The 55,985-nt window shown below is 30.4% G+C and carries 78 protein-coding genes (2 of these 78 cut by a window edge); 7 read left to right on the top strand and 71 right to left on the bottom strand.

Annotated features, from left to right (window positions below):
* From IAI10_RS16845 to IAI10_RS16645, 41 genes are all read right to left on the bottom strand, one after another.
* Window positions 1–73 carry the 5' end (the start) of a hypothetical protein gene (locus IAI10_RS16845; RefSeq protein ID WP_315674468.1) on the bottom strand. The gene continues 161 nt to the left of window position 1, outside the view, so only the first 73 of its 234 coding nucleotides appear in the window; its start codon is at window positions 71–73; the stop codon falls past the left edge of the window.
* 365 nt (window positions 74–438) lie between these two features.
* Window positions 439–663: a hypothetical protein gene (locus IAI10_RS16840; RefSeq protein ID WP_315674467.1), complete on the bottom strand. Its 225-nt coding sequence runs from the start codon at window positions 661–663 to the stop codon at window positions 439–441.
* 23 nt (window positions 664–686) lie between these two features.
* A complete protein-coding gene (locus IAI10_RS16835; RefSeq protein ID WP_315674466.1) occupies window positions 687–986 on the bottom strand; it encodes a hypothetical protein in 300 nt (99 codons plus the stop codon).
* A gap of 90 nt (window positions 987–1,076) precedes the next feature.
* A complete protein-coding gene (locus tag IAI10_RS16830) occupies window positions 1,077–1,430 on the bottom strand; it encodes a hypothetical protein (protein ID WP_315674465.1) in 354 nt (117 codons plus the stop codon).
* Between the two features lie 68 nt (window positions 1,431–1,498).
* Window positions 1,499–1,894, bottom strand: coding sequence for a hypothetical protein (locus IAI10_RS16825; RefSeq protein ID WP_315674464.1), 396 nt, complete (start codon window positions 1,892–1,894; stop codon window positions 1,499–1,501).
* Between the two features lie 129 nt (window positions 1,895–2,023).
* The gene (locus IAI10_RS16820) at window positions 2,024–2,926 is read right to left on the bottom strand and encodes a radical SAM protein (RefSeq protein ID WP_315674463.1); all 903 of its coding nucleotides are present in this window, start codon (window positions 2,924–2,926) and stop codon (window positions 2,024–2,026) included.
* A gap of 80 nt (window positions 2,927–3,006) precedes the next feature.
* Complete coding sequence (locus tag IAI10_RS16815; protein WP_315674462.1) at window positions 3,007–3,192, bottom strand: hypothetical protein; 186 nt, start codon at window positions 3,190–3,192, stop codon at window positions 3,007–3,009.
* Between the two features lie 74 nt (window positions 3,193–3,266).
* Window positions 3,267–3,701, bottom strand: coding sequence for a hypothetical protein (locus IAI10_RS16810; protein WP_315674461.1), 435 nt, complete (start codon window positions 3,699–3,701; stop codon window positions 3,267–3,269).
* Between the two features lie 55 nt (window positions 3,702–3,756).
* A complete protein-coding gene (locus IAI10_RS16805) occupies window positions 3,757–4,134 on the bottom strand; it encodes a hypothetical protein (protein ID WP_315674460.1) in 378 nt (125 codons plus the stop codon).
* Window positions 4,135–4,221: 87 nt separating this feature from the next.
* Window positions 4,222–4,404 carry a hypothetical protein gene (locus IAI10_RS16800; RefSeq protein ID WP_315674459.1) on the bottom strand — a complete coding sequence of 61 codons (183 nt, stop codon included), beginning with the start codon at window positions 4,402–4,404 and terminating at the stop codon, window positions 4,222–4,224.
* Window positions 4,405–5,180: 776 nt separating this feature from the next.
* A complete protein-coding gene (locus tag IAI10_RS16795) occupies window positions 5,181–5,864 on the bottom strand; it encodes a GNAT family N-acetyltransferase (protein WP_315674458.1) in 684 nt (227 codons plus the stop codon).
* Between the two features lie 133 nt (window positions 5,865–5,997).
* A complete protein-coding gene (locus IAI10_RS16790; RefSeq protein WP_315674457.1) occupies window positions 5,998–6,192 on the bottom strand; it encodes a hypothetical protein in 195 nt (64 codons plus the stop codon).
* Window positions 6,193–6,262: 70 nt separating this feature from the next.
* Window positions 6,263–7,252 (bottom strand): DNA cytosine methyltransferase, encoded by a 990-nt coding sequence (locus IAI10_RS16785; protein ID WP_315674456.1) that lies wholly within the window; start codon window positions 7,250–7,252, stop codon window positions 6,263–6,265.
* A gap of 290 nt (window positions 7,253–7,542) precedes the next feature.
* Complete coding sequence (locus IAI10_RS16780; protein WP_315674455.1) at window positions 7,543–7,776, bottom strand: hypothetical protein; 234 nt, start codon at window positions 7,774–7,776, stop codon at window positions 7,543–7,545.
* Window positions 7,763–8,131: a hypothetical protein gene (locus IAI10_RS16775; protein ID WP_315674454.1), complete on the bottom strand. Its 369-nt coding sequence runs from the start codon at window positions 8,129–8,131 to the stop codon at window positions 7,763–7,765. Before IAI10_RS16775 ends, IAI10_RS16780 begins: the two co-directional genes overlap by 14 nt.
* A 28-nt stretch (window positions 8,132–8,159) precedes the next feature.
* Entirely contained in the window at window positions 8,160–8,363 is a 204-nt protein-coding gene (locus IAI10_RS16770) for a hypothetical protein (RefSeq protein WP_315674453.1), read from the bottom strand.
* A gap of 19 nt (window positions 8,364–8,382) precedes the next feature.
* On the bottom strand, window positions 8,383–8,538 hold the full coding sequence (locus IAI10_RS16765) for a hypothetical protein (protein ID WP_315674452.1): 156 nt from the start codon (window positions 8,536–8,538) through the stop codon (window positions 8,383–8,385).
* A gap of 38 nt (window positions 8,539–8,576) precedes the next feature.
* Window positions 8,577–9,020 (bottom strand): hypothetical protein, encoded by a 444-nt coding sequence (locus IAI10_RS16760; protein ID WP_315674451.1) that lies wholly within the window; start codon window positions 9,018–9,020, stop codon window positions 8,577–8,579.
* 67 nt (window positions 9,021–9,087) lie between these two features.
* Complete coding sequence (locus IAI10_RS16755; protein ID WP_315674450.1) at window positions 9,088–9,438, bottom strand: DUF6440 family protein; 351 nt, start codon at window positions 9,436–9,438, stop codon at window positions 9,088–9,090.
* Window positions 9,439–9,530: 92 nt separating this feature from the next.
* Window positions 9,531–10,058, bottom strand: coding sequence for a hypothetical protein (locus IAI10_RS16750; RefSeq protein WP_315674449.1), 528 nt, complete (start codon window positions 10,056–10,058; stop codon window positions 9,531–9,533).
* A gap of 314 nt (window positions 10,059–10,372) precedes the next feature.
* Complete coding sequence (locus IAI10_RS16745) at window positions 10,373–10,774, bottom strand: hypothetical protein (protein WP_315674448.1); 402 nt, start codon at window positions 10,772–10,774, stop codon at window positions 10,373–10,375.
* Between the two features lie 41 nt (window positions 10,775–10,815).
* A complete protein-coding gene (locus IAI10_RS16740) occupies window positions 10,816–11,229 on the bottom strand; it encodes a hypothetical protein (protein WP_315674447.1) in 414 nt (137 codons plus the stop codon).
* A gap of 48 nt (window positions 11,230–11,277) precedes the next feature.
* Entirely contained in the window at window positions 11,278–11,751 is a 474-nt protein-coding gene (locus IAI10_RS16735; RefSeq protein WP_315674446.1) for a hypothetical protein, read from the bottom strand.
* Window positions 11,752–11,818: 67 nt separating this feature from the next.
* On the bottom strand, window positions 11,819–12,004 hold the full coding sequence (locus tag IAI10_RS16730) for a hypothetical protein (protein WP_315674445.1): 186 nt from the start codon (window positions 12,002–12,004) through the stop codon (window positions 11,819–11,821).
* 4 nt (window positions 12,005–12,008) lie between these two features.
* Entirely contained in the window at window positions 12,009–12,602 is a 594-nt protein-coding gene (locus IAI10_RS16725) for a hypothetical protein (RefSeq protein WP_315674444.1), read from the bottom strand.
* A gap of 52 nt (window positions 12,603–12,654) precedes the next feature.
* Window positions 12,655–13,137 carry a hypothetical protein gene (locus tag IAI10_RS16720; protein ID WP_315674443.1) on the bottom strand — a complete coding sequence of 161 codons (483 nt, stop codon included), beginning with the start codon at window positions 13,135–13,137 and terminating at the stop codon, window positions 12,655–12,657.
* 58 nt (window positions 13,138–13,195) lie between these two features.
* On the bottom strand, window positions 13,196–13,837 hold the full coding sequence (locus tag IAI10_RS16715; protein ID WP_315674442.1) for a hypothetical protein: 642 nt from the start codon (window positions 13,835–13,837) through the stop codon (window positions 13,196–13,198).
* A 187-nt stretch (window positions 13,838–14,024) separates the two neighbouring features.
* Window positions 14,025–14,402, bottom strand: coding sequence for a hypothetical protein (locus IAI10_RS16710; RefSeq protein WP_315674441.1), 378 nt, complete (start codon window positions 14,400–14,402; stop codon window positions 14,025–14,027).
* A gap of 24 nt (window positions 14,403–14,426) precedes the next feature.
* Window positions 14,427–14,663 carry a helix-turn-helix domain-containing protein gene (locus tag IAI10_RS16705; protein ID WP_315674440.1) on the bottom strand — a complete coding sequence of 79 codons (237 nt, stop codon included), beginning with the start codon at window positions 14,661–14,663 and terminating at the stop codon, window positions 14,427–14,429.
* Between the two features lie 106 nt (window positions 14,664–14,769).
* On the bottom strand, window positions 14,770–15,798 hold the full coding sequence (locus IAI10_RS16700) for a nucleoid-associated protein (protein WP_315674439.1): 1,029 nt from the start codon (window positions 15,796–15,798) through the stop codon (window positions 14,770–14,772).
* Window positions 15,786–16,094: a hypothetical protein gene (locus IAI10_RS16695; RefSeq protein WP_315674438.1), complete on the bottom strand. Its 309-nt coding sequence runs from the start codon at window positions 16,092–16,094 to the stop codon at window positions 15,786–15,788. Before IAI10_RS16695 ends, IAI10_RS16700 begins: the two co-directional genes overlap by 13 nt.
* A gap of 4 nt (window positions 16,095–16,098) precedes the next feature.
* Window positions 16,099–16,773: a DUF2786 domain-containing protein gene (locus IAI10_RS16690; protein WP_315674437.1), complete on the bottom strand. Its 675-nt coding sequence runs from the start codon at window positions 16,771–16,773 to the stop codon at window positions 16,099–16,101.
* A gap of 179 nt (window positions 16,774–16,952) precedes the next feature.
* Window positions 16,953–17,219, bottom strand: coding sequence for a hypothetical protein (locus IAI10_RS16685; RefSeq protein ID WP_315674436.1), 267 nt, complete (start codon window positions 17,217–17,219; stop codon window positions 16,953–16,955).
* Window positions 17,220–17,323: 104 nt separating this feature from the next.
* Window positions 17,324–17,884: a phospholipase D-like domain-containing protein gene (locus IAI10_RS16680; protein ID WP_315674435.1), complete on the bottom strand. Its 561-nt coding sequence runs from the start codon at window positions 17,882–17,884 to the stop codon at window positions 17,324–17,326.
* A gap of 585 nt (window positions 17,885–18,469) precedes the next feature.
* Entirely contained in the window at window positions 18,470–19,402 is a 933-nt protein-coding gene (locus IAI10_RS16675; protein ID WP_315674434.1) for a hypothetical protein, read from the bottom strand.
* Window positions 19,403–19,423: 21 nt separating this feature from the next.
* Window positions 19,424–20,188: a DNA-directed RNA polymerase subunit alpha C-terminal domain-containing protein gene (locus IAI10_RS16670; RefSeq protein WP_315674433.1), complete on the bottom strand. Its 765-nt coding sequence runs from the start codon at window positions 20,186–20,188 to the stop codon at window positions 19,424–19,426.
* Between the two features lie 213 nt (window positions 20,189–20,401).
* Complete coding sequence (locus IAI10_RS16665; protein ID WP_315674432.1) at window positions 20,402–20,863, bottom strand: hypothetical protein; 462 nt, start codon at window positions 20,861–20,863, stop codon at window positions 20,402–20,404.
* The gene (locus tag IAI10_RS16660; RefSeq protein WP_315674431.1) at window positions 20,860–21,111 is read right to left on the bottom strand and encodes a hypothetical protein; all 252 of its coding nucleotides are present in this window, start codon (window positions 21,109–21,111) and stop codon (window positions 20,860–20,862) included. The genes IAI10_RS16665 and IAI10_RS16660 overlap by 4 nt, the downstream gene beginning before the upstream one ends.
* Before the next feature lie 4 nt (window positions 21,112–21,115).
* Entirely contained in the window at window positions 21,116–21,388 is a 273-nt protein-coding gene (locus IAI10_RS16655; RefSeq protein ID WP_315674430.1) for a LysM peptidoglycan-binding domain-containing protein, read from the bottom strand.
* Window positions 21,389–21,462: 74 nt separating this feature from the next.
* Complete coding sequence (locus tag IAI10_RS16650; protein ID WP_315674429.1) at window positions 21,463–22,131, bottom strand: N-6 DNA methylase; 669 nt, start codon at window positions 22,129–22,131, stop codon at window positions 21,463–21,465.
* A 12-nt stretch (window positions 22,132–22,143) separates the two neighbouring features.
* Window positions 22,144–22,386: an AbrB/MazE/SpoVT family DNA-binding domain-containing protein gene (locus tag IAI10_RS16645; RefSeq protein ID WP_315674428.1), complete on the bottom strand. Its 243-nt coding sequence runs from the start codon at window positions 22,384–22,386 to the stop codon at window positions 22,144–22,146.
* Window positions 22,387–22,554: 168 nt separating this feature from the next.
* On the opposite strand from IAI10_RS16645, the gene IAI10_RS16640 reads away from it, so the two are divergent.
* Entirely contained in the window at window positions 22,555–22,788 is a 234-nt protein-coding gene (locus IAI10_RS16640; RefSeq protein WP_315674427.1) for a helix-turn-helix transcriptional regulator, read from the top strand.
* A gap of 423 nt (window positions 22,789–23,211) precedes the next feature.
* Here IAI10_RS16640 and IAI10_RS16635 read toward each other — a convergent pair whose 3' ends face one another.
* The 10 genes from IAI10_RS16635 to IAI10_RS16590 form a co-directional block, all read right to left on the bottom strand.
* Window positions 23,212–24,546, bottom strand: a complete 1,335-nt coding sequence (locus IAI10_RS16635; protein WP_315674426.1) for an MmcB family DNA repair protein — start codon at window positions 24,544–24,546, stop codon at window positions 23,212–23,214.
* Window positions 24,547–24,635: 89 nt separating this feature from the next.
* Window positions 24,636–25,364 carry a CPBP family intramembrane glutamic endopeptidase gene (locus IAI10_RS16630; protein WP_315674425.1) on the bottom strand — a complete coding sequence of 243 codons (729 nt, stop codon included), beginning with the start codon at window positions 25,362–25,364 and terminating at the stop codon, window positions 24,636–24,638.
* 119 nt (window positions 25,365–25,483) lie between these two features.
* The gene (locus tag IAI10_RS16625) at window positions 25,484–25,987 is read right to left on the bottom strand and encodes a hypothetical protein (protein WP_315674424.1); all 504 of its coding nucleotides are present in this window, start codon (window positions 25,985–25,987) and stop codon (window positions 25,484–25,486) included.
* Between the two features lie 253 nt (window positions 25,988–26,240).
* A complete protein-coding gene (locus IAI10_RS16620; RefSeq protein ID WP_315674423.1) occupies window positions 26,241–26,528 on the bottom strand; it encodes a transcriptional regulator in 288 nt (95 codons plus the stop codon).
* 77 nt (window positions 26,529–26,605) lie between these two features.
* Window positions 26,606–27,154, bottom strand: a complete 549-nt coding sequence (locus tag IAI10_RS16615; protein ID WP_315674422.1) for a hypothetical protein — start codon at window positions 27,152–27,154, stop codon at window positions 26,606–26,608.
* Window positions 27,151–27,507, bottom strand: coding sequence for a gamma-glutamylcyclotransferase family protein (locus IAI10_RS16610; protein WP_315674421.1), 357 nt, complete (start codon window positions 27,505–27,507; stop codon window positions 27,151–27,153). The genes IAI10_RS16615 and IAI10_RS16610 overlap by 4 nt, the downstream gene beginning before the upstream one ends.
* 15 nt (window positions 27,508–27,522) lie before the next feature.
* Window positions 27,523–28,245 (bottom strand): class II glutamine amidotransferase, encoded by a 723-nt coding sequence (locus tag IAI10_RS16605; RefSeq protein WP_315674420.1) that lies wholly within the window; start codon window positions 28,243–28,245, stop codon window positions 27,523–27,525.
* A gap of 111 nt (window positions 28,246–28,356) precedes the next feature.
* On the bottom strand, window positions 28,357–29,865 hold the full coding sequence (locus tag IAI10_RS16600; RefSeq protein ID WP_315674419.1) for an amidoligase family protein: 1,509 nt from the start codon (window positions 29,863–29,865) through the stop codon (window positions 28,357–28,359).
* Complete coding sequence (locus IAI10_RS16595; protein ID WP_315674418.1) at window positions 29,835–30,875, bottom strand: DUF4417 domain-containing protein; 1,041 nt, start codon at window positions 30,873–30,875, stop codon at window positions 29,835–29,837. Before IAI10_RS16595 ends, IAI10_RS16600 begins: the two co-directional genes overlap by 31 nt.
* Before the next feature lie 578 nt (window positions 30,876–31,453).
* The gene (locus IAI10_RS16590) at window positions 31,454–31,717 is read right to left on the bottom strand and encodes a hypothetical protein (RefSeq protein ID WP_315674417.1); all 264 of its coding nucleotides are present in this window, start codon (window positions 31,715–31,717) and stop codon (window positions 31,454–31,456) included.
* A gap of 138 nt (window positions 31,718–31,855) precedes the next feature.
* Between IAI10_RS16590 and IAI10_RS16585 the strand changes: the two genes are divergently transcribed.
* On the top strand, window positions 31,856–32,605 hold the full coding sequence (locus IAI10_RS16585) for a hypothetical protein (protein ID WP_315674416.1): 750 nt from the start codon (window positions 31,856–31,858) through the stop codon (window positions 32,603–32,605).
* Window positions 32,606–32,901: 296 nt separating this feature from the next.
* Here IAI10_RS16585 and IAI10_RS16580 read toward each other — a convergent pair whose 3' ends face one another.
* Both IAI10_RS16580 and IAI10_RS16575 read right to left on the bottom strand, forming a co-directional pair.
* Window positions 32,902–33,423 carry a hypothetical protein gene (locus IAI10_RS16580; protein ID WP_315674415.1) on the bottom strand — a complete coding sequence of 174 codons (522 nt, stop codon included), beginning with the start codon at window positions 33,421–33,423 and terminating at the stop codon, window positions 32,902–32,904.
* A 277-nt stretch (window positions 33,424–33,700) separates the two neighbouring features.
* Window positions 33,701–34,897, bottom strand: a complete 1,197-nt coding sequence (locus IAI10_RS16575) for a hypothetical protein (protein WP_315674414.1) — start codon at window positions 34,895–34,897, stop codon at window positions 33,701–33,703.
* A gap of 385 nt (window positions 34,898–35,282) precedes the next feature.
* On the opposite strand from IAI10_RS16575, the gene IAI10_RS16570 reads away from it, so the two are divergent.
* Entirely contained in the window at window positions 35,283–35,654 is a 372-nt protein-coding gene (locus IAI10_RS16570) for a hypothetical protein (RefSeq protein WP_315674413.1), read from the top strand.
* Between the two features lie 132 nt (window positions 35,655–35,786).
* Window positions 35,787–36,167, top strand: coding sequence for a hypothetical protein (locus IAI10_RS16565; RefSeq protein ID WP_315674412.1), 381 nt, complete (start codon window positions 35,787–35,789; stop codon window positions 36,165–36,167).
* Between the two features lie 137 nt (window positions 36,168–36,304).
* Here the strand turns inward: IAI10_RS16565 and IAI10_RS16560 are convergent, their stop codons facing one another.
* From IAI10_RS16560 to IAI10_RS16505, 12 genes are all read right to left on the bottom strand, one after another.
* Window positions 36,305–36,484 carry a hypothetical protein gene (locus IAI10_RS16560; protein WP_315674411.1) on the bottom strand — a complete coding sequence of 60 codons (180 nt, stop codon included), beginning with the start codon at window positions 36,482–36,484 and terminating at the stop codon, window positions 36,305–36,307.
* Entirely contained in the window at window positions 36,472–37,122 is a 651-nt protein-coding gene (locus IAI10_RS16555; protein WP_315674410.1) for a hypothetical protein, read from the bottom strand. Before IAI10_RS16555 ends, IAI10_RS16560 begins: the two co-directional genes overlap by 13 nt.
* Window positions 37,115–37,702, bottom strand: coding sequence for a ParB N-terminal domain-containing protein (locus IAI10_RS16550; RefSeq protein ID WP_315674409.1), 588 nt, complete (start codon window positions 37,700–37,702; stop codon window positions 37,115–37,117). Before IAI10_RS16550 ends, IAI10_RS16555 begins: the two co-directional genes overlap by 8 nt.
* Window positions 37,702–38,817: a phosphoadenosine phosphosulfate reductase family protein gene (locus IAI10_RS16545; RefSeq protein ID WP_315674408.1), complete on the bottom strand. Its 1,116-nt coding sequence runs from the start codon at window positions 38,815–38,817 to the stop codon at window positions 37,702–37,704. The genes IAI10_RS16550 and IAI10_RS16545 overlap by 1 nt, the downstream gene beginning before the upstream one ends.
* The gene (locus IAI10_RS16540; RefSeq protein ID WP_315674407.1) at window positions 38,792–39,667 is read right to left on the bottom strand and encodes a hypothetical protein; all 876 of its coding nucleotides are present in this window, start codon (window positions 39,665–39,667) and stop codon (window positions 38,792–38,794) included. Before IAI10_RS16540 ends, IAI10_RS16545 begins: the two co-directional genes overlap by 26 nt.
* A complete protein-coding gene (locus IAI10_RS16535) occupies window positions 39,664–41,103 on the bottom strand; it encodes a DEAD/DEAH box helicase (protein WP_315674406.1) in 1,440 nt (479 codons plus the stop codon). Before IAI10_RS16535 ends, IAI10_RS16540 begins: the two co-directional genes overlap by 4 nt.
* A gap of 9 nt (window positions 41,104–41,112) precedes the next feature.
* Window positions 41,113–41,418, bottom strand: coding sequence for a hypothetical protein (locus IAI10_RS16530; protein WP_315674405.1), 306 nt, complete (start codon window positions 41,416–41,418; stop codon window positions 41,113–41,115).
* The gene (locus tag IAI10_RS16525; RefSeq protein ID WP_315674404.1) at window positions 41,415–41,699 is read right to left on the bottom strand and encodes a hypothetical protein; all 285 of its coding nucleotides are present in this window, start codon (window positions 41,697–41,699) and stop codon (window positions 41,415–41,417) included. Before IAI10_RS16525 ends, IAI10_RS16530 begins: the two co-directional genes overlap by 4 nt.
* 3 nt (window positions 41,700–41,702) lie before the next feature.
* Window positions 41,703–42,899 carry a hypothetical protein gene (locus tag IAI10_RS16520; protein WP_315674403.1) on the bottom strand — a complete coding sequence of 399 codons (1,197 nt, stop codon included), beginning with the start codon at window positions 42,897–42,899 and terminating at the stop codon, window positions 41,703–41,705.
* A 26-nt stretch (window positions 42,900–42,925) separates the two neighbouring features.
* A complete protein-coding gene (locus IAI10_RS16515) occupies window positions 42,926–44,080 on the bottom strand; it encodes a hypothetical protein (protein WP_315674402.1) in 1,155 nt (384 codons plus the stop codon).
* A gap of 171 nt (window positions 44,081–44,251) precedes the next feature.
* Window positions 44,252–45,103, bottom strand: a complete 852-nt coding sequence (locus IAI10_RS16510) for a hypothetical protein (RefSeq protein WP_315674401.1) — start codon at window positions 45,101–45,103, stop codon at window positions 44,252–44,254.
* 291 nt (window positions 45,104–45,394) lie between these two features.
* Window positions 45,395–46,684 (bottom strand): transcriptional regulator, encoded by a 1,290-nt coding sequence (locus IAI10_RS16505; RefSeq protein ID WP_315674400.1) that lies wholly within the window; start codon window positions 46,682–46,684, stop codon window positions 45,395–45,397.
* 418 nt (window positions 46,685–47,102) lie between these two features.
* Here IAI10_RS16505 and IAI10_RS16500 point away from each other — a divergent pair, with 418 nt between their 5' ends.
* The 3 genes from IAI10_RS16500 to IAI10_RS16490 all read left to right on the top strand — a co-directional run bounded on the left by IAI10_RS16500 (window position 47,103) and on the right by IAI10_RS16490 (window position 48,425).
* The gene (locus IAI10_RS16500) at window positions 47,103–47,333 is read left to right on the top strand and encodes a hypothetical protein (protein ID WP_315674399.1); all 231 of its coding nucleotides are present in this window, start codon (window positions 47,103–47,105) and stop codon (window positions 47,331–47,333) included.
* A gap of 502 nt (window positions 47,334–47,835) precedes the next feature.
* Window positions 47,836–48,042, top strand: a complete 207-nt coding sequence (locus IAI10_RS16495) for a hypothetical protein (protein WP_315674398.1) — start codon at window positions 47,836–47,838, stop codon at window positions 48,040–48,042.
* Window positions 48,043–48,200: 158 nt separating this feature from the next.
* The gene (locus IAI10_RS16490) at window positions 48,201–48,425 is read left to right on the top strand and encodes a hypothetical protein (protein ID WP_315674397.1); all 225 of its coding nucleotides are present in this window, start codon (window positions 48,201–48,203) and stop codon (window positions 48,423–48,425) included.
* A 178-nt stretch (window positions 48,426–48,603) separates the two neighbouring features.
* Here the strand turns inward: IAI10_RS16490 and IAI10_RS16485 are convergent, their stop codons facing one another.
* The 6 genes in view from IAI10_RS16485 to IAI10_RS16460 are tightly spaced (at most 54 nt apart) and all read right to left on the bottom strand, a layout consistent with a single transcriptional unit that may run on beyond the window.
* Entirely contained in the window at window positions 48,604–49,632 is a 1,029-nt protein-coding gene (locus IAI10_RS16485) for a metal-dependent hydrolase (RefSeq protein ID WP_315674396.1), read from the bottom strand.
* Between the two features lie 53 nt (window positions 49,633–49,685).
* Complete coding sequence (locus IAI10_RS16480) at window positions 49,686–50,156, bottom strand: hypothetical protein (protein ID WP_315674395.1); 471 nt, start codon at window positions 50,154–50,156, stop codon at window positions 49,686–49,688.
* Window positions 50,157–50,167: 11 nt separating this feature from the next.
* Complete coding sequence (locus IAI10_RS16475) at window positions 50,168–50,338, bottom strand: hypothetical protein (protein WP_315674394.1); 171 nt, start codon at window positions 50,336–50,338, stop codon at window positions 50,168–50,170.
* A 9-nt stretch (window positions 50,339–50,347) separates the two neighbouring features.
* Complete coding sequence (locus IAI10_RS16470) at window positions 50,348–52,459, bottom strand: DNA topoisomerase (RefSeq protein WP_315674393.1); 2,112 nt, start codon at window positions 52,457–52,459, stop codon at window positions 50,348–50,350.
* A gap of 54 nt (window positions 52,460–52,513) precedes the next feature.
* The gene (locus IAI10_RS16465; protein ID WP_315674392.1) at window positions 52,514–53,413 is read right to left on the bottom strand and encodes a replication-relaxation family protein; all 900 of its coding nucleotides are present in this window, start codon (window positions 53,411–53,413) and stop codon (window positions 52,514–52,516) included.
* Window positions 53,414–53,419: 6 nt separating this feature from the next.
* A protein-coding gene (locus IAI10_RS16460) for a type IV secretion system DNA-binding domain-containing protein (RefSeq protein ID WP_315674391.1) crosses the window boundary here: on the bottom strand, window positions 53,420–55,985 show its 3' portion. 236 nt of this gene lie beyond the right edge of the window; only the last 2,566 of its 2,802 coding nucleotides appear in the window; the start codon falls outside the window, past its right edge; the stop codon is at window positions 53,420–53,422.

Genomic DNA, 55,985 nt, shown 5'->3' with positions numbered 1-55,985 from the left:
CTCTCTCGGTAATATTGTTACTTTCTACACAATAAACTTTTGCGCCTGGTTCGCATGGTAGATTGATTGTCATATACATACCTCCTTCGTTGATTTTCATTGTTGCTGCTGATCAGCAGCGTTTTGTATTGTGACCATTCCTATAAATATTTAAAAAATGTAACTATGTAAAACAAAGCAAGCATAAATATTCTAAATGGCCAAGTTAGGATAAAAAGTAAAACCTCTGTAACTTTTTTGATCTTCATAGTTACCTCCGTTTTGTATGGCGAATTAATATTCTTCCAGAAGAGTATCATCTTCGTCATTTTTATAAAACAGTCTAATAAAATTGCCACAATCCACACAAGTAAAATCAACATATTTTTGCCTTTGTTTCTAATATGCAAATGAACTCCGCTAAATCCCTTTTGGTTTAATATTTTCAAGAGCTGCTGCTCAGGGAACTTCTTCAACTATCAAACTACGCTTTCTATTAGGTAATTCTATTGATGTACGAGTTGCAAGTGCATCTAACGCTTCAGTAATAGTTAAATGTCCTAATCCTCCATTTTCTAGGTTTATGAGAAAATTTAAAGTTGGGTCTTTTCCACCTAGCTCATTTACATATTCTATTTTTTCCTTCAATGAGGCTTTGCTATTTTTACTTAATACATTTTTCATACAATTACCTCCTTCACATTTTTTCAACTATCTAATTTCCATAACACACAATGGCCATCTACCCATCTGCATTCACCTGGTGAATTTAAATCATTGAAATATAGTCTAGCTGCTAAGCTCCATGTTCCAAAAGCAACTCCATTTTTATATTTATATGTCCTTCGCCCATACGAAGGAGCTTCCTGATTCATTCCAACATACTTAATATCAATTCCTTTTATTTTACAATGCTCTCCAAGGTTTAATTTATCTAAAACAGAAACGATACTCTTAATTTCAAGTTCATGCAGTAAATCATTAATTAAAATTTGTTCCGCTACCAAAATTACACCTCCTGAAACTTCGTCCTAATCTCAATATATATACTAATGCTTGTACAATTATTAAACCGATTATTAAAAATTTTGGTTATTCTATAAAATATGGTAAGAAATTAATGAAATTATTAGTATGGAAAGACTAATTATTATTGATACAATTAAGAGTTTTATATTTCCATTTAAAGTTTTTCTATCAACGCTATTATCTTTTATTAGCATAACAGTTAAAAATGCTGATACCGAGAAGAAAAAGACCATAACACTAAAAGGTAATTGTATACAGCTATAAATAGTCCTCAATATATTTGAAAATGCAGTTGCAAATATATTTTGATTATGCGTATTAAAAATTTTGAATTTAAAAATAGTCAATAATATATCACCTAATAATATCACTGGTATATATTCAAATGGATCACTATAATTTTCATTATCAACTTGCTTCACATAAACTCCCCCTTATAATTAGGTGTATATGATCCATGAAGAAGCATCACCTGGTTTTGCATTGCGAATCAATCAACCCAATAATTTAAAGTGCTTTCCCCACAATTTGGACATTGGCTATAATATCCGCCCTCTTTATCTGAAATTATATAGCCTCCATCCTCAGATAGCTTATACAATAAATCCTTAATTGGCATTGATTCAGTGATATAGCCACACTCGCAAGAAGCGTAACAACCAGCTTCTTCCTTTAAATTTATACTGTTAAAGTCAATCTTTTGCAGAAATTCAGTAGCAAAACTTCCACTAAATCCTTCAAGGAATACTAATCCATACGGATTTTTACCTTCATGCATAAACTCATCTGTCCTACATGTCCATACCTTACCATAGTTTTCTCCCTCGGATTCACCACAAGTATGCATAACAACCTTATCACCTTTTCTGAGTAGTTCTCTTTCCATAGTAATCCTCCCATCAATTTTTATTTCTTCATTTTTTCATAATAGGTCTCACAGTGAGACCTATTATGAATAATCTGTGAACGCTTCGTCAAAATTTCAGCTTTTGAGGCTGCTGTTTGAAAGACGAACTTAACCAATTTTCTCATTGTATTGCTCAAAAGTTTCAGCGGTGCCACTCCTAAAGATTATTTTATTGTTCACCCATCTTTGAAGTAACCGTATATTTCGAGGAGCATTCATCTTATCATAAATCATGACGTATGGATCATAACCGAGTTCTTTAAGTTTATATACCCTGTAAAGGTCATATTCAAAGGTTGTATCAAAGTTAGTAAGCATATAAACGCCCATTTTTCTATGATTAAAGCCTGTAAGTTTCTTAAACTGCTTCAACTTTTCAAGTATGTCCTTTTCATCTTTTTCTTTATCCCAAGCAAAGTGTAGCATTTTTACTTTCATTTGCTTTATTAATTCTATGTTTTTAGGATTAGTCAATCTAATATCAAATCCCTGCGTTATATCCACCCATGCGCTACTCTCTACTAACTGCTCAAGTAACTCTATATGTTCAGGAGCTGCTAACAAATTTGGGTCTAGCAGTTTTATTTCTTTCTGTCCATTCCAAAACTCTTTTAAATCAGCTACCTTATAGCTGCATCTTCCTTCTTTTTTACCAACTATACAGAAATCACACCCTCTAGGGCAGCCTCTTGTAAGAAATCCATATGCTGTATCTGTGATGCCATATAGTTGATAATCAGGATATTGATGTTCTATCTCATAGGAAAGTTTATTTTCTAAATCATACCCGCTGCCACCTTTTACAATTTCCTTTGCATAGATTGGATATTGATAATCTTCAGTGAATGTAAATACCTTTGCCATATAAACTCTGTCATACGGATTTATAACGGCATTGAAAGGCTCGTACCAACTTACAGTATCACCTAAACTTTTATGATAACTTGATATTTTCATTAATACCAAGTTAGGGAAGTTATGTCCATCAACATCTATTAATGCTACTTTCACCTTTTCACCCCCTGGTGTTCGTACTTTTTTCATTAGATGTATATCCCCTGAAGTATCTGAATTTAAGTTTTGAAATATTATTACCACTTATGTTTTCTTATCGTTATTAAATAAACTCCTAAACATATTAAAATAACTGTATATGCACTGCTACCTAATATTGTTTGAGCCATAGATAGATTCAATTCAACGTTAAGTACGTTTAATATAAGCCCACCAATAATTGATGAAACAATATAGATCTTAAAATTTGATATTTTTTTCATTCTTATCTTCCCTTCTGATTAGTATCCTATCCATAACACCGTTACTTGTCCTATTAGTGAATTGCGTTAGAGGTCTATTCCCAATATGCAGACGCTTCAAATTCTCTAATGCCACTTTTTTTAAGAATAGTATCTGCAGCTTCATTATTAAATTCTATATTTAATTCTAATTCACCACCGAAATAATTATGGTGTAAATAACAATCTGATATCCCGCCTGTATCTTCTATTTCTTTTACTATTTCACTTAACTTTTTACTTGATTTAATCTCCTCTTGTGTAGGAAAATCTTTAATAATTTCTACATGAATTAATTCAAAGTCATTAGGATTTAGTTCTGTCTCTATTGGAACTTGTTCTGTACAAGTTGAGTTATCAGTACAAGTTCCAATATCCTCTATCGCCATTGTTCCATCTGCTTCAATAGTAAAATTTATATATAAACCATCTTTTTCAGTTTCTAATAGAGCACCCGTAAGTTTATTTTTTACAATAACATTAGTAACCATCTTTTTCTCCTTTCAAATTCGCATATTTTGAAAGATGCAGCTTTTAAATTGTAAGTTACTTTATAACTTTTAATATAGGCTTTTCTCTTTGCTCAACGTAATTTTCATGGTACTCATTTACGAAATAATCGCAATTACAATAAACAATTAAAACACCTCTCTTTGTATCCCACTGCAAATTATTAATCCAATTTATTTTCACTTCTGTATTTACTCCTTTGATTTGCCAATCATCCGACCAGGTTTTTAATGGTGGTATGTCATAATATAAAGGAAATGGTAACATTAAATCAGCATTACGTATACATCCACGTTCATCTACTTTAAATATTAAGCATCCTGGTATATTACGTGTTTCTCTGCATTCTCCACCATGGTTGCTATTCCTGATACAATAGGCACATTGCAATTGTAATGGTATTTCATTCAACATTCCTCACCTCACTTGCGCAGTATTATTTTCATAGGCTGTCCTAGTTTTGTATTATGCAATAAAGTTATAAAAATCTTGGTATCATATTTATTTGTTACTACTCCTTACGGGTAGTTCTAATTGTTCATTTCCTTTAAATTCACGAGATACATTATTAGCAGCAGTAACTACAACCCTTTCAAACTCTTTAAGATCAAGGTCATTATTAACTTTAATTTTTTTCAAATACTGTTGAACTTCTTCTATTAATTCTTTTTTAGTTTTATCCATATGCTAAACGCTCCTTTATAATATTTTATTTCCAGTATTTTCGTAATTTTGCATTGTGAATTATTTTTTTATTTTATTTTTAACAACAATTATTGTTTATAAGTATATTATATAATATATTCTTCGCAAAGGTCAAAACATTTACGTATATTTTCGTAAATATTTTGTTATATTTTACGAATATAGTTTTTTATACTTATATCCGTATGCGCAAAGGTATACCTTTACGTATACGAATGTAAAATTTTTTTATTTAGCGTTTGCGGCTTGAATTTTCATTACCCTACTAAAAAGTAGTATGCCATTAGTAAAAGTATAAATAATATTCCAATATGACATACCGCTATCAAACATACCTGATATAATTCATCTATGTTTAGTTTCCATATGTATGTTGATAACTTACTCATTATTGAAAAATCTATAAAAAGAATAATCGCACTTAATATTAATAATCGTATCCTCTTACCTTGGGTCACTTTAAAATCCTCCTTATATAGTTCGTAAATTAATCATAATTGATTTTTGAAATACGAATTGGTAGTCAATATATAATTCAAATTGACACTTCTTACAATAAATAATAGCAGAACATTCACATATTTCTCTGTGTGCTTTACCACAGCTTGGCAGTAATTGACTAAGCTTACACTTTGATTCCATGCATCTTTAACTTCACCTATATTATTAAATTTTAATCTCTCAAAAAGTCTTTTTGAATTAATATGTCCATCAATTCCATCTTTTACAGCAAACGCTAAACAGAAATCAGTTTTTCATTCATAGGCTTCTTGTATTAACCCATCGACAATAGCTGTAGCAATTCCTTTACTTTGGTATTCATTTTTTAATATCATGGCACTGATATATAGTATGGATCCATTTAGCTCTGTAATTATTCCAGCAGCATTAGGATACTTACTCTGAAGATACTCTTTATCTATGTATTTATATCTGACATAACCAACAAAATTTTTTTGAGCATCTATATACGCTTTACAAATGTATTCATGATTAGAGAAATATCCCATATATTTTTCTTGTATACCTTCTTTATCTTCTGTAAAATACTTAGATTCCAGTTCTACAATAGCCTTAACATCATCAGGCATCATATCTCTGCAATATAATCCAAAAATACTTTCTAAATGACCTTCAGTAAGCGTATTATTACAATCCTTTATATTTACAGGAATCACGTATTCGCCATTATTATAACCGAATTTAATATCAAAAGTTGAACTATATTCCCACTTTACAGAGCAAAAATACTCCTGTTCCTGAAATATATCTAATAGCTCTGTAACAAGCTCAGAAAAAGCATGATCAGCATTGAAGGATTTCATAGAATTCATATCTTTCATAAATTCTTTGTCCTGCACAAATAGTATTACATTAGGTCTAACACCAGTTGAATTTTCTATTTCTTTTAATTTTTCTGATATTTTATTTGTATCCATAACCTACCACCCTATATTTAATTATCATCCTGATTTTAATGTTTTTGAACTGATAATGAATTTTCTAATGCAAATTAATTTCTTCATTAAATTTTCATAAAATAAGCAGCAAAACCTGGTTTTGCATGACAGACTAACTTACTTGTTCTTTTATATAATCTTCAGGTTTATTTGCTCTTGCCAATACTTCTGCCATTATAGGCACTACACTATTACCTATTCTTTCAACCCTTTTGCTCTTAGGATATTTCTTACCTGTATAGTCATAATCAATAATATAGCTTTTAGGAAAGCCTTGTCCTAGTTTAAGTTCTTCTGGATTAAGCATCCTAAACCATATATCAACTATTTGATATTCTTGACCTTTAATAAATACCGTTACAAGCCCAAACCTATCTTTAGTAACTTATTGTTCCTATAGGTTCATCTACTGTTTGTCCTGTACCACTACCATAATATTTGATTAAAAAAGCAGAAACTAACCCAAAATGTCCGGCACTCGTGGTAATTGTATGAATAGGATCCTTTACTGATTGCCCTACACCAGTTTTATAAAACTTAGTAATAAATGCTGTTACTAAACCATATCTGTTACTTGTATCAATGGTCTTTATCGGTTCGTTTAAACTTTGACCTCTTACATGTTCTTTTTTAGTTTCTCCATGATATTGTATAAGAAAAGAAGAAGCAATTTCTTCTGGTAAAATATATGGATTATCATCATTTATAATAAATTTTTCAATTCCTCTGGCAATTCGATTGAGAGTTTTATCTTTTAGTGGCTTTTTCCTAGTAAAAATAGAATTACCTAGATCATTCCAATCGATACATTTAGATATCGGTTCCCATTTTTTAAGGCCATTGGAGCCATCCTTATTATGTGTTGGTTGAGGCCACACAATTTGTTTCCCATCACGTCTAAATATTCCATACCATCTATTTCTTGTTGTAGGTGCTCCATAATCAGCTGCCACTAATTCCTTTCCCTCAAATTCATAACCAATACTCTTCATTGCATTAATAAATTTCTCGTAATCTTCTCCTTTGCGCTCTTTTATTAAATAGCCATCATCATCAAGTGGGCCCCAATCTTGAATTTTTTCAACATTTTCCATTAAAATAACATCTGGTAATATTATTTTTGCATGTTTATATACCGCCCATGGCAATATTCTTAAACCTTTCTCTCTAGGTTGCCCACCTTTAGCTTTTGAGTGACTTGTACAATCAGGAGAAGCCCACATCAACGAAACACGCTGTCCCTCTGTATACTTAAGCATATCGACTTTGAAAATATCTTCCGTGATGTGTATAGTCTCTGGGTGGTTAGTTTTATGCATCAATATGGCATCAGGATCATGATTAACTGCTATATCAATGGTCCCCAATGCTCTTTCTGACCCCTATAGAGGCTCCACCGCCACCTGCAAAAATATCAATTATAAGTCCTTTATTATTTTTCATTTCTTACCTCCACGTCTGGAGGTGTGCGCACACTTATTATCTAGAATTACTCCATTTTTTATTTTTAATTGATTCATTTTTTTGAAGAGCTGCTACAGTATTCTTAAAGTTAGCAATCAAATTATATGTCGGTTGTTATTAGTTAAAGTCATGCTCCATCTACATCCTTAAAAATCCACAGTACAGCTACAGAATAGTATTCCGAACTAAGCACTTAACTTTTCAAGTAGGACATTAAATTAAAAAATCTATAAAATGCTGAGTTATCTTGTGTGCCCATATATACTATTAGCACAAAGCATATAATAGCTATAGCGATTGAAATTATTGCTGATTTGACTTTAGTAGCATTATTGAAAGGAACCAAAAATATTGGATAAAAGGCACCTACGCACCCAAAAATTCCTACGATAATTATACATATTGACTTTATATCAACTTTGTTCATCTATATGCTCCTCCTTTCCTGCATATCTAGTGATAACAACCTCCTGTTTAGATTCGATTAAATGAGTAGCATATAACCCTTCAATTTCTACTAATTCAATATAAGAAGGCAATAGCTCCCATCTGGCAATAAAAGCCTGTCTAGCTGAAGGTTTTCTATTCCTTCTTGATATGCTTAAATGCCATTTTCCATCATCATTAGATACTATAATCATACATTTCCAAAATAGATGCCCTAAAGAATATATTTTCTTACCATTTTCCTCTTTTAACAACTTACATTTATATGGATTTTCAATTAATTTTTCCTTTTCTATTTCATATTGTTCTTTTATATAAGACTCAGTAATTAACATTCTCATCCCCCTCCATTTTTAAATGATCTTATTGATACGCACAATTTTCATGAGTGCAGACTTTAGAATTACCGCACTTGTTTCTTGGAATCCATTTATCTCCCATTGTGCAATAATCATCAAGTGTATCAGTATAATTACAACAGCCGATAACATCATGTACATAACTATCGCATGGAAGAAGTTCTTCTTTCGGAATTTCATCTAAGAAATCTAATTGTTGAATATACATCTTTATTCCCCCTGTTGATTCACCTTTTTTCATTATTGCTGAAATGCTTACTAAAATCTTTAGACCTAGTCTTCCTATCCTCCATACTTAAATTGAATTCAGCCCATGAAGCTTTTGACCATTCTTCTGAAAGAACTTGAATTAATAAACTCTTTTGCCTATTATTTAACCTCAATTTAATTTCACTTCCTTCGTAATTTTTCATATTGCAAATTAATTGCAATGGCAAAAATAACATGGTATTGATTTAATATCTGTTAACCATTCACTTATATTTTTTGTTATAGCTTCGCCATTCTCCCCTGCATCAGAAATAGTAAAAATTTTATTAGCGGGCTCAAGAATAAAAAATTTTTCAATAAAATCATCTAGAATTGAATTTGGATTATCCTCTAAATACTCATCTTCATATTCTTTCATTGTGTTTTCTCCCCAAAGATGCTTAAAGAACTTATAAGCTTGTTTCTTATCTGCTGCCACGCACCACTCAGGAACACCATCCTCATTACACTTAAAGATGTCCTTTTTAGGACTTAGCACACTACTTGCTATTTCACAACAAGCTTTAGTTTCTTTGCAACATTCACACACTCCATAGCTTAATGGTATTCCAAAATTTTTATACTTTTTCGATAAACACTCTTCGCATATAAACATATATTTTCTTTCCTCCTATTTTTATATTTTTGGGGAAATACTATTTTCATAGTTTTGAAGTTCGAACTTATTTTAAATCACTATTGTAAATTAGAGGTTTCCCATCTTTATCTACCATAACCTGCAAGCCTAAACCATATCCTGCCTGATACTTTTCAATTTGCATGTACATTATTTTTGTTTCTTTATCAACCAATATAGAAATGTTTTCTCCATTAGCTGTTCCATCATCAATATTCTCAACAGACACAATCTTAAATCTACCATTAGTAGAATACTTGTATGAACTTGGAGTTTCCTTTGTAGCAGTATTTTCATTATTTTGAAATGTAGATTTACTATCACTATTAAGAACTGAACATCCACTTAAAGTCATAGTTAATAACACAATAATACTAATTAATTTTATTTTTTTCATATTTATTTCCTCCATGTTATTATTTAAATTCGCCTTTTTTCATATTACAGATTTTCTTCAAAGAGCTGCTGCTCCTTGTATTTAATTTTGTATTATGACTTATTAGAATCATACAAAAATACTGATTCAATATCCTTAATATTGTCCTCGATAGTACCTTCATCATATTCTATAAAAGCAAGTGCTTCAGTCATTTTTTCATAATCACTATCTGCTCTTAGAGCTTCTTCGGGAACATTATATTGCTCTAATAACTCGCTAATTTTAGCACCTACCGCCTTGCTTTCAGATGAAAGCTTTTGCATCTTCCTTAATAGTTTCTTTAATTCGAAAGGTATCTTTTTTATATTATTTTTCCTGCAATCCTTCGCCCTTATTTCAAATAGTGCTACTTTTTTTAATAATTCATTTACTCCAATCGCTTCATATGGAGCAACTTCAATAAAAGCTGTTGTACAGCATGAATAATCCTCATTGCATTCTTCTTCTTTTTTGCTACAACATTTTAAGCAAGCTTGCAAAGCTACATTTCTTTTTACAAAGCAATGATTATCATACCATTCTGCTATGCAGTATCCTAATTTTACGGCTTTATCTTCTAATTTCTTACTTAATTCCATTACTTCACCTTGGTAGTCCACCATGGTTTCATCTATTTTAGATTGCGTAACTAAAGTTTTTCTAAAATTTTAAATCTCATAGGCACGATACACCATTTCCTTTTGCCTTCATTGTAAAAAGCAGTATTATTATAATTACAAAACCTACAATCATTACAATACTCAGTTTTATATACTTTACCTTTTATCAATAAATGTTCAAGATTTTCATTATTAAAACATATCGCTTTTCCCAAGGCTATCTTCCCCCTTATTCCTTCATCATTTTCAGAGTGCAACTCATGAGTCTGCCTTACCTAGTTTTGAATTGTAGACTAAACTTCTAGTTGTTTCATATAATTAATAGCAACAGCATAAGCATCTCCTAATGCTACTTTATCAGGTATTCTTCTTACATATTTTTTATAAAAATCTTTGTTTATAGAATACATTGTTGTAAAAAATTCATCATATCTTCCACATAGCATTTTCCCAACAAGTCCATTTTCTCCGCAAAATTCTTTTTGATAAATGTCATGATGTTTAGTCCCTAGCTCATACCATATTTTATGGATTAGCCTTCTTTGGCTATATGCTATATAAATATCTCTTATTAACATCATTAAAGTTACATTATCTTTCATCAAAGCTTTCAACTCTATTTTCATTTCTTTACGTGCTTTTATATATTTCCTTCTGAAATGATTTCTCAATATTATACCTCGCCTTATTTTCAAGAGCTGCTGCTCCTGGTACTTAGTTTTGTAATGCGACTCAATTAGTCATATCTAAAACTATATTGAGAATCACTTTTAAGTTCCTTATAATGAAAATGAAAACTTAAAATTGTATTGCAACTAATATCAATTTCTATTTTTTCAACCTCTTTCATATCAACAGAACATTCAAAATGATTTTTACTATCATATTCTTTCGATTTGACCCCAAACCAATTTTCTCCGACATATACTTTAAAATTATCTGTACTAAAGCTATTTAAACCCATTGAAGCAGGACTGATATAAATATTAGATGTTTCCAAGAGTTCTCTATAATCTTTTACAATCTCTATTACATCCTGGGGCTTTATAAAATAACATACATGTGAACAACTATGGTGACTTAAATCATACTTTGAAAGTAAATGTCCAGTTATGGTTTTGAGTTGTTTTATACGTTCTTCTCTTTCCATAGAAATTTCCTCCCTTCTAAAGGTACGTCTTTTTTTCATATTGCAAATTTACCACCCATTAAACTCAGGTAGATTTTTATATATTTCTTCTGCCATTTTAAAACATTTAAATTTAACGCTTTTATAGGAAAATTCATCTCCTAGATTCATCAACGCTAAGCTTTTCATTACAAATTCAATATTTATATGTTTTTCTAGTTCATCCATAAAATAGTCTTCATTGATTACTCTAAGCTCTTCTCTAAAATTTTCTATGTTACTATCTATATAGCCTTGCATATCTTCTAAAAACATTTTGTATACAGTTATGCCATTTTCCACGCTCTTTTTTATTCCTAAATAATCTTCTTTGTTATTATCAAAGTCCGGTATATGTTCTCCATTTGAGGCAGCATATTCTTCTTTAGTATCATTCCAACAATGCTCACACATCATGGCCCTGTCCGCCATGAACGGAGAAGGTCTTAAAATTTCATTATCTGCATCACAATAGTTACATGTCCCTATTTTATAAATATTCATAAAAATTCCTCCTTAAATTTGTTCATTTTATTTTCAATGGCTGTCCTAGTTTTGTAACACGTATTTATTAATCTTCTATAAATTTTCCAGTGTGTATAAATCTCTCTAGCCCTTTTATATACTCCTCTTGTGATTTAACCTTTTCTTCAAGATGTGATATATGCAGCACCGAACCAGCTATAAATCCTTGTAAATCACCATCATTTGCTTTTGACAATAACTCTTTTAATCTTTCTTCTGAAACCCAGGGCATATACTTATTCCTCCTTCTCAATTACATCATCATATTGCCAACCTCTTATGTCACACCATTTCTTTAAAGCATTGTATAGAAACCTTGATAAATCCTCTGTGTTAATCTCTTTAAATCGGCTTTTCTTTTTAACTCTAAGGTACCCATGCCCACAATATAGAATCACTCCTACATCATGCGGAACTAGGTTCTCAATAGCTTTATATAGCTCTTTAGGAATTACATAATAGTTATAATTACCTACAAAATTATGACCATGATTAGATTTAAAATCGCTCTTGGTTATCTTGATTTCATAACAAGTGCAAGCAATTCCTAAAACCCTTTCATGCAGCAAACTTGATTTTTTTATGCACCCTTTACAAGTTTCTTTTTTCCTACATCTAGGGTAATCTATATCAATTTTTCTATCATCAAGCCTACACATATAAACTTCATTGACGTTTTTTATATAATCCTCAAATCTTATGCTATCTACGAATCCTGTACCAACATCTACTTCCTCCGCCCATCTTACTGTCCTATTGTTGGATTTCATAATAGAGTTATAACCTCGGACAGCTCTTTTAATTTCTTTTGTTAATTCTGTTTCCCCCAACTTCCCACCTCCTGGTGTTCGTACTTATTTCAATACGAATTAATGCAAATTTTCAAAATCCTCTTTGCCGTTTTTCCTTAGTCAGCAAGCCAACTTCTCTAGGTGTCATTATTGGCCTTGTTGCAGCTATTTCTATACTCAACCCTAACTTCAATCTTCTATGAAATGTTCTTTCACTTATACCATTCTTCAAAGCAAGTTCCTTAAATTTTTTTGGATATTTACGATTTTTTTCTTTAAGCTTCTGAGCTTGTTTACTTCTATCCTGTAATGGTTGAGTAGCTGCTCTTTCCAAATCCCAACCAAGCTCATTTGCTCTATATTTAAAAGTGCTATAGCATATTCCATTTTGATTAGCTAATTTTATCCAATCTGAATCTAATCTTTTATGTTCATTGGGAGAAGTATTAATAGCTCTCTCTTTGTCCCAAGCTAACGTGCGAATTCTTACTTCTAATAGATCTTTGCTTATTCCTTTTAATAAAGCTCTATCATATTCTTCTGGCGTTATATAAAAATCATATGGATCAACCATCCTTTTTCACCTCCTGACGTACATAAAATTTTCAAAGGCTGCTGCTCCTTGTTACAAACTATTCCCAAATAAACCCGCCTTTAAAATCATAAGTAAAACCTATTTTTTCTAACTTTTCTTGATATTCTAATTTCTTGTTTTCAAAATGTTCTAATCCTTTCTCAGAAAGTGTCGTATCTCCTGCTTCTGCATCAGAAGTACAATCTCCATTCGCAATATCTTCCTCAGTATAGGTATAAAATTCGCAATTATCTTGAACCCATTTAGCAAATTCACTTTCAAAATATTCTATAACACTTCTTAAATAGTATGGACGAACCGTGTATTGATCCTTTTTAATTTCTTTAGGAATATCATCCATTCCCAACACTTTCTTCACTTGATACTCTGAAATTGTTGCATCTTCATAGAAATCTGCTCCTGCATCCATAAATACTGTTGTTCCATCTGTTCTTATTGTAATTCCAACCATTACAGTATCTTTACTTTTTTCATCAAGTTCATTTTTTATCTCCACTTCACTTATTAAAGCAGACTTCTTTTGCATTAGCACAATATCCCACAATGTAATTGCTAAATACAAATCCAATCCTGGCACATTTGCTTCTTTATAATTTGGCTTACCAATTACTCTTGCTTTTGTTCTTGCAGGTATAAAATATTCTCCGAACTTCATATCATTTTTAATTAAACAATACATCAAAAATCCTCCTTTTTGTTCCACAGTTGGGTCTTAATATTTTCATAATGCCTTGTACTTGGTTTAAATATGTCTACATAATTTTCTCCATCAGCTGGTGCATTATCTATCGGTGGTATACTAATAAAATTCTGATCTAATCTCTACCGCCCAGCTGCAGCATAGTCTTGTTATACGGCTTAGGAATTTATATATCTCCTTCCTTCGTCTTGATAACTTGATCAAGTGTATAATTAAATTCTTTATATATCCATTTTTCAAACTCCGCTTTGCTTAGATCTCCTGAATATTTATATTTTATCGGTTCTTTATATGGATCCTTCTTTCCATTCTGATATTCTATTACTATAGGTAATAGTTTCTCCAGTAAGTTTTCATCACATATGTCTATATAATTTGCCATTGTTTGTAATACAATATTATCTAAAGAGTCACAAATTACTATTTTAGGAACCTTTGAAGCCCTTGCAATAATTCTGCATAAATTTTTTATGTCTATTTCATCTATATATAATCCTGGAGAATATCTCATATCATTTCTATAAATATAAACTACATAGCTCATTCTTATCTCTCCTTTATAGTCAAGTTACTTTATCCTTCCTGTAGCCCTTCTTATACGTGTATAAACTACATCTTTAGATACACCAAACATATCCCCTATTTCCCTATATGTATATCCTGCTTTTTTTAATTCCACCATATCTAACGCTTCTTTTCTTCTATGCTCTTTATCTACCTTTTCACCATTCAATAATTTAAATGATCGCTCTGGTGTATAATTTTTTAATATTGAAAGAAGAAGTGCATAATAATTTTCACTCATCGCTTTTCCACCTTCTAAATATATCTCTAAATTCCAAGTCCTATATCTAATCAGCGGGTTATTTGATTCGGCCGTATAAAATATTGTAAGCTGTTCTAATCAATTTTTATTTTTCGATATAATTCATAACATGCTTAATTATTATGTTAATGCTACCATCTGTATTTTCTTCTATAGAAAACTTAGATTTGTCGCTATAGGACTCTTCAGGTATCTTTATTTCAAATCCCTTATCTAAAACAAGCTTTCTATTTTTTAATTTTTTATCTGTATAATCTTTATCTACCGATATCTTTTCCACATCTAACCCTTGGCTTTTTATAAAATTTTCAAAAGATCCTTTTTCAGTCATGTCAGTAAATAAATTTGATGATAAATCTTCAATAACTACTTCATTCTCTTCTAAAACATGCTTTTTAAGGCTTGTACGCATATTCTGAGCCTTTACTGCATCATCAGTAACATTAGCTCTTATCCATAATTCAGTAGCTGCTAAAATCCCTTTAGTTAAATCTCTTTCATTTTTTACTTCCTCAGCTCCTATAAAGCTTTTTCTAAAATAATCTGACCCATAATCTTCTCTATCCTGATTTGGCCGCTTATCTAAAATCATTAGATCAAATCCCGATTTTTCTTTTATTGGTTTTATGAATGCTGCCTTCTCTATCTTTCCGAAACTAGCTAATCCATCATCTTTAGATATTTTTATGGCCATTTTGCTATTAACAAATTCAATTTTATGTTTATAGTTTTTAACATAATCTAACTTAATAATTCCAAGCATTGGCCCATATTCAGTAGAAAATGCTACAGTCATAAAATCACATGATGTAATTCCAGAATTGCTCTTCATTATATAAAATAAATTTTTGGAAAGTTCTTGCGAAACCTCTATCAAATTATTTTCAGCATTCAAATACTTCTGGGATAACTCTTTAACTATGCTTCTCCCTTCTTGAAATACAGCGTATTTTAATCTTTCATCATTTAAGCTCTTTTTTATCAGATTAAGTATAAATTTATATACATCCTCATTTAAATCTATAAAAAACTCATTTAAAACAGGCTCATCTCCATTGACATCAAGAACATTAATTGTAGCTTCCATAATACTAATTTCAGTTATTTTTTCCACGATAATTTCATCCTCCTCAGCATTGTAAATACAGATTTACGTTTCTCATACCACTTACCATCGATAGAATTTCCGCATAGGTAAGTGTCATATGAAACGATCTCTATTTCATTGAAAATAATGCCTTTTTTTATCTGTCTATAACAAAAATATTCATCATCATTTTTATGTAATTCAACCTCACTTTTTACTACTCTGTATAGATTGTCTAAATAGTCTTTAGCTATTTTTAAATTTTTAGCTGTAAAAATTATTATTAATCTTTCCATCTTGAGATCACTATTTTTCTCTTTCAAGTTCCTACCTCCTAAACTCGCTTATACATTGTTTCCCTAGCTTTGGATCAAATATCTTACCTTGTTTATATCCATCTTCAAATGCTTTATCATCATTTCTATCATCAATATCCCATTCAAAATTTGTTAACTCTAAGTTATTATAAAATTCTTGAACTTTTACTGGCGTAACTAAAGCTAACTCCCATTGATTGCTTTTTTCCCTATCTGTTAAAGCATACTTAAGTCCAGTTATAAAGCCTAAAATAAAACTCTCCTTAGTCCTTTTTATATTATCCTTTAGCCTTATCTTCCTTTTACTCATATGAATTTTGCAATTATATGCTATAGAGTCCTTAATATACTCAAATGTTTTTCCACATACTTCTACATCAATTTCTTCACCTATGAATACAATACTTTTTCCCCCATAGTGATCATTTAAATACATTTTGCATCTGAAGTTTTTTGCTAACAAATTTGCTAGGCTACTATGCCACCATCTGCATCTGTTACCATAATGGATCTTCTTTATCTCCTGTACATCTTCTTTTACATTTAGGTCCTTTAATGTTAAATTGTATTTTATTAACATCTCTTGAACCTTCAATAATGCCACTCTAGTTTCTTCTTCAGAAGGATTGTTTTTACTCTTGCTATATACCTTTAAAATTTTATTAATTACTTCTATCTTATCCATGCTTTAATACCACATTTCTTTATTTATTTTTCCTTTATGATCTACACCTGGCTAATAAGAATCGGCGGTTTATAATTTTAAAATTAATAATCTTCCTATATTAGCTTGCATCATCCAGATCATAATCCTTTAATGTACCTATTTTTATCATGTTGTATATTTCCCTTATTTTTATATGATTAATTCCCCAGGTGATTTTTAATATTTCTTTTTAAAGTGTAATACTGAAGGCACCATGTTTTATCTAGTAAAGTATTGTTTTTAGTTTTGTCATATAACTGTTTACGTTTCTCAAAGATTTCATTTATATGTAAGTCTATTTTAGGAAGAAGCTCTTTTAATTTTTCTTTGTCTAAATTCTTTATTGATAAAACATTGGCTTTCAAATTCTCTATTACTTCCTTGTCCTCGTTGCTTATAGTAATGGTTTCTTTATATTTTTGCATAACACTAGCTCCTTATGTTTACTATTTGATGCTATTTTTATCTTCTATCTGCTTATATTTTAATAAATTATTAAGCTTAAATTTTGCCATTTTTGTTTCAATTTTTAATAATCATTAAAATTAGTCTTATCATTAAACATTCTGTTGAATTGCTTTTCAAACTCTTCCGCTATATTCTTATTCTTAATTACAACTAATACTTCATCATTTATCTTTGAAGCCGCATCTGTATAATTATAAGAGCCTGTTGTAACTAATTGATTATCTACTATCGTAACTTTTAAATGCATCAATCCAGCATGTCGATTAATCTCAACTGGCACTTTTTCTTTTTTTAGAATACTTAATTGACTTTTTTCAGACTTACTGCTTGATTCTTGATTGTCAGTAATAACTCTAACTTTAACTCCTCTTTTACTAGCTTCCGCAATTGCGTTAACTATTTCCTTTTTAGTTAAACTATATATAGCTATATCCAGACTGCTTTTAGATGAATCAATTAGACTTATTAGTTGCTGATCTGGATGCTGATCCGCTTGAGTAAAATAAGTCCCGACCTCATTTTCATTTAAGTTCTTTATTGAATTCTGATTAAGTTTATCGCAGCCTGATAACGGTAATACAATTGATACTCCTATCAAAACTGAATATATTATTTTTTTCATTTTTTATAAACCTCTTTTCATTTAATCCTTTAATACTATTATATTCCTGCAAACATAAAAATGCAACATAATAAGTGTTATGTTGCATTTTTGTTAATATATCCCTATAAATTTTATCTGAAAAGCATATTGTAAGATTCATTGTGTTAGCAGCATAATAACTCTTAGTTTTTATATAATATTAATATAAAAATTAGATATATAATTATGAGACTAATTAAACTTATTATTTTCCAAGACAAATAGCCTGATTAGGGTGTACATCCCTATCAAGCATAATGCTTCAAACTAGCTGAATCTGAATTATTACTTGTGTAGTCGACTTTACACAATATTTGTCAATGTCATTAAAATATATTGGCCAATATATCTAAACATCATTTTTATTATTGACATATTTTCAAAAAATATACATTATAAATTAAGTTAAGTTTTTTATGATATCATTTTTCACGTAACTTTTTATTTAAAAATATCATTTTTCAGTACTCATTATTTTGATTAGATCTCTGACATAACATCTAATATAAAATACCTATTCTATGTCTACAAATCGGCGGGCTATATGTTTATTATTACATTCAGCTACTCCTGTATAATAAACTGATTTTTGTGCCAAATATCTCCCCTTATATTTTGAAAATATACGTTTTTATCTCCCCATTTCTTAATACCATTATCCCAAAAATTGCAATAAGCAATTATTTGCTTACCAGCTGATCCTATTATTTGCTTATCTAATTTATGATCTTTTATGATTATTTGGATTGATGGTAAGTAGAAATCACTTTCCATTTTCTTAGACTTTGGAGATTCAAGTTGTACTGAATAAAACTCAAATTTATCTGTAGGTGGAGTAATCTTTTTAATAATGCCATCTACGCACGTAGGATGCTTTATTTTATTCTTACTTATGTATTCATACATATCTGAAACTCTATCTATTTCATAATAAAAATTATTCCACGTTATTTTATATTCTTTCCCGCCTAAAGTTTTGAATGTTAATTTTACTTTGGGACTAATATCCTCATTCTCTTCTAATAAACTTCTTAATTCAATAATTTTATTCATTGTTGATAAATATGAATCTAACCTCGGATTCTTTTTGGTATATTTTTTTTCCTTTCCTGTACCGCCATGTTCTTCATCAGTTTCTTCCTCAGTCTTCGTATGCTTGCCTATCTCCCTTAACGACTCCGATATTAAATGCATTCTAAACGAAAATTTCCCATCATCAATCTGCTCCAAAATATTATCATCAGATTCTCTAGCAGCTATTTTTAGTTGTCCTACCAAATTATATTTACAAGTAATAGCATGATCGGCTTTTTTATTAGCTAATCTAAAATATGGATTTATATATATTTCTTTTTCATGCATTTGTTTTTTATACTTTCCTACATATGTTAGTGCTGCTCCACAATATTTACAAGTAAGTCCATTCATAGCTTTATTCGCATCTTCTATTTTTATTTCCGATTTTAAGTACATAGCTTCTTTTATTTTTCTTCCCATAACAATTTACTCCCCTCACATTCAGATATAAAACTTTGTTATGTCTACAACTTTAGTAATCTTTAATACTTTTATTATTTTTTCAGATGGTTTCTTGTATCTAATAAATAATTTCAATTCATCTTCATTTTTTATTAGTTTTTTATATATGAAATCTTCTTTACTAATTTCTTCACTATATATAACTATAATATCAAATCCAACTTCTTCTTTTCTATTTTTTCTCATCTCTTCAGATTCATTAAGCAAACTTTTTCCCATGAGAGACAATTTATATTGTATATCTTGAACACCTCTTTTTCCTAAATTTTTAAATTTTTTCAGCTGATATACTGTATATTCTTCTAGCTCAGATACAAACCTTATTCCATTTTTTATTAAAGAATTATAAGTAATCAAAGGTAAATCTAAATACATTATATCTATCCCAGATCTTATATTCATTTCCCACCTAAGTTGATCTTTACTTATTTGATTTTTATCGTTTATACTATATCCCCAATCAATTATATAAGTAGCTTCTAAGTCCAAGGGCACTAAAAAACTCAATATATTATCATCATCCTTTAAATCTATTACCTCCCACCGAATTTTTGTTTTATTATATCTATCAAGCCTTTCAAATGAATTTAATATACTATTCCACCTATAACATGTATAGTCGTCTTGGCTCTTTAAGCGAATATAAAATAGTAATCCGTTATAGCGTTTTAGTAAAGCTAGTACTTCCTTTTTACTGTAATCAGTGTACCATTTCCCAAGTTCTATACTCTCTAAAAATAACATAAGCCTTTTCCTTTCAAAATAAACGTATAGATTACTCTTCAAAGTCCATTTTGTAATCTAAATCTTTTTTATTTGATTTTTATTTGACACAATAAAGATATTATCTTTCTTCGTTTATATAATTTTATAATAAAAAGGAATTACTATCAACAATCGACAATAATTCCTCTATATTTCTAAATATTTATTTTTATGTGTTTTTGCTAATTAATGTTACAAATTCTTATAAAGAGACTCTTTTATATTTTCACCTATTATTTTTATACATCCGTATTCAATTGAATTATAGCAATCACTTTCTGTGCATTCATCCGGATATATATTATTACCACTACTGCAGCTAATCTGAAAACTACACTTATAGCAATTAGGAAAATCATTTTCTATGCACGGACATCCTATACATTTATATAATTCCTCTGGAAGAATCTTTTTCAGCTTCTCTATCTCTTTTACTAATTCTTGGTCCTCAGTTGGAAGAGAATCCATGCATTGCCCATCCTTATACATATTCTTTATAACATTTATCTTTTCGTATTCTTGTGCATCTATATACCTTAAAAGATCCTCCTGGAACTTAAATTCTAAGCAGCCATCTATAACTTCTTCTTTTTGATTATATCTAATTTTAGCATCTTTTATATCATTATTGATAGCTTCAATTTTTCCTATCATAATCTTACTCCCTTAATTCGGGCACCATACTTTTTTGCATTTTGGTAGACAATTAAAATCTTAAGTAGGTTTTCTTTGTCTATATTTATAATTACAGACTTACTTGGCTCTATGCCTATAGATTTCAAATAAGAAAAAAAATCTTTATTTATATTTGTTATTTCTATACTTTTATACTTGCCATACTCTTTTATAAACTCTTCTTTTCTCATTTTTATAAGGCTTCTGTACTCTTCTGCTTTATTCATATACTTATAAATCACCTCTTGGTATTTCTAACTCTTCACCAGGATATATCTCATCATTTATATTATTTAAGTATTTTATCTCATTTATCATATTGGTTAGTTTTTCATTTCCTTTATATTTCTGTGCTATTTCTGATAGAGTATCCCCTTTTTTTACAGTATAAATCTTTGACTGTTTTATTGAGTATACTTTTTTACTAGTAGTATTCTTTGAAAATGTGGTATAAGAAACTACTATGAATAGCAATACTAAAACAATTTTAATTTTTCTCTTCATATAGATTCCTCCATTATAAAATTTATGTTATAATAGAGCTTGGATGGTGGAACATCCAAGCAATAAAAATTTAACTATGCTAAGAGTCTAAATATAAAAGGGCTCTTATTTTTTTCTAATAATTTTTTCATTGGTGTATAAAACTTACTAAATGTTTTCATTGATAATGTATTTCCATGATATACTATAGCTTGTATTCCTAGAAGACTAAGTTGTACATAGCACATATGTACAGCCCTAATATCTGTATCTACAGCTGTCACACTAAGCAATCTTTGATAATTAAGTCCTTTGTTTTTCATTGCTTCAGCAAATGAAATTATCATTGCTCCGGCTCCAGCTGCAGGTTCATTAAGTGAAATAAAACCATTTTTAATTATTTCCTCTTTTTTATCCTCTAAAGTAATTTCTGCACATAATCTACATACACTCATTGGTGTGAAAAATTGTCCTTGCAATTCATTCCCCAAGCCTAGTTCCATAAATAGATTTCCTAAGACATCAGTCATACTTTCTTCTAAGCCTAAAGTTAATTCAAGAAACATTTTAGGAAAAAGGACTATCTCTTGTTTTTTATAGCTTTTAGCTATATTTAAATACCTTTCTTCACGTTCTTCATTCCACTCAACTGCATTACTTATGCTTAAGGCAGATAACTCAACAAAATCAGAAAATACGTTAAACAGATCATGTGTATATATAGATTTCATATAATCTATAATTTTTCTATTGTGTTCATTCATTTGAGTGTCACATTATCCTTTCTTAATCTCAGCAAGGCAGTTCTTGCAAATTCTTTTTTGATGAAACTCTGTAATGTTTTCACTTTCTCCGCAAAATATGCATGATGGCTCATATTTTCTTAATATTATATCGTCACCATCTACATATATCTCTAGTGGATCCTGCTCGTTAATGCCCTTAACTTTTCTAAGTTCTCTAGGTATTACTATTCTCCCTAATTCGTCTACTTTTCTAACTATTCCTATTGCTTTCATTCTGAAAACCTCCTTTAAATTTGTTTACATAAATATATTATCATATTTTTTACTTTTAGTCAACTAAAAATTACTTTTAGGTATTTGTAAATTACTTTTAGCGTTTTTTATTGTTCCTATTGGGATTTTAATGTATAATGATTTTATATAAAACAGGAGGTATTCTTTATGAAATATAAAATTAAAAGTCATCTTAGAGTTGTAATGCATAACAACGATTTAAAATCACTAAAATCCGTTGAAGATATTACAGGATTGTCTAAACCTACTATAGTTAAAATAGATAACGGCGATGTCTTATCCATGTCATTAGGTAAGCTTTTGACAGTATGTGATAAGCTTAATTGCACTTTTCCTGAACTTATAGAATTAATTGATATAAAAGCTGAAGAGAATAATTAAAAAAGGAAGCATTAGATTTATAAAGTCTAATGCTTCCTTTTTTATTATGAGCTCTTTGCTTCAGCTCAATAACACTTAATCGGCGGTTTGTACTTTTCACTACTCTTCAGGTATTAAATCTTCAATTGCAGCTTCTCTTTCAGAACCATCTTCATCATTTGGATACATACTTTGTATTATTTCTTCTCTTTCTTTTTCTGTTAATTTTTCTTCACACACTGTAGTCCCTCCTTTTTATTATATCTCTTAGAATTTACATCTGAAAATATTATCAAAATCTTTTTTATGAGTTACCATCCTGGAGGATTTTCTCTTTCACTTTCACAATTCATTACTAAACACCTGCCTTTTTTAATAGTCCTATTAACATTCCAATACATCATTTATTCAACAGAACTATTTTATTCCCTGCTAAATTTAAAATTACCTACCATAAATATATTTTCTGCTTAGGGCTCTATTGACTTTAAATATTAATAATTTTTGAGATTCTGCATTATGTTCCCAATATCCTGATTCAATTTTGCATACTGCATTATCCTTTGATTCTATAAGTACTCCTATGTTATATTGGCCCACTTTTTTTAATATTTCTTCCTCATATCTAGAAAATAAGCTTTCAGTAAATATAAAATACATCTTATTGCAGTACGCCATATACTTGTGAAATTTATCATCAGTTCTAAAGTCATCTATGCTTGATTTTGCTTCTATAACTACTAGGGTCTGTGACTGATCATATCCAACTACATCAAATCTATAATTATCCTGAGTAACTTCAGTTATAGCAACATTATCATTATTATATAAATACCTCATTCCGGCGTTCTGTAGTTTTCTATGGGCTAAAATTTCATGTTCTGATAAATGATTAGATACTTCGGCGGATTCTATATAAGTCTGCACTTTAGTTCCCTTCAGCTCATTAAGTTCTTTATTAACTTCCCTCTTTTTCTTCTTTAACCCTTTAATCTGGTTCTTACTTTCTTTAATAGTATCAAGAATAGACGCATCTAACCCAATAGCGTTTTTATAAACTGGATCCTCTGGATAATAATCAGCATATAATCCTGTTGCCTTATCTGGATCATAGTACATATTATTATTGTTTTTTAATCTTTTTTCAGTTTGCCGCTTTATCTCTTCAACATCTAAAACCTCCCAAGTATAGGTGCTGCTATTATATTTAATAGTCCCTTTTTTCTTAAGCGTCTGCTGCCATCCAATATCTAGTCTTTTATAAAGGACCACTTTACCATTGGCAACACCCAAATGATCCATAAGAAACTCTTTTTCTTTTTCATTTTCAACATCTTTAAGAAAATACATGAACTCGTCTATTTTTCGTTTGTTTTCTTCAATCTCAATAATATTTTGCTCAATTCCTTTTTCGATTCTCTCAAGGTTTTCTATAGCATTTCTAGCTCTTAGCTTTGCCCACTCTACTCTTTCACGTTTTGCTTTAAGAGCTTCTGGTAGAAGTCTTAAATCATCTCTTTTAATTCCAGGTTCAATGCTCTCAAGAATCTCCTTTATTCCATCAATATCGTTCTTTTTAAACAATGGATTTAATACTAAAGCCTTATATCCTAAACTTATAAATTTCCCCTGCAGCTTAGGATCAATATCAGCAATAAGTTTTTGCATATTGGATATTTGAGATATTTTCTTTGCCTTATCTAGTGTTATATTAAATTTTTTAACAAGATCTTTTATACTTAAATCTGATTTTATTGCTTCTAAAAATAAATAATCCATAGTTTACTCCTAGCATTAATTTGACCTGAACATTTTACCTTTATTATACCTTATTAGTGCACCGTGCACCAATATGCAAGTAATATTTTTTATTTTGCGCCCTTTTTATTTCTATCTATAAAATAACCATATGCAAATATAAGCATTATAACTACAAGCCTAAATCCTATTCCAATAATTCCGCCCTCAGGTCCATACATTCCACCCATTAATGTGATATTACTTGAAATAACACTTTGAGAAATCACTCCTGGGAAATTAAACCCACTTACAGGGAATCCAAATATAGGCCCCTGAAAATAGTTCCAAGAAAAATGTATTGCAATTGAAAAATATAAACTTTTACTTTCCAAATAAGCAATTGCATACATAGCACCACCTAAGCTATTACTAATAACTGTAATAGCATTTGCATGTGGATTATCAGCATGAGCTAAGCCAAAAAGAATTGCACTAATAAAAACAGCAATACTCTTATTCTTCGTAATACTTATTAAACCTTTCAGAACCAACCCTCTAAACACTACTTCCTCAATCATAGCCATTACTAAAATATTTATAAGTACTTCAGCGCTTAATCTTCTTATACTAATATCATTAATACTAACAAATGATAATTTGCTCTCTACAATAAATATTCCTAGCATAACTATAAACCCAATTATAATACCAAAAATAATATCTACAAATGAGTTTTTATGCCACTCAAGCCCTATCTCATATATAAAGCTATGCTCTGATTTTCCAGATACCACTCTAATTATTTGAAAAAATATTACTAATAAAGTTACTACTGTTCCAATTTCCATAAATATCATACTTATCTCCTTATATCTAGTGCTAGTAGATTTTCAACTCTTACTTTTATTTATTATTAAGAGCCACGCCATACATTGCAGTATAGCTCGGCTCTTAATAATTACGCAGCGTTTTTCATTTAGAATAAATCTAGGTTATGTGAAAGATACAATATAGTTCCGTTTACCAATTCATTATTTTCAAATTCTTTTTTTAACATTTCTTGAAGTTTAATAAGTCTGTTTATTCCGCTATTTAGCTGATCAATTACTCCAATCATTTCATTAATACTGTTTTTAAGATTCTGATATTTTTCATTAATACTACTGAGCTTTTTGCTTGGATATCTCTGACCCTTATTAACTAAATTAACTTGTCCAGTAATGTCCGAATACTTAAGAGCAATAAATTCCGCATCTATTCGTGTTAAATCTTTTAAATAAAGTCCCTCGGTTTTAGATGTTAGTTTAAATATTTCTGCATTTATTTCATTTATTAATTTGTTTATATTCAGAATTATAGCGTTTGTACTTCCTAACATTTCTCTATATCTCGTCCCAACAGATCCTTCAATATTGAGTAATTCTCTTCCTAGTTCACTATATAGCTTTATACTCCTTGATAGTTCTTTTAATTCCTCCATGTATTATTATCTCCTTCCTATATCTCCTGTATAATTTCTGAATTTTCCATTCAATTAATGATACCGCAAAACTTGTAATATTGGTAGCTTTTAGTATTCAGTTAATTGCTAAACAACTCCAGCCTCCAAATAGTCTATTACGCCATCAATGTTGCTATATCTGCACAGCTCTTACATAAACGTTCTAATAAGTTTAATTATTGCAACCAAAGTCATTATAGCAAGTAAAACTCCAGCAATGCTTTTATTCCTTCTATATTTTTATTTTAGTTTGTCCTGGCAATGTACTTTGGATTTTAGCTAGATTTGTTTCTGCCTTATAAAATTTGTTTCTTCCTTCAATCCTATCTACATAAATCAAATTTAGATTTTCTAGTTCCTTAAAATATTTGATAGCATTTTGCCGCTTAATGGCTAGTGCTTCAGATACCTGGGATTGAGTATATGTATCCTCTAAAAGTAATAAGTATATTTTATAGCAGTAGATGCTCTGCATATCCATCATAGCTAGATGTTTTAATATTCTTATGAGCTTGTCCATGTTTTCCTCCGATTTGAATTTTGTAATACTTTAACATTAATAATGTAATATTAAAATTAAGAGAGTAGAATACTTATCTACTCTCTTATGTCCTTCAATCTGTCAATTTCATCTTGTATAATATGATCTATATCATATTCTTTTGAGATATCTATATATTCTCCGCCTTCATATTCAGATATAAGTTGCTCCTCAGTTCCTTTAATTAAATTACTATCTATTCTCTCAAATATACTTAATGCATTAATTTTAACTAAGGATAATAAAAATGTTTTTTCACTTCTTATATACAGTTCCAGCGATGGTTCATCGGTATCTTCTTGATAATCAGGATCTTCTGGAGCTGCAGCGTAATTTTCCTGAATTGTTCCCATAACTCCATCACTTACTTTAATATTTAAATTTCTTTCCAGTAACCTCATTGCTTCTTTTCTAGCATGCTCTAATCTGTATGCATATTCATCTTCAGGATCTTCAGCATCAAGATATTCATCTCCTATTATGAAAATCACGGCATCTTTTAACGATGCTGCTTCTCCTATGCTGCCATTGTCTAATGCTATTAGCAACGGTAGCTTTGGCACTTTTTCAGCTGGTTTTCCAGCTTCTTTTATTATCCTTCTCATACAAACTTCCTTTCATTCCAAGGCATTTCAAATATTGGCGTACTCTTCTCTACAGAACCATTCCATACATATACAAATGCCTCCATATTTTTATTTTCAACTTCTATCTTTTCTAGCTTTCTTATATACAATCTTCCTTCACACTCATATCTATCAAGAACCTTTAACATATCTGTATTTACGGAATATACTTCCCCAACTATCTCTCCAGTACCATTCACAATGCCTGGATATGATGCAACTTGGTACATATCGTAATTTTTAAGTTTGCCTTTTCCAATATATCTACTCTGCCCTAAAATATAATTACTTCTTTCACTTCTCATTAGAGTTCCATATACGAATACATTCATTCTTTATCACCTTCATTATATTACTTTTTTATATTCATTCGAAATATCTTCACTTTCATAATATTTTTTACCTTCTTTAAATACCATAAGTTTGTTTAATGGTACTGGCTTCCAACTTTCAGGATTCTCTACTTTTGTAGAGAAACAGTAAAAATTACTATTCTGGTACATATAAAGAGTATCTTTATAGTTACTGTGAACGAAAAACATTTTTCCATCTGTTAGCAATATATTAAGTTTCCCTTTCGATGAAAGTTCCTTTATAGTATTTTCTATAACTTTTATTTCTTTATCTGCAGTTCTATCTCCTCTTATCCCACTTAATTTTTTTTCTATTAAGCAGAATATTTTTTCACTATCTGTTTCACCAGATGGTTTGTTGTTAATAAACTCATAGCCCTCCATATTAACACTACCATTGTGTGCAAAAACCCATTGTCTACCGTTAATAACTCTAACAAACGGATGTGTATTATGGAAATTTACCTTACCAGCTGTTGCGTATCTTATATGTGCTATAGCAATCTGAGCCTCTATTCCATCCTTTATTATATATTTAGCATAATTACTTTTATATGCTGCCACGGGCTCTTTATATATGTCAGGCGTGCTATATGTATGCCTAAATATAGCTAATCCCCAACCATCTTTATTAATTTTACTGAATTGAAAAAATTTATCTATTGTCTTTCCAATCTTATATGTTTTCTTAGCTGTAAAGCCAAAAAGCATACACATATGCATCACCACCTATTATTTTTTATAATGCAACATAATCATTATTATGTTTCTTCACTGTAATTTATACCATTTCTTAAAACAATAGTCAAGTTTTTATTTGCTATAAGCTTATCTCCAACTGTTTTTTCCATAAACTGATAATATATTGTCCTTATCTTTTTTTCTCATAAATATTATATCTACAAATTTTTTCATTTGACTGTCACTTCTTTGGTTGGATCCTGAGGCCTCTTTTAAAATGGTACCTCTTTTCTTCATACTATCACTGGTTTGTTCACTATCCAAATCTTTAGTTCTAGCCTTCTCTGATGCGATCATTATTCCATTTGCGATCTTAATATTTGCTTGAATTTGCGCCGGATTCAAACTTCCATTAAAATATCTAAATTCAACTGTATTAGGTCTTCTTGAGTCATATATATTGGTTAGATTTACTCCATAATATCGTAGCCCATCGCTTGCATTTCTAGCTAATCTATTTACATCATCGGCGGTTTCCATTGTAAATCTGCTTGTTGATGTTGAAGCTGCTCTATCAGAAAATGGTCTTGCATAATAAGTTTCCCTCATCTCCCCTAAATCTCCTCCTGCGAGTCTATATATGCACTCTTCAAAAGATCCTATAGTATTAAACATTCTTCTCCACCTTTGCCTTGCAGTATCCAACGGCTCCATGCTCATATGGACATGTCCTCCACAATCACCATTAATTTGTGCTCCATGCCTTTTAGCAACCTCACATACCTTTTCAATGGTTTGCCACGTTTCTGGAGTATCCTTTAGTACAGGAGATACTAGTTCTCCCCCTCCTAATCCAGACGAAACAGATCCATCACTTTCCAGCTTCCATTTACCTTGCACGCCTTGTGAATGATAGCCTACTCTATAATTATACGCACATATTCCCATATCATATAATTCCCTAGCAATTGCATCTGCATCTCCCCCAACAAACTCTAGTTCTATACCAAATGTGTTTTGGCTTCCATTAAGAACATTCTCATGCTCATATGGAAGATCCTCATACGTAAGCCTTTCAAGCTCTGATCTAAATAGCTCATCGTTATCGGAGTAAAAGAAATTATCGTCTTCAAAATTATTAGTTAAATTTCTTCTTTCGGCTTCTTCAGCTACATCCATATTACTTCTAGCTGCTATTATACCTTGAATATCTGAATTGTTTATTTCTCTATTATTTACGGCTCTATCTTCTGTTAACTGCCCTCTCGCTAAATTAACAGCATCTATATGTCTGCATCCACTTTCTCTCATTGTATAGTGCATACACGTACAAGTTCCATTCTCATAGTCAACATCATATGTTTGTCCACTCTCTGATAAAACTGATGCATGCCCATGATTTTCCGGCGTAAATGTAACTTGAATGTCCTCAAGTCTTCCTCTAGTCCTGGATTCCATACTTACTGCTATAGTTCTTGCTTCTTGTAGTCTATCTTCCATTCTATTAACCATTTCAGTATTATTAAAACTTAAGTTTCCCCCTGTAGGTGCTTCTCCTGTTATTCCGTCTGAACCTCCTGAGAATCCGCCTGCAGCCGTAGAAGTTCTTGAGTGTCCACCTGTAGCTACAGTGTTGCTTCCCCTTGTCTTTGGCATAATTCTCCCCCTTGTTTATTCATCTGAGCATACATTATATTAAAATATTTTATATTTAATTTTAAAAGTTCATTTTTAGGTATTTCCAATAAAGTTTTTCTACCTTCAGATAACATTCCTCTTTGACTTTGTATATATGCTGATTGATTAAGTACATGTAATTTACGCCCACCTGCCGCAGCGAAAATCTCTTTAATTCGGCGGGGTGCTGATATTCCCGCTATTATAATTTCCACTTCTTGTTTTATGTTTTGACACATATATCTAAAGCCCAACATATAGCTTTTCCATAGATTAGATGCCTTTAATTGAACATCAACTACTTGGAACGAAAAAGCAATGGTCCTTATGCTATTTTTATTTATTAATTCAATCCAACTGTCTAAATCATTTATGTTATACCATGCTATATCAGGAATAGCCATAATACCGCTTTGGATCATCTCATTATATACTTCAATGGATCTTCTAATATTAAACAAGTGATCCGTTCTAGGCGCATCCTCATACACAGAAAAGTTTGGTGCGATAATTGCATAAAAATTTAACTTTTTTAAATCATCATATATATTTTTACGATTATCCCAAAAACCTTCTAGTGTTCTATCTTTCACATAAAACTCTAAAATAGCTTTTGTCCTTGGATCTATATTAAGAGCTCCAGCATATCCTTTCTCTGTATACCTCCTATTTATTTGTTCACCATTACGAGAAAACATGGCTCCCGCATGAACGGCTATCGCCGGCATTACACTAAAATTCGGCGGTTCTTTTAATAAATCCGGAATAATTGGTATATGCTCTGGCAGAATCACTAATTTATTTCCCAGCAATACTGATCCATCAGATATAGATGACAAATAATTAAACGCTTCTGGTCGTTCTGGGCACAATATAAAGCATTTATCGCATTGTTTTCTGCAAAGAGATACTTCACATAAAGAGCATCCTCCACAACGGTTATTTATAGCGCACGCCTTGCAACTTCTTCCGCAGCTATTTACACACATACTGTCCCTCCATTTCTTCCTTAGTTTAATATCATTATACAAACTTAAGCACTCTAAAAATCTCACTTTTGTGCCATTTTAATATAATAAGCCAATATTGTCTTGTTAACTGTGCATGATTAAAAGGTCTCGATGGAAATATCATGAAAGTTATAATAAGAAATTTTTTTTACTAAAAAATAAAAATACACGAAGGTCGGAAATACCTAGAATATTAAATTGTTCTCTTTATATACTGCTTCACAATTAATCGCTGCTTATTTTTCATGACCTGCAGCTTTTCCAAATCGGCGGTTCAAAAAAATTAATAGATCCAGGGAAAAAATTATATCCTGGATCTATTAATTCTAAATATTTTTTAGATCTATCTTTAATTTGAGTTCTTCTTAATATATGTATATTGAACGTAAGTTTACTATTTAATGTGATGATATTGTATCACGGTCAATGTTTTATATCCAAAAATATATAAAGCATAGTATAAACTTAAAATTTTATTATTAAAAATGCGGATGTATAAGTAAAAACGGAATGTAAAATGGAAATAAAGAGATACAAAAGTATCTCTCCATTTAATTTTATATTGTGTTAAACTTTTCAAGATATTTTATAAAGCCAATTCCGCCTAAAATAGAAAGTATAAAACCTACTAGTTTGTAAACATCAATATATTTTGCTAAATAAATCAGATAAGTATTGGTATCCATGTTCCCATGATGCTGATTAATTACTTGTTGAGCAGAAATTTCTCCATATTTAACACTATTTAAAATTATAGCAATTCCGATGAAAAAAATTATCGCAAACAAAATTGGTCTAGCGTATGTTTTTAAATACTTCACTATTTTCCCTCCTAATCTACTTGCTTTTATAATATATTTTTAATATATACTACTATAATAAGATAATTAAGACATATTTTCAAATATTTTACGTATTAATATAAAAAATAAATTTTACTTAATTAAGGAGGTATAAAAATGAAATCATTTAAAAAGAAGTCTTTCATCCTGGCCCTTTCTATGTTAATGGTATTTGGTACTAGCATGAGTACATTTGCACAAACAAATTCTAATGATAACAAAAGTTTAAACTCTTACAATACTAATGGTGCATTAACTGCAAATATTTCAAGTAACTCTTCAAATCAGATAGTTATTACAGATAAAAAACAATTGTCATCAGAAGCCAAACATCTCAATATTCCCCTTACAAAAAACGGTAAAACCCTAAAAAAAATAGAACTAATTAATCAGCCGGTTACAAATCAAACTCAATCATCAATTATACAGAATAAAACTAAAGGTACCATTACTCCTAATAGTTGGGATACATTGTATTACTACATAAAATCAACAACTAATTATGGTTCTGGCTGGTACGATTCAACAGATGACTTAATGTGGGATTTATGGTGGGATGGGCCAGATACAGCTGTAGTATCTCATACAGAATCAATATCTGCTTCTGTATCAGATACATTAGGAGTTAGCGAATCTGGTATTTCTGCAAGTGTTGGTTTTAATGTAGCTGGAAGTTATTCTGTTACATTTAGTAGCACAACACCTGTTCCATCTGGAGAAACTTTAAACGTTAAAGTCTACAGAACATTTCAAAAAGTATCATTTGAGGTTTGGGAAGATAATGCTTTTGAAGCCAATAAATATTATGGAACTGGTTATGCATACAAACCGAACGGAGCATATTTTGCAAAGTCCTGGTATTATTAATTTAACAATTTAGTTTTTAACTGGTTTTGAAAACACCTGAAATATTAAATTGTTCTCTTTATATACGTCTTCACAATTAATTGCTGCTTATTTTTCATGATCTGCAGCTTTCCCAAATCGGTGGTTCAAAAAATTGATAGATCCAGGAGTATAATCCTGGATCTATCAATTCTAAATATTCTTTAGATCTATCTTAAATTTGAGTTTTTCTTCTTAATGTATGTATATGAATATTGAACATAAGTTTTACTATTTAATGTGATGATGTTGTATCACGGTCAATGTTTTATATCATTTTATTTATCCCCCCCAATACATTTTAGCTTACTTTCTTCATACAAGTCTGCAGATGAAAATGCCATCTGTAACCTCTTTAACCTTTTTTCATAATTTCCTGTGTTTCTATTGCTTTGCCATTTTGAAACCCTTAAAAGTTCTCTAGACATGTCAGTGGGTAAGCCTATAAGTCTAATTGCCTTTGTTATTCTTGTTGTATAATCAACAGCAATAACATTTAATGCGAGCCCATTACCTTCCTCAATACTTTCAGGTAAGCATTTTGCCCTATTATCTGTATATAAGCCAAAATGAAAAGCCACATCTGAAATATTAATGGCTTTACCAAATTCACATGTGAAAAATAGAATATCTTCCTTTATTGTTAAACCAAATTTATACTTTCCAATTTGTATTTCTTTAATTTCTTCTTCGCTAAGATCCGGTAATGAAATTAATAAATTGAATCCATTATTATAATCTAGCATTATCCCTATTGGCACTTTTTGTGGGTAAATATCTCCCAATTCAATTCTACTCATTCTAACATCCCTCAATTATTATTAAAATCAATTATCTTTCAAAAACATTTATTTTTATGATTTTTTACCTGTTTTCGGAATTCTAATAGTGTTTAATTCTCCCTTGTATAAGCTCCCTGTATTCTCTCTGCATCAGAATTCATTTTATTTACTTCAAAATAAAAATTATTACCAATAAGCTTTTTATCTTCTTCTATAATGTAACTAAATTTGCATACTTGACCCGATCCAAGTGATGTAGTTTCAGTATCAATATATACTATTCTCTCACCCTAGATCATTCCTTCATAGTCGTTTTTTCAACTTTTTCGGAAGTACTCGCTTCTAATTTTAGGTTAGCATTTTCCATTAGAGCTTCATTGTATTTACTCTTCATTTCAACAAGCTCTAATTTAATATCAGCTACAGCTATTTTTCTATCAGCTTCAAATTCTGCTTTAAGCCTTTGGGTTAACTCATTTAATTCTTTAGATTTGTTACTTTCTAAATTTTTTATCTTGATTTTATAATCATTAATAATAGTCTTATACTTTTCTTCGATTGATGAAATTTCAGCTTTTTTAAGAGAATCTATATTGTCTATAGTTGATTTTAAATTCTCATTATTTACTTCAAGATTTTTAATTTTTGATTCAAAATCTATTCTGAGTCTTTGAGTTATTTCATTAAGGTTCTTAGCTTTGGCATTTTCTATGCTTTTAATTCTATTTTCATAATCAGTTACTATTGCTTGATTCTTTGCCTCAATTGAAGATATTTCAGCCTTTTTCAGTGCTTCAATACTATTCAATGTAGATTGCAAGCTTTCGTTTTTAATTTCTAAGTTTTTAATTTTAGATTGATATGTATCAGCTGCATCCTGAAGAGTCTTTACCTCATTATTAAAATTGCTAATTTCTTTATCCTTAATGGCCATTTGCTTTTCTTGGTCTTTCATCAGTTTCTCGTATTCTTTGATTTTTTCCATAAGCCCCTTATTTTCATTTTCCTTATGTACAAGTTTTTCATTTAATTCAGTGATTTTTAAATCTAGACCACTTCGAATTTCCTCAAAGGCATCGTTGGATTTTTCAAGTTCAGCATTTCTTTTCTCCATCTCAATAATATATTGTTTCATGGAATCTATATCTTTGTTTAAGTTTATCTTAACCTGCTCCGAATTTGTAGTAATAGCTATAACAGTATTTTGAGCACTGTCTGCCATGTTTTTAAAGTGATTTAATATATTACTCAGATCATTGGAGATCAAGTTAATGAAACTTTCTAAAGGAAGTGCTGATTCTTTCTTATTTTCTTTATCTTCATTTATATAACTCCAAAACATATACTCAAAGAGTTCTGTTTGGCTTAAATTCCTATTTTTAGCCATATTTTTAAAGTCTCTTTCAACATTGTCATCCGGTCTAATTGCATTAAGTCCTGGTTTTTGCTTGTTTTTATTTGAACTTTCTGTATTTTCATTACCATTTGTCATAATAAATGCCCCCATACGTATTAAAATATTACTGTTTATATAATTATATCATGTCAAATCAATTATGTATACTATTTATCAAAATTAGTATCTTTTATTTTAGTAGCATACTATAGTACACTATTAAAATATAATATACTAACTCTTGTTATAAGTATACTTTTACAGAATCAGTATTAATAATTTATAAAATATCAGAACGGTTGCATAATTAATCAATTTTTAATGGATAAATAGGGGTAATACCAGCAGCACGTCTGCTGGTATTACCCCTGGATAGATACTTTATGTGAAACAATAATTAAATTTGTGAAACGCTTTTGTTGACAATGTGAAATTAATAGTATATAATTTACATATGGATTAAATTATAAGGAGTGATCACATGGATTTATTTCAAAGTGCAAAAAAGTATTTTCATAAGGGTTTTGTTGATTTTGATTATGTAACTGACGAAACTGGATATGTAACTGTTAAAGATGGTACTGGTAAGTTTTATAAACAGATGGTTTATATACAAGATAATCGTATGATGTTTGGTCCAATTGAGGGAGTAGAATATAAGGATTTAGATTCTAAAGAAATATTAAATACAAGTATAAACGTGCGTATTTCTAAAGGTGAAAAAGATGATTTCACAAAGTTTGCTAACCAGCGAGGAATGAAAGCTTCTGAGTACGCAAGGTTTATCATAGAAAATGAGATAATTCGTCTTAAAAAGGTTGAGAAACAAGGTTATGAAATAATTGAAAGTTAGTTTGTTTTACAAAACGTAGACGAGAGATAGTGGAGTCGTAAATAAAAACTTCAAAAAAAGAAGGAAGCTGCTTCTGCAGTTTCTTCTTAAAATGAAATAATTGTGTAAATTTAAAGTTAGGAGATGCTAAATATGGAAAATATACAGCCTGTTCTGCAATATGGAGATGAATTTTTGTCAGTTGATAAATTAGAAACATTTTGTCTAAAAAATGGAGAAATGGATTTCTTTCACAATACTTTTCGTAGGTATGATAATTTTGCTATATTTTATTTTAAATTTACTGGATATACTTTTTTTAAATCTTTTGATGATGTTGAAGAATTTATTTACAATTCTCTTCTTCATTATAATGAAATGCGTGAAGAGCTTATTATTAAAGGTAGTAAAGATAATCAGGTTATTCTTATATTAAACAATACTAGCAATAGGATTAATAATAAGATATATGTATTGTCTGAGGGTATGTGTGGAGATACTAGTCGCTTGTGTTATGCTACTTTCTTATATTAATTTTAGGCTGATGTGAAAGCTATGCGGTTCACATAGAAGGGGTAATACCCAAAATTTAACCGCAGATCTTTATACAGATCTGCGGTTATAAATGAAAGAATTATAGTTTTTTCATTTTCTTTTCATATTTTTAGCTTTTATTTGTTGAAAAGTTCTATAAGTTCCTTGTTATCGGATTCTTTAATATATTTTTCAATGTATTGGTCAATGGCCTTATTTATTAGCCAGTTTATTTTTCTGTCTTCTAATTCGCCTATCTTACCTAAAATTTCTATCCTTTTATCACTAGTTGAAAGTGATTTTTTTACCATTGCCACTCTTTATCCTCCTTGCTATATTTATGAATTCTTTCTATAAGTACAGACAGTCTCTTATGATTTAACTCTGTACCGACAAACTTCTTACCATTCTTATACGCATTTAATCCAACTAATCCACGCCCCATGCACAAATCACCTATAATTTTATAATCCTCATTAGTGCAAATCCACTCTATTATATTCTCTTCATCTATATAATCAAGCTTCGGCTTTTTATATTTCTTGCTGCCACGTATCACATAGCACATCTTATCTTTTGAATGATAGTAGCTTGAATTATAAAACGTAACATATTTAAATATCTGTCTCATTTCTATTATAAAATCTGCTAAATGCTCTTTCCCTACTTCTACATAGCATGTATCCGGATTTATTTCTTTTATGCATTCAAATAATCTTTTATAAAAGATTTCGAAGCTCTGAATCCTTTCTTCTTTATCAGCTTTCGTATAGAATGTGTTAAGATTTCCAATATTCCACGGCGGGTCAACAAATAATAAATCAGCTTCTTTCATGAATTTTGGCAATGGATTGAATATATCATGCACTTTTATTTTACTTCCATTATCAAACTCATATATCTTATCATTTAAAGGATATTTCAGGTATGCATTGCCATAATCCCAATTAGCCATCTATATCAACATCCTGCATCTCCCATGCCCTGGAATATGTTTGATTCTTAAATATTTCTGCAATACCTGTTATTTGCTTCAACCTAAATACTTCTTCCATTTCCATCCCCAGCTGCTTTGCAATCTCCTCATCATCCTGTCCCTGTTCTAATAGAGCTTTAACTAGATCTCCCATAAGATCAACTTGGTGCATACCTCTTGCACGATTAAATTGCACTGTAGCTTCCATCCTTTGTGCAGGAGTTAAATCAAGCACTATAATAGGAATTTGTTCACATTGAAACCACGTCTCTAGCATATCATCCCTATGAAATCCATCTACTATTACAAACTTTTGGATGTCTGGGTCCCACACAGTTACAATTGCAAAGGCAAAGCCACTAAGTATAAATGATCTTTCAAGTAATTTCATATTATTATCGTCAACGTGGTTTGGATTGTAATTATTTGCCTGTATCAATTCAGCAGGAACTAGTATAGGAGTCATTACAGGTAGCTTTAAAACGCCTTTTTGGGTTTTTATAGTAGGAATATCCGGTATATTAAAAGTTCCAAATTTTTCAGTTACTATTGTTCTCATTATAGTAATTCCCTCCATTTTCTTATAGTTTCCTCACGAGGATCTGGCTTATTGTCTACAGGTAGATTGTTTTCATAATCATTTAATATAAGTTGCCTGCATTGCTGCCTAGCTACATAATTATTATCTAAATGCTTCCTAAATCTTTTTTCAAATATCCACTTCTTATCCTTATCCGGATATGTTTCCATAAGAAAATCCCTGTATTCTTTCCAATCCTTAAAGTTCTTTGGTAGCTTTCTCGCTCTTAAAATTTCATTATTTTTACCATAAATATGTCCTGTTTGAATACCTTTTGCTCTTTTAAGCAGCCTATCATATGTTTTAGGTTCAAACTCAGGAAGCTCTACAAGAGCTTTAAAACTTTTCTCATGTATAAGGCTGGATACTCTTATTTCTTGTAAGCCCATGCCTTTCTTATACATATAATCATATATCCTGGAATACTTCAGATTATTATCATAGATATACTTCCATATGTCGTGAAAATTCCAATCATATAAAGGATATGCACTTACATTCCCATTCTTCAGCTTGGTTGCATAGAACATCCCATGGGTTGGATTTTTTGATACTGCTCTCCAACGATTAGGGCTCTCTGTCGCTCGTAGGCCCACCAAAAAAGCTGTATTTTGTCTGCTATTTTCAAAGTTTTCTATAACATCATAAAACCCAAAACCTTTATTTTTATCTCTTACTGTTTCTTTCTCTTTGGACCATGGTTTATGCTGTATACTATCCGGCTCCTTATGGCGCATCCACATTTTTGCTTTTCCTGGCTCCCATGGCACGAACTGCGTATCTTCCAAGCTAGTCGCATTAGTAAGATTAAATGGGGTCTGATACCACAGCTTTATTGTATTTTCAGGATAAAGGTTCATAATATATTTGATCTGCTGAATGGTACTATCATAAACTACTTCTTCATCTAGAAAAAATATTCCTACCTTCCTATTTCGTTTATGAGCTTCTACAAGGGTTAAATGAGCCAGCACTGTACTATCCTTACCACCACTTATAGAAACACATACATTTTCAAAATTATCAAAAATATAAGAGATTCTTTCCCTTGCTGATGTGAGTACATCTTTATTTATATAAACTTGCTTGAGCATAGATTGCTTCTAACCTCGCTTTCCATTTGCTAAACTCCGTTATAACTACATCATCAATTGAGAGAGTAGTGCAAAGATATTTAAGAGTATTCATCTGAGTAGTTTTTATAAAATCGTTCATATTTAATCGCCTATAATGAGTGTCTATGATTATATAATCTCCTTTATCAACTATATCTTCATAACTTAATACATTGCTAAGCTTAAATCTCTTATTCCTGGCAACATACATTTTACTTTGAACTATTGCGTTTTTTTTTAAATCTCCAGCGAATAATTGTAATGCTCTTGGAATTGTTTCCGGATTTTTACTGCCAAGGGTATCAAATAAGCTGTCTCTTTTCTTGTTGTATCTCTCTTGGTCCTTAGGCGTTATAGGAATATTAATTAAATCCATTTTTATCTTAAATGGCTTCATTTTTATATCTTCATCATACAAGAATGCATAATCAAAAGCTTTTCCTTTGTACATCCCTTTATTCTCAAAGTCTAGCAGTATCATAAAATCATCTTTGTTATCTATAATGGGGAAAAATTCAAAAATGATTTTATGTGGTGTTTGGTTCAAGTAATGGTGCGCACAATTATATATTAATTCACTCCTGTTTTGAGTCCTCATGCATCCATCCATTATTATTAAGCTGCATTCCCCTATTTCTTCAAGCAGCCTATAAAAATACTTGTACATTTCAATATCTGCATACTCTATATACTCTATTTCACATGTCACATTATACTTGACCGGAAATTTCTTAAAATAAAAGCAATACACTTTTTTAATGCCATTTTCAGATATATACTGAGTAATTACTTTTTGCTTTTCTCTTTGTGAAAGGCCGATTCTTATCAATTTTGTATCTCCTCCTTCAACTCTTCAAACTCATTTACTACTTTCTTTCTATATCTTTTGCCATGCAGAGTCTTACCACTTAGCCATAGATCTAGATACTTTTTATCTTTCTGAGCCTCAATTTCCTTTTTAAAACTATCAACTAGATTTTCTTTTCTAGCAAGACAGTTTAAAATTCTCTCATCAAGCTTATTGGCAGCACATATATCCACTATATGTACGTTCTTATTTTGGCCTATTCTATGAACTCTATCCTCGCTCTGAGACCTTGTTGCATAGTCCCAATCATTACTATAGTAAATAATGTAGCAGCAGAATTGGAGGTTTAAGCCGTATGCTCCGCACTGTTTATTTGCAATAAGGAAGTTCGACGTTGTTTTGAATAAATCTAAATTTTTTTGCCTTTGCTTTTGGTTTAGCTCTCCATAAAATGTTACTGCAGATCCCACACCATAGATATTATTAAGAATTTTTTCTATTGTTTTAATTTCATCCGTGTACTTACAGAATATAATTGTTTTTTCGTCAGTATCCACATAGTTTAATAAGCATTGTATTCTTGGATTATCCAGTGGATCTTTGAACATTAGTTCATATTGTATTCTTTTATGCAGTTCACTTATAATCCTATTTCCACTTATTACGCTCTGCATAGCTGACAACATTCTGTAAATAGTAGTTTCATCAAATTCATTAACGTCTGATAAAAACAGTTCTTTTACTCTGTCGTATTCTGCTTCCTGCTCATTTGATAAAAAAAAGTATTTAACAGAGTATGTTTTATCCGGTAGGTCCAAGCATTCTGATTTTTTAACTTGATATGTATATGGCGCTATTTTTCTTACAAGGTAATCTGTATTTAAACATTTATTTACTTTTCCAGGTATATTTTTATCATATTCAAGGTGATTCGCCGCAAAGCTCCAAAAGCTTTGATAGCCTAATATCCTCCAATCTAAAATATACCATTGTGCAAACAAGTCTTTTTCACTTTTACTGATAGGTGTTCCATTAAGTATTAATTTATACCTACAGTACTCAGCAAGTCTTTCGATATTTTGAGTTCTTTTAGCCGCATGGTTTTTAACTAAGTTGCTCTCATCAACAATGAGGAATATACTATTTTCTTTCACTAATTCAAGTAGCTTAGTATTAGTTCTAATGCTCCTTGAAAGTGTTTCTATCCCACATATGTATATGTTTGATATATCATCACAGTGCTTAAGTAAATCTCTTCTTAGATTTTCTTTTACAGAACATGGGCATAGCCATAAAACTTTATTTATTTTGCCAGCATCGAGCCTTATTCTTATAAGTTCTAATGCTGTTCGCGTTTTACCAGTGCCCATTTCCATATATAAAGCACCTACTTTTATAGACCTTAATTTCTCTGTGGCTTTAATTTGATGATTGTATAAACCTGTTTTTAAAATCATATTAATCACCTAGTCATCTATTAATTCTCTAAGATCGTATTCCTTAGGTACTGTAAATACTCTTTCTTTTTTATGTTTAATTGCTTTGCTGTAGCAAAAATATCTATTGTCGTTAAACACTCCCACCACAAATACATCACTATTGGAGTACCCCTTTGGTGTTGAGTTAAAAGAATTTATTAAGTTAATCATTTGTTTTTCTGTAAGCCATATAATTGATTTAGGCTCATTCAATATACCTATTTCAACTATATATTTACCCACTTTCTCTACATATCGTTTTGAAATTATTGTAGTCAGCACTTTTATATTCATAGCTCGATAGTCATTAGCGCCTTTTCATCCGCATAATCCCACGCATTAAATTTTTCGTTCCAAAATGGTTTATGTGTTATTACCTGATACCCTTCTGGAACCCACTTAATATTAAACTCATATCCTTCTTCTAAATTTTGAAAATTTGCTTTGCTGAGTGCTTGAATTACTTTTTCATGCTTTTCAGTGTAATCCTTGTCTATTAAAATAGAGGTACTCTTTTTAATAGATTCGATTAGATCTTCTTTCGTCCTATTTAATTTGTAGCCTTCTTTTAACATATTTTAATCCTCCTTTAAATCATCTAGTACCTCTGTACTAGAATTTAATATTTCCTTTAATCCATTTTTAGAAAATTGCTCTGTTACTTTGATTGGCTGTACAGTATCTATGCTGTTTAGCTGTTCCTTATATCTTTCTATTGCTTTTAAGGCGCTAGAAGAAAACTTAAATCCATATAACCTTGCAAATTCTTCTACTTCTTTATAATGCTCAATTTTTACTACCACGTAGGGGTTATCCCATTTGCTTGTTGGTAATTTTCGAGCAGTATTGTATAAATCGCTTTCGTCACGCCATCCAATAGCTAACCACCCTTTATATTTTTCTGCACCGTATAGCATAATCCATCTTTTGCATTCTGGTTCATATATGCCTTTAACTGCATTTTCTCTTATTTGAGCATCTAGAATGCTGACTGTAAAGCCTGCATTTAATAATTTATTACCAAGCTCTGCAGCTCTATCTTCTATGAATCCATTTGTTTCTCTTATTTTTTTAGACCAAACTCCATCCCATTTATAGCATAAAGATTTTACAGTTTTTATAAAGTCCTCATTTTTTTCATACTTGGCTGTTATAGTATCATCTTTAACGATTATATCTACAACACCCGGATGGATATTATTTTGAGGTTTTACTGCACATTCCATTTTAATTTCTTCTTTAATTTTCTCTTCAATCTTTTCTTCTTCTGTTACTAAAACTTTATCATGTACTTTTAACACAAAATACATAATGTCGTTATCCCAGCATTCTATATAAAACTTAGCTGAGGTTTCATTTTCTAGTATATAATCTCTAACCTTATTAATAACTTCTTCTTGTATAAACTGATTGGCATATTCTTTGCCTTTTTTATCAGCTATTTCGTTTATAGCGTCCATATATTTCTGCTGTGCAATGCGCGCAATAGCTTTTTTATCTAAATTATTAAACTTATCTGCAAATTTTAATCTTAAGGTTTCAGCATAAGCAATTTGCTTATCTGTGCCTTTAAGCGCTGGTAGTTCCATTTCCTTTGCTTTTTCTGCAGCTTCTTTATTTGCTTTTTCTCTTTGCTCCTGCAAGTGTTTTTCGTAGCACTCTGAACATAATCCATTAAATTTGCTATCTGCTTTCCACTGACGGTCTTTGGTAGGGCCTATTATATTGACCCTACCTTCATGACCACAACTAAATGTTCCGTAGTACCAACCCATAATATACTTCTCCTTTCTTAATGCTTTTATTTATCTTGTTTTTTTAATATTTCCTTAAGGCTCTCAAGATATTTTTTATGTGTCTCCGCTTCTGACAAGTGTGATGCATGGCCAATCCCCATATTGCGAACTGTTTCCGAATAGTTTTTAATATAATTAAATTCCTGTTTGTTTATAAGTCCTTTATCTATTCCGTATTGTAAGCCCTCTTTTGTTACAGAATCATTCATATAATTATACAACTCCAGAGGAATTATCTTTTTAAGTTCTAGTTGTTTCTTCACTTCTTGAATAATGTCTTCTGGAGACATTATTGTATATTGAAACAGAGATTCAAACCCAAAACGCTCATGATGTGTGATTTCTCTGTATATCTCTAGATTGTACTTTAGTACAACCTCGGCACTATTCTCAACTAACTTACCACTTTTCCGTATAACACGCTCGTTATACCTTAGCTCTTTAAAGTTATATAGGTATGTAAAATAATCGATATTGTTTATATCAACTTTTTGCGAAAGACTTACTATAACTTCTGCATTTTCTCCTGTTCGTTTCTCTCTTTCTTTCATAAACTCCTGGTTACTTAATAGATTTCCGCTGAGTTTATAGTAGAAGAGTCTCTCATGTTCATTAATAAACTCAACTTTATCAATGAACATGGCTCCCTCCTTTCTTAAGTCAATAAAATTATCTGCTCCATAGTATTCCTTTTTAACTCTTTCAGATATTACGGATTCCATTTCATTTTCTGTAATATACTTTACACACTCAGCAGCGTACTGAATTTTATAGGATCCGTAGCTTGCTGTAATCTTTACATAATTTTCATCCCATTCCATTCTAGCGGGTTCCGTGCTGTGATAACAATGTTCGCAAACATCTGCTCCGTTACAATAGAATCCAGAACCATCAATTGAACCGTCGGCGATATAGCAACCGTCGTGTTCTCCTATACAACAACCGTCCTCATCTTCTTTATAGTAGCCACAATTTCCTGTTAGTACAGGATGATACTTGTGATAATATCCTTCAAAGTCCCATCCAAACTCTTTAAGTAAGTATAGAACAATATTTACATCTTCATGTGTTTTTCTATTCCTAATAAATTTAGGTAGTATCAAAACCCCTGCTTCTTCACTGATGAGTATTTTTTCTATGTTATTTAACAAATTCTTCATAATTTGTATCATCCTCTCTCTCTAAGTTTGCTGAATAGCAGCTTTATTTAAATTTGACTTTTTGTTTTAATTAAATTACAATAAATATATGAACTTTAACACGTAGTGTATTAAAACATTTTATTTTTTAATGTTGGAAAGAGCTTGGCTTCGGCTAAGCTTTTTCTTTTTTTACCAAGTATGGTTTCTAATTTTCTGTGTTGTACCATCTGGCATAGCATATACATATACAATATCAAGATCACATTCTTCGTCAGGATCATTACAAGGATCTGTCCAATGTTCTAATTCTTGTTTTTCTCCTGTTTCTTTCGCTTTATCAAATATAGCCTTTATTTTCGCTTCATTCTCAACTTTTTTATTTAAATATTCATCTAATTTAATCGCATCACTAAGTTTCATTTCGAAACCCGTTACTACATCATTAGGATAGTCATGATATTTTTGTACTTCTTCTTCAAATCTTAAATTAAAAGCTTTAGGATTAATTCTTTCTTTAGTACCTATGCTTTGTTTTAATCTCTTTTCTATGTAGTCACATGAATTGCCAACAAAGTCATTTGTTACTTTCATTATTGCTAATTTCACAATAGATTGTTCATGTCCTTTAAGATCCTCAGGGCAATCTTTCAAATAAGCTTGATATAGTGGATGATCGCATCCAACTATGCTTACATCTATATTCCTTTTCCCTTCCGCTACTTCATTAACAGTTTTTTCAAATAAAGTACTTCTTTCCGCTTTTAGCTCTATATATAAAGTGGTAAGCTCATTAAAAATATCTTCCGGAGGAATTACCCCTGTCATCTTTTTTTTACCAACAGTAAAGTCACATATGATTGCTTTTTTTTCAGTATCTAATTTCGCATTGCCAAAATAACCATCCTCAGTATACTTATTGTTTTCACAATCTTCACTACCTAATACTTTCCACTCCAATACTAATTTATTGCCCTTATCTAGTTTAGGATTTTTAAATTTGAATTGAAAACCACTTTTTTCAAAATTAAATTCATGTATCATTTTTATAATCCCCTTCCATTTACCTTATGTATTAAGTATATCTAAAAAGGTATTACCTTGCAATACCTTTTTAGCGTTTTTTTATAAAAAAAAGGGGTTATCGCTGGATAAAATGCGATAACCCCTTTAGTAATGTACTTTTGATATATTTTATTAGCCAGCTGGTGTCCCTGGAAAATCCAATAACATTTGAATAATAGGACCATAGGTTAATACCACTACAACAGCTACAAACAGTATAGATAAAAGTTTCTTATGCTTTTTTAACAATATATTCACTTCCCTTTTATATTAAATACTTTTTAAATAATTATCACAAATATATTGAACAGTTTCATTATCGTTTAAAGAGGAAAAATACTTCAATGTATTTATCAGCAATATATTATTTACCTCTTTATAATTACTTGTAAGATCTAAAAACTCTTTTTTAATATCTACTTCAGTTTTTTCTTGTATGCACTTCATTAACTCAATAAGGGCATCGCTTATTACAAATGCATATTTAAACTGTTTGGCTAATTCTAAGCTTTTCTTTAAATATGCAACCGCCTTCTGCTGATAATTTAGCTTAATATATCGTCTACCTATCTCCAAATATAGCTGAGGTAAGCATTCATAATCTTCTGGAATACTTGAAATATCATTTAAGACCATATTTAAATATTTTTTTGCTTCCTCATGATTCTCCATGTCTATGTATATTTCTGCAAGATTGCTATAATATATACTTTTATTGCCATAATCATTTTTTTGAGTATTATCTAGTAATTCCTTATAACTTACTAATGATTCTTCATAACGTTTTAAATTATATAAACATGAAGCCTTTAATAATCTAATTTTTGCCTCTATATCTTTCACCTTTGTATCAACATCAGGTTCTAAAATATATATATATTCCAAAGCATTATCGTACTGTTTTAAATAATTAAAATAAAGACAAATATTAAATAAGAATATGGTTTTAGAATACGAATCTAACTCTGGAAACCTATCTAGCGCATATTTACAAACATCGATTCCATCTTGATATTTTCCCATATAATAATATGTTTTTGATAACTTAATTAGTACAGAGATTAATTGAACAATATCCATATTCAAATTAATGTGCCTTCTTACGCTTTCATAGTACACCAATGCTTTATAAAAATAATTATTCTGAAAAAAATAATCAGCTGCCAATTCATATATCTTTACTTTCTTATCAACAAAGTCAAATTTGAGTAAAAACTCTTCAACCTGTTTTAGTGTATCATTAAAATTTATATCATTATTTTTAAGAAGTTCTTCAAGCTCTGCTATAGAGTTGTCCAATATTATTTTAGCCTGAGCTTCTTCATCTTCAAGTAAATAATCAATGCTTATATCTAAAGTCATTCCCTTTTTCTTTAGTTTTTCTTTTACATGTGTCATAATAACTTCTGCAGTATTTTGGGTTAGTTTAGCTTTGCCATTTTCTATTTGGCTTATCAAATTTCTTGTTATATCATTCCCAACAATTTCATCCTGATTTAATTTATATTTTTCTCTAAGAGTTTTAATTTTCTCCCCTGTAGGTATTATCGTATAGTCCAAGCGTTCTTCACCTCCAAAAATATTTAATATGCTTATTATATCATTTGTAAATACTTTTGTTGACATTTTTGATTTTATTTTACCGCATTTATTTTTTTATCTTTTATAAAGATATCTATTAATCAAAAATCTTTCAAAAAAAATTAAAAAAATTTTTGATTTTTTAATAATAAAGGTTATATATTCTATACAATAATTTATTTAATACATAGTAGAACTTAAAAATGTTTAATTCTCGGAATAATTAATATTTTAAAATCTAAGATATTAATGAAAATATGGAATTTTAACATACAGTAAGCTACTTATAATTGAATACATTAAACTTGAGGTAAAAGATTATGTATAAAAATTACGCTAATACTTCTTAATTTTACAAAGCTAACTATGTAAGACTAAATATAGAAAGGAAAATAATATGAACTTATTAAAGAAAATTAAAGAAAATATACTTACTTCAACTTTAGCTGCAGTAATAAAGGACAAGCTATATTCTGTGCTAAAAAAAAATACGACTCCAAAGAATAGCTTGGAGTCTACTACAGGAAAAAAAATCTCGATAAAAAAATTAAAGGTTAATACTAAGATTTTTGAGTATTCTAGCGAGTCAAAAACAGAGACAATTACTACTAGTAAGAAAAAAAATTAGTATTAAAGTACTTCATGTAAATGCGAATTACATGAAGTACTTTATTATTATAACACGTAGTGAAAACCCACGCTAAGAAAAAAAATTGTGAAAGTCTGAGTTTTCACCCATTCTAAGCCATTTTATGGATTATTAATATTTAATGGTCTCAATTAATCGTTCATGGTGCTGTCGATCTACCCCTTTTATAAATAAAATTGTTTAAGCTATCATTTTTTTGGCTATACTTATAACCACAATAGGGCTAAGGGAGATTAAAAAATGGAACAAAATTATGATGATGGACTAACTATTAGCGAATTAGAAAATATAATAAAAGATTTACCAAAGGACATGAAAGTATGTGTTAGAACTGGATAAGAGCATTTCCCTGCATTAAGAATTTATTCAGGAAAGTTTTATGAGATAGGAAGAAACGTTAAAGGCCAGGAAATAGGTTTATTAATTGAATGAAAAGTTTATTATTTTCAGAGAAAGAAGAAACATAATGAGGGTTTTGTACATGATTGAAGAGAAGGAAATACTTAAAGAAAAATTGCTGGATAATGGCTTAAAAATAATCCTAGCAAGATGGATAAGGAAAGAACTTAATAATAAAAAGCAATATGTAACCTGGTTACTAAATCCACAAACTAATAAGACTTATAATGGAAATTATTATAGTTCTTTAAAAACAGCTAATAATGATTATCTAAAAAGGAACGCATAGTAGGGGTAATGACACCCAGGGGCAAAGTAGAAAATGTTGGAACTAAATTAATAGTTACCGACATTTTAATTTGGGGCTTGTGTAGTTTGGAACAACATAGCCTATTAATAAAAATAAAATTTAAAGGTTCCCAGAGAACTTTTTTAGGAGTGGAGTAGATGCACGAGGAAAGCTTTGTAAAAGCTATTCAGTATTTAGAATTTGGTTATGTAATTCAAAGTTCTTTATCGGATATAAGGATAAAGAAAATAAATAATAACTATTATTATTGTTTTGAAGTACATCCTAATAATTACTCGGAATGGAAGTTCTGTGATGACAATCAAGAGTTATTTAGAATTGGAGAAATCAAAAATGCTTGGTATATATCAAAGGACGATTGATAAATTAATTATAAAAAGTGTGGCGATGGCTTATAGTGTTCACCTTTAGCCATCGCCACTCAATTATAAATTTAAATATATTTTCTACTTTGCCCCTGTCAGGATGCTCCCATTACCCCTAGTAAATAATATAAGCCTACATCAATTAGATCGATGTAAGCTACTTTTATTTTGATTTTTATATAATTTTTATTGAAATTCCAAATTTGTTAATTGCTATAGCTGCTATTGCACATAGAAAAATTACATATGTAGCTTCAAAAATATTCCCTGAAGGCGATCCTGTATGCATAAACGGCGGTATACGTAATCTAAATCCGAGTACTCTGCTGACTATTCTATATACTTTAAATTGCTTTAATACCTTTCCAGCTCCCAACTTTTCTAAAACAATAGGAATTGATGATAGTGGAACTCCTTCTGTTGTAAATATATCTGCCCAATATATGTGACTCAAATACCCTATTATAAAATAGCTACTTAAGTACCCATAACCAAGCTTGCTTAATATATATGTAACGCACATAGGTACTAGTACAGCCCCCTCAATTGCATGAAAGAAGCTTCTATGTGGAAAAATACCGGCAGCAATTAAAATAGCTCCTGATAAATACATCATTCCACTGAGATTGTGAATATAGCTATAATAAATAACAGCTGCTCCACCACCTATATAAACGAGCTTCATAAAGATTTTCTTAAGCAAGTCTCCTAAATCTCCTATGGATCCAGTGACAATTTTATATATACTACTTACAAACGGTATATATCTAACTATTCTTGAACCTGTTATTCCTGATAAAATTAGAAATGCTGCCAAAATATATGTTATCTCCGAAGATATTTTTTTCAATGAACTAAATTTATTTAATTCATTAATGATAATATTCGAATGATATAGTATATATAGTCCAATTCCAACGGTTAATAATAAGCTTATTATTGTCTTTAATATATTCTCTATTAATCCTACCACACCATCAAAAACCCCTGTTACTGGGTTCATATGATTTATTTTACTATGTTCACTGTCTGCATCAACCATGAGTGCTCCTAATCCAGCAAGTGCTACACCAGTAATATTTAATACTCCTCTTGGTATATGTATATTGCTATTATTAAATAATACAAATGAATTGATCGCTGGAACTGCTGTTATTATGACGCTAGACAATATCCCTATTCTAAGATGACTCTTTCCTAACATTCTCTCACCACTTTCTTTTATTTAAGCTGCAGCTTAATAATTAAAACGGCGGTCTATTTGGCCGCCATAGTTTTTTCTACTTTTTCTTTAAATTGTCCATACGCTAAATCTAATGTATCCTCTATTATCTTATCATTTATGCTACGTATTACAGCTCCTTGCTGCTGGAACCCTACCATATTTCTATTATTTTTTTTGCAAAACCTGTCAAAACACTTTTCAAAATCTGTTATTTTTCTATATACGACTTCATATATCCCCTGCTCCAGATCTTGAAGGCTTCTATTTATATCTTCCTTATTAGTATAATCATACTTTTTAAAAAAGAAATCATCCGATCCGTAAGCGAGCTCCTGGAAATCAATAATTGAATTTTCAATTTTGCCAAATAAATTTCTTGTTAATATAATATATCTTTTATTCCTGGCCTTTATATAAAATGGCTGCTTCTGTTTCTTCCAATAGAGCATGTCTCCAACTTCTAAATTTTTTAATATTTCTCTATAAGTGCTTTTTATATCCATAGTCTTCCACCTCATTTATTATATTGATTACAAGCTTCTGATACTTTATTTATTGCATCTTCAGCTACTCCTAAATACTCCTGAGGAATATCTATTTTTTTTAATATATTAACCTGGCTTATAAACTTTCTTGATATACTTAAAAACTCTGTAATGTCCTGTAGCTCAATTTTTTCCTTCATGATTTACACCTACCTATATTTGAACTCTGTTTTTTCTTTTGATTTGTTATATGCTATTCTCGCTCTATAAGGACCGTCAGCTCCTTTAAATTGAAGAAAATCTGTTTGTCCGTTACTTGCAAGCTTCTTCATCTGTTCTTCAGTTATATATGTCCCTGAAATATTCTCAGGAATAAATAATTTACATCCATCCTTGTATCTAGTACATCCATATCCCCCCTTTACTTTTACTACTCTTCCTGAATTACATTTAAAACATTTACCATAAGTAGTAACTTTCTTTTTTGTTTCCTTTATTGGTTCCATATTTTTAATGTGAGAAACTCCATCGATAATGAACTTTGTTGCAGCCTTCATAAATTCATCTTTATTTATAAGACCTTTTGACATTTTTTCAATGTTATATTCCAAATCGGCGGTTAGCTCAACACTTTTCAGAAGATCTATATCTATGCAGCTTATTACTTTCTTTCCTAATTCCGTGGCCATCAAACTGTTTTCGTCTTTAGTTACATACCCTTTTTCAATTAATGACTCTATTAAATCCGCTCTAGTGGCTTCGGTACCTATGCCCCTGCCTTTTAATGCCTGTTTCAAATACTCTTCTCCAACCAATCTTCGAGGATTCTCCATTATCTCCAATAGAGTATCTGCAGTATACTGTGGACGTGCTTTTGTCTTCTTATCTTTTACTACAGCATCAATAACCTGAACCTTTTCATTTGTAACTAATTTATATTCTCCTTCCTCATCGCTCCTTACACCATATACCTTTTTCCACCCCAAACTTATAATTCTAGTTAGATTAGAAATAAACTTACTTTCTCCAACTTCAGTAATTACCTTAATGCTTTCATATATGTATTCTTCATAAAAAACGCTAAGATACCTCAAAACTATTTCATCAAAAATATTTTTTTCTTTTTCTCTCAGTGTCATATAAATATCTTTCGTATTTTCATTTAATACTGGAGTTATCGCTGGATGATCTTCTACTAAATCATTATTCACCACATTTTTTAAATTTATTTTTTTTATGCCAAGACAATAATTTGCACTTTCATTAAACTTGTCAAATTGCAGCATTTTGAATATATCTCTTATCTCCTCAGCTTCTTTATCCGTTATAAACTGTGAAGCAGTTCGTGGATATGAGACTATCTTATGATTTAAATAGAGCTCTTCTAATAAAATCACCGTTTCTTTTGGAGTATAATCATATTTTCTACTACATACTCTCTGAAGCTCTGTTAAATTGAATAATAGTGGGTGTGCTAGTTTCTTACTTTCTCTATTAATATCTTTTATTTCCCCAACTTTACCATCAACAGCATTTTTTATATTTAAAGCATCTTCCTTTTTTAATTTACTAATTCCATCGCTACGCACGTAGGTCCCAGAATATCCTTTATCAAATGTGGCCACAACTTCACTATACAAATCAGCTTTAAACTCCTGAATTTCCTTATCCCTTTCACATATTAAATTTAAAATTGGAATTATACATCTTCCTACAGCTATCGTGAATTTATTATGTAAGGAATAAGCCCTTGAAAAATTAACTCCGATTAATTGATCCAGTTCATTTCTAGCCTTAGCACTATTATATATACCATCATACTCTTTATTGGCCTTTAAATCGGTCATAGCGGCCTTTATAGCCGCTTTTGTAAGCGAGCTTGTCCATAGCCTATATATAGTCTTATCTGTGTTTAATTGTTCTAATAAATAATTTCCGAGTAATTGGCCCTCTCTTCCGGAATCTGTAGCTAGTATAATATCTTTAATATCACTTCTTTTTAACAATTCTTTTATATATTCAAATTGCTTTTTCTTTTTTAAATCATATCTTAATCTAACCTGAAACTCTGGAATAAATGGTAATGTAGCAAAGTCCCAATTCCTATATATAGAATCATAGTCCTCAGGATCTTTAAGGGTAAACATATTGCCATTACACCAGGTAATAACATAGTCATCACCTTCAATGTGCCCATCGGCGGTTTGACTGCAATTAAGTGCAGCTGCTATAGCTTGGCCGACCATCTTTTTCTCTGAAATTATAATTCTTTTAAACTTTACGTTGCTTTTATTTTTCTTCATTAAATCAATGATACCCATAAATATACCTCCATAAAAAATAAAGAGTTTAATCGCTAGCGATTAAACCCTTTATTAATCAAACATGCTGCAGTAGCTGCCATCTGTTTTTAAAAATATTTTACCTGTACAATTTTCATCCCAAAAATCAAAAGTTGTAAATAAAAATTCCACCTTTGTTTTTTGTTTCTCTTTTACTGCTTCCAGAAGTTTTTTAGCTCTTGCGGTGGAATTTGTAAGTACCAAAACTCTAGGAAACCTTTCAAAGTTAATTTTATAATCTCCACTTAATTTAAAATGCTCATAAGATGGTACTTTCAAATCAAACGAATTAGATTTCTTACTGAATCCCCTAATTGCTTCAGTTCCCATGTCTACTTCTACAAAATAATTATACCTGGTATCTTCAGTTTCATATATAAAATACATATCTGGCTTTATATAGTTCTTTTTTTCCTCAAATGTATAATTAAAATATAAATGCCTGTCACTCCAGCAATTAACTATTTTATGTTTTTTATCTCTACACTCTATTTCTAATTTTGCCCTAGTTTCTGACACTCTTAGTGTATGATTTAACGTCTCATACTTTACTAAATTATCTCTCTTATTCCATCGCACTTCTTTTGAAGCTATTTCATAAGCTCCAGAAACGTATATAGCTCCAGCCTCGTCCAATAAGAAGAATGCTTCTTTAGAACCAGGTTCTGTTGTATCTTTGGTCGGAAATCTTCTATATACGAATCTATTTAAATGTAACTGCAGCATCTGCGGTCTTACATGACTTAAAGTATATCCAGTAATTTCGGCTAACTGCCTTAGACCTACAGCTCTCATAGAATAAATGACTTCTATAGCTTTCTTTTGAAATTGCGTTAACGGAAATTCTATCACAAACTCTTCATTTATATCTTCTTGAGCTATTCTTTCCTGATTCCTTTTCCCCTTTACCCCAGAAGGCTCTTGTATCTTCATATATTATTACACCCTCCTTCTATTTTTCTTCTCCTTTTTCTCAGCAATTTTCCACATATTAGCTGCTTCTTCTTCCTCAGGATTTATTCCTTCTTCATGCTCCTCCTCTTTTATATCTTCATCACTATTTTTTATTGTAAATAAATTTTTAAACTCACTTACTTCATCATCTTCTTCATTCTTTATTATTTCTTTTTCCTGAATATTGGACTTAACTAATTTTTCATCTTCATACTTTTCATCATTATCTAATTTTACTTTGAAATCCTCATCTTGGTCAAATTCTGAATATTGATTGAATGACTCTAATCTTTCTTTTAACATTTCATCTATCTTGGAGAAATGTATTCTGTTTTTACGATTATTCATTTTAATTTCTTCGGCGGATTTAGCTGCCTCTTTCTCATCAATCTCTGTTTTATCCAAAGTATAAATATTAAAAGTTTGAGATTTTTGTCCATTCACCAGCAACTTACAATATCCATATCTAGAAGGTAAATTTCTCAAATCTAACTGGTCAATCCTTGGTCCATATATACCTTCAAAATAAGGTGCATCTGGCTTTCCTACATTAAAAGTTATAGTTGTACCTACATTTCCATATAAAGCTTCTTTTAAGCCTTGTACCGCATCCATCTGTTCTAGGTCTTGATGCATAAGTATTAAGCATACTCCATATTTTCTAAGTTCATGAACTATATCCTTTATACTTTCGCTAATAAAGTTTTGTGCTTCATCTATAATTACTGGAAATGGTACATTCCACATACTTTTATCTCTTGCAAAAGCATTGACTATCATCTGTTTAATAGCAATACCGCCTATAAAGTTTATCCTATCTTTACTCATCTTTTCTTTTGATAATCTAAATATTATTATTTTATTGTTATCCATAGCATCTTTAAAGTCAATACAGTCTTCTTGTCCTATAGATCTTAGAAGCTTCTTGGAATCTAAAAATTTTCCAAATTTATACAATACTGATTGAACTGTCGACTCAGTTCCTGAATTTAATTGCCCATTTGCAGTTTCTTTAAAATTATTAATCCAAAAATCCTTCAACTGAGGATCTTTAAGATTTTTAATTGCATGCTGCCTAAACTTTTTATCCGTAAAAAGCCTTGGCATATCAACCATAGTACCTTCCTGTAGCTCTATAATGGTTTTTATTGCATTGCTTATATAGCTTTCATTTTTTCCAGACCAAACTTCACTAAAGGTTCTTTTAAATATTTCAATAGCTTCATCCACAGTCTTTTCAAGTGTTTCATCATAATCCATTCCAAGCCTTTTTTGCACTTTGCAAAAATTAAAAGGTGGAGGATATGGATCTGAGAAGTCCACCCATATAACATCTTTTCTTCTTTCTTCAGGTATTATTTCAATCATCTCATCAGCAAATTTTCCATGCGGCTCTAAGAGCATTCCTCCACGACCCTGTTCGATTTGATTTAAGAAAAACTGTTTAGCCCACTCTGATTTACCAGAACCTGTACTTCCTTGAATTAGAGTATGCTTCGTTAGATCTTCATCTTTTATTCCTATAGGTGTAGTTTCACCATGATATGTATTAATTGCAAATATATTTTTTTGCGTTTCAACATCCCTCGGCGGTGCAAATTCCTTTGTCTTTACTACTTCAACATCAGGAAAATTTTCTAAAGCTTCTGAACCTGGTAATCTTAAAAAAAAGTTTCCCAATTCACTAGCTGTTAGTATATTTTTCCTATCCGTAGAGTACATAAATCTTTCTCTAAGATGTTTATATAATAATGGCTGATTTAAAACCATATCTCTTTTTAATCTGTTTTCAGAGTCCAATTCATTAAACGCTGCTGTAATTGCTTTTACTCTATATCTATTAGCTTTCTGGAAGGACCCTATACAAGCCACTCTTATTACCATTTCAAATCCTGATTCATATACTTTTTCAGAAGCTCCACTAATTTCTTTTCTCTCACCCTTTGTTTTTCTATTACTTGTGCTGGCTCCATCTGTTATGTCTAAATCTGTATTAATGCCATTACTCTTAAGCTCTGATTTCAATTCATAACCAACTTGATCCTTAAAATCTTTAAGAGCACTTTTTATACTCTGCCCACTAGCACCATTTTTATTTCGCTTGGGCCTTATACCATCAATTTCATAGTCTCTTAATTCTTGTTTTCCTTCATTTTGCCATTTATTATCCAAAGGCCTAGCTAAAATTTGTATCACTGCCATCTGATCCGTATCCATATCCTTCAATTGAGATAGTAAACTTGGAATAATATCAGAATCAGCTCTGGTTTTTAATCTTAAAATATGATGATATCCAAGGCTCACTTCCACTCCATATGAACAAATCTTTTTACCTAACTTCTGTGGAATATACTCTTTAGCTTCTCTTATGACTACTTCTTGATATGTGGAATATATTCTATCTACTATTCTATCCTTACTATCACGAGGTACCTTAATATAAAATTTCATGAGCCTTTCTTTTCCCATTATTTCAAAGCTTAAGTATGGTCTGCCATACAGAAAACTTCTCCATTTTGTATTTAAAAGCATACTATGAATATTTTTAATT

The organism is Clostridium sp. 19966 (assembly GCF_032335695.1).
Taxonomy (GTDB): domain Bacteria; phylum Bacillota; class Clostridia; order Clostridiales; family Clostridiaceae; genus JACTOJ01.
The sequence above is the reverse complement of the archived record's forward strand: the minus strand, read 5'-3'. Positions and strand labels throughout refer to the sequence as shown.

Excerpts from the sequence above, each read along its gene's own strand:
- IAI10_RS16840 (WP_315674467.1), bottom strand. The coding sequence starts at position 663 with ATGAAAAATGTATTAAGTAAAAATAGCAAAGCCTCATTGAAGGAAAAA.
- IAI10_RS16825 (WP_315674464.1), bottom strand. The coding sequence starts at position 1,894 with ATGGAAAGAGAACTACTCAGAAAAGGTGATAAGGTTGTTATGCATACT.
- IAI10_RS16815 (WP_315674462.1), bottom strand. The coding sequence starts at position 3,192 with ATGAAAAAAATATCAAATTTTAAGATCTATATTGTTTCATCAATTATT.
- IAI10_RS16810 (WP_315674461.1), bottom strand. The coding sequence starts at position 3,701 with ATGGTTACTAATGTTATTGTAAAAAATAAACTTACGGGTGCTCTATTA.
- IAI10_RS16805 (WP_315674460.1), bottom strand. The coding sequence starts at position 4,134 with ATGTTGAATGAAATACCATTACAATTGCAATGTGCCTATTGTATCAGG.
- IAI10_RS16800 (WP_315674459.1), bottom strand. The coding sequence starts at position 4,404 with ATGGATAAAACTAAAAAAGAATTAATAGAAGAAGTTCAACAGTATTTG.
- IAI10_RS16795 (WP_315674458.1), bottom strand. The coding sequence starts at position 5,864 with ATGGATACAAATAAAATATCAGAAAAATTAAAAGAAATAGAAAATTCA.
- IAI10_RS16790 (WP_315674457.1), bottom strand. The coding sequence starts at position 6,192 with ATGCTTAATCCAGAAGAACTTAAACTAGGACAAGGCTTTCCTAAAAGC.
- IAI10_RS16780 (WP_315674455.1), bottom strand. The coding sequence starts at position 7,776 with ATGAACAAAGTTGATATAAAGTCAATATGTATAATTATCGTAGGAATT.
- IAI10_RS16775 (WP_315674454.1), bottom strand. The coding sequence starts at position 8,131 with ATGTTAATTACTGAGTCTTATATAAAAGAACAATATGAAATAGAAAAG.
- IAI10_RS16770 (WP_315674453.1), bottom strand. The coding sequence starts at position 8,363 with ATGTATATTCAACAATTAGATTTCTTAGATGAAATTCCGAAAGAAGAA.
- IAI10_RS16760 (WP_315674451.1), bottom strand. The coding sequence starts at position 9,020 with ATGTTTATATGCGAAGAGTGTTTATCGAAAAAGTATAAAAATTTTGGA.
- IAI10_RS16755 (WP_315674450.1), bottom strand. The coding sequence starts at position 9,438 with ATGAAAAAAATAAAATTAATTAGTATTATTGTGTTATTAACTATGACT.
- IAI10_RS16750 (WP_315674449.1), bottom strand. The coding sequence starts at position 10,058 with ATGGAATTAAGTAAGAAATTAGAAGATAAAGCCGTAAAATTAGGATAC.
- IAI10_RS16740 (WP_315674447.1), bottom strand. The coding sequence starts at position 11,229 with ATGGAAAGAGAAGAACGTATAAAACAACTCAAAACCATAACTGGACAT.
- IAI10_RS16735 (WP_315674446.1), bottom strand. The coding sequence starts at position 11,751 with ATGAATATTTATAAAATAGGGACATGTAACTATTGTGATGCAGATAAT.
- IAI10_RS16730 (WP_315674445.1), bottom strand. The coding sequence starts at position 12,004 with ATGCCCTGGGTTTCAGAAGAAAGATTAAAAGAGTTATTGTCAAAAGCA.
- IAI10_RS16720 (WP_315674443.1), bottom strand. The coding sequence starts at position 13,137 with ATGGTTGATCCATATGATTTTTATATAACGCCAGAAGAATATGATAGA.
- IAI10_RS16715 (WP_315674442.1), bottom strand. The coding sequence starts at position 13,837 with ATGTATTGTTTAATTAAAAATGATATGAAGTTCGGAGAATATTTTATA.
- IAI10_RS16710 (WP_315674441.1), bottom strand. The coding sequence starts at position 14,402 with ATGAGCTATGTAGTTTATATTTATAGAAATGATATGAGATATTCTCCA.
- IAI10_RS16705 (WP_315674440.1), bottom strand. The coding sequence starts at position 14,663 with ATGAGTGAAAATTATTATGCACTTCTTCTTTCAATATTAAAAAATTAT.
- IAI10_RS16690 (WP_315674437.1), bottom strand. The coding sequence starts at position 16,773 with ATGGATAAGATAGAAGTAATTAATAAAATTTTAAAGGTATATAGCAAG.
- IAI10_RS16685 (WP_315674436.1), bottom strand. The coding sequence starts at position 17,219 with ATGCAAAAATATAAAGAAACCATTACTATAAGCAACGAGGACAAGGAA.
- IAI10_RS16680 (WP_315674435.1), bottom strand. The coding sequence starts at position 17,884 with ATGAAAAAAATAATATATTCAGTTTTGATAGGAGTATCAATTGTATTA.
- IAI10_RS16675 (WP_315674434.1), bottom strand. The coding sequence starts at position 19,402 with ATGGGAAGAAAAATAAAAGAAGCTATGTACTTAAAATCGGAAATAAAA.
- IAI10_RS16670 (WP_315674433.1), bottom strand. The coding sequence starts at position 20,188 with ATGTTATTTTTAGAGAGTATAGAACTTGGGAAATGGTACACTGATTAC.
- IAI10_RS16665 (WP_315674432.1), bottom strand. The coding sequence starts at position 20,863 with ATGATAGGAAAAATTGAAGCTATCAATAATGATATAAAAGATGCTAAA.
- IAI10_RS16660 (WP_315674431.1), bottom strand. The coding sequence starts at position 21,111 with ATGAATAAAGCAGAAGAGTACAGAAGCCTTATAAAAATGAGAAAAGAA.
- IAI10_RS16655 (WP_315674430.1), bottom strand. The coding sequence starts at position 21,388 with ATGAAGAGAAAAATTAAAATTGTTTTAGTATTGCTATTCATAGTAGTT.
- IAI10_RS16650 (WP_315674429.1), bottom strand. The coding sequence starts at position 22,131 with ATGAATGAACACAATAGAAAAATTATAGATTATATGAAATCTATATAT.
- IAI10_RS16645 (WP_315674428.1), bottom strand. The coding sequence starts at position 22,386 with ATGAAAGCAATAGGAATAGTTAGAAAAGTAGACGAATTAGGGAGAATA.
- IAI10_RS16640 (WP_315674427.1), top strand. The coding sequence starts at position 22,555 with ATGAAATATAAAATTAAAAGTCATCTTAGAGTTGTAATGCATAACAAC.
- IAI10_RS16635 (WP_315674426.1), bottom strand. The coding sequence starts at position 24,546 with ATGGATTATTTATTTTTAGAAGCAATAAAATCAGATTTAAGTATAAAA.
- IAI10_RS16630 (WP_315674425.1), bottom strand. The coding sequence starts at position 25,364 with ATGATATTTATGGAAATTGGAACAGTAGTAACTTTATTAGTAATATTT.
- IAI10_RS16625 (WP_315674424.1), bottom strand. The coding sequence starts at position 25,987 with ATGGAGGAATTAAAAGAACTATCAAGGAGTATAAAGCTATATAGTGAA.
- IAI10_RS16620 (WP_315674423.1), bottom strand. The coding sequence starts at position 26,528 with ATGGACAAGCTCATAAGAATATTAAAACATCTAGCTATGATGGATATG.
- IAI10_RS16615 (WP_315674422.1), bottom strand. The coding sequence starts at position 27,154 with ATGAGAAGGATAATAAAAGAAGCTGGAAAACCAGCTGAAAAAGTGCCA.
- IAI10_RS16610 (WP_315674421.1), bottom strand. The coding sequence starts at position 27,507 with ATGAATGTATTCGTATATGGAACTCTAATGAGAAGTGAAAGAAGTAAT.
- IAI10_RS16605 (WP_315674420.1), bottom strand. The coding sequence starts at position 28,245 with ATGTGTATGCTTTTTGGCTTTACAGCTAAGAAAACATATAAGATTGGA.
- IAI10_RS16600 (WP_315674419.1), bottom strand. The coding sequence starts at position 29,865 with ATGCCAAAGACAAGGGGAAGCAACACTGTAGCTACAGGTGGACACTCA.
- IAI10_RS16595 (WP_315674418.1), bottom strand. The coding sequence starts at position 30,875 with ATGTGTGTAAATAGCTGCGGAAGAAGTTGCAAGGCGTGCGCTATAAAT.
- IAI10_RS16585 (WP_315674416.1), top strand. The coding sequence starts at position 31,856 with ATGAAATCATTTAAAAAGAAGTCTTTCATCCTGGCCCTTTCTATGTTA.
- IAI10_RS16580 (WP_315674415.1), bottom strand. The coding sequence starts at position 33,423 with ATGAGTAGAATTGAATTGGGAGATATTTACCCACAAAAAGTGCCAATA.
- IAI10_RS16575 (WP_315674414.1), bottom strand. The coding sequence starts at position 34,897 with ATGACAAATGGTAATGAAAATACAGAAAGTTCAAATAAAAACAAGCAA.
- IAI10_RS16570 (WP_315674413.1), top strand. The coding sequence starts at position 35,283 with ATGGATTTATTTCAAAGTGCAAAAAAGTATTTTCATAAGGGTTTTGTT.
- IAI10_RS16565 (WP_315674412.1), top strand. The coding sequence starts at position 35,787 with ATGGAAAATATACAGCCTGTTCTGCAATATGGAGATGAATTTTTGTCA.
- IAI10_RS16555 (WP_315674410.1), bottom strand. The coding sequence starts at position 37,122 with ATGGCTAATTGGGATTATGGCAATGCATACCTGAAATATCCTTTAAAT.
- IAI10_RS16550 (WP_315674409.1), bottom strand. The coding sequence starts at position 37,702 with ATGAGAACAATAGTAACTGAAAAATTTGGAACTTTTAATATACCGGAT.
- IAI10_RS16545 (WP_315674408.1), bottom strand. The coding sequence starts at position 38,817 with ATGCTCAAGCAAGTTTATATAAATAAAGATGTACTCACATCAGCAAGG.
- IAI10_RS16535 (WP_315674406.1), bottom strand. The coding sequence starts at position 41,103 with ATGATTTTAAAAACAGGTTTATACAATCATCAAATTAAAGCCACAGAG.
- IAI10_RS16530 (WP_315674405.1), bottom strand. The coding sequence starts at position 41,418 with ATGAATATAAAAGTGCTGACTACAATAATTTCAAAACGATATGTAGAG.
- IAI10_RS16525 (WP_315674404.1), bottom strand. The coding sequence starts at position 41,699 with ATGTTAAAAGAAGGCTACAAATTAAATAGGACGAAAGAAGATCTAATC.
- IAI10_RS16520 (WP_315674403.1), bottom strand. The coding sequence starts at position 42,899 with ATGGGTTGGTACTACGGAACATTTAGTTGTGGTCATGAAGGTAGGGTC.
- IAI10_RS16515 (WP_315674402.1), bottom strand. The coding sequence starts at position 44,080 with ATGAAGAATTTGTTAAATAACATAGAAAAAATACTCATCAGTGAAGAA.
- IAI10_RS16510 (WP_315674401.1), bottom strand. The coding sequence starts at position 45,103 with ATGATACATGAATTTAATTTTGAAAAAAGTGGTTTTCAATTCAAATTT.
- IAI10_RS16500 (WP_315674399.1), top strand. The coding sequence starts at position 47,103 with ATGAACTTATTAAAGAAAATTAAAGAAAATATACTTACTTCAACTTTA.
- IAI10_RS16495 (WP_315674398.1), top strand. The coding sequence starts at position 47,836 with ATGATTGAAGAGAAGGAAATACTTAAAGAAAAATTGCTGGATAATGGC.
- IAI10_RS16490 (WP_315674397.1), top strand. The coding sequence starts at position 48,201 with ATGCACGAGGAAAGCTTTGTAAAAGCTATTCAGTATTTAGAATTTGGT.
- IAI10_RS16485 (WP_315674396.1), bottom strand. The coding sequence starts at position 49,632 with ATGTTAGGAAAGAGTCATCTTAGAATAGGGATATTGTCTAGCGTCATA.
- IAI10_RS16480 (WP_315674395.1), bottom strand. The coding sequence starts at position 50,156 with ATGGATATAAAAAGCACTTATAGAGAAATATTAAAAAATTTAGAAGTT.
- IAI10_RS16475 (WP_315674394.1), bottom strand. The coding sequence starts at position 50,338 with ATGAAGGAAAAAATTGAGCTACAGGACATTACAGAGTTTTTAAGTATA.
- IAI10_RS16470 (WP_315674393.1), bottom strand. The coding sequence starts at position 52,459 with ATGGGTATCATTGATTTAATGAAGAAAAATAAAAGCAACGTAAAGTTT.
- IAI10_RS16465 (WP_315674392.1), bottom strand. The coding sequence starts at position 53,413 with ATGAAGATACAAGAGCCTTCTGGGGTAAAGGGGAAAAGGAATCAGGAA.